At 53.0% G+C, this 57,671-nt stretch carries 51 protein-coding genes and 1 pseudogene (1 of these 52 only partly in view); 23 read left to right on the forward strand and 29 right to left on the reverse strand.

Annotated features, from left to right (window positions below; translation table 11 throughout):
• The 3 genes and pseudogenes from sadA to ACLJNW_RS16780 form a co-directional block, all read right to left on the reverse strand.
• Positions 1-1,625: pseudogene (gene sadA, locus ACLJNW_RS16770) on the reverse strand (trimeric autotransporter adhesin SadA); the annotation flags it as partial.
• Between the two features lie 43 nt (positions 1,626-1,668).
• Entirely contained in the window at positions 1,669-2,352 is a 684-nt protein-coding gene (locus ACLJNW_RS16775; RefSeq protein WP_023204163.1) for a DUF3251 domain-containing protein, read from the reverse strand.
• 487 nt (positions 2,353-2,839) lie between these two features.
• On the reverse strand, positions 2,840-3,202 hold the full coding sequence (locus tag ACLJNW_RS16780) for a YibL family ribosome-associated protein (RefSeq protein WP_000665687.1): 363 nt from the start codon (positions 3,200-3,202) through the stop codon (positions 2,840-2,842).
• A 290-nt stretch (positions 3,203-3,492) separates the two neighbouring features.
• Between ACLJNW_RS16780 and ACLJNW_RS16785 the strand changes: the two genes are divergently transcribed.
• Positions 3,493-3,702: a hypothetical protein gene (locus ACLJNW_RS16785; RefSeq protein WP_001062558.1), complete on the forward strand. Its 210-nt coding sequence runs from the start codon at positions 3,493-3,495 to the stop codon at positions 3,700-3,702.
• A gap of 9 nt (positions 3,703-3,711) precedes the next feature.
• On the opposite strand, the gene mtlR is transcribed toward ACLJNW_RS16785, so the two are convergent.
• The 3 genes from mtlR to mtlA all read right to left on the reverse strand — a co-directional run bounded on the left by mtlR (position 3,712) and on the right by mtlA (position 7,584).
• Positions 3,712-4,302, reverse strand: a complete 591-nt coding sequence (gene mtlR, locus ACLJNW_RS16790) for a mannitol operon repressor MtlR (protein ID WP_000193201.1) — start codon at positions 4,300-4,302, stop codon at positions 3,712-3,714.
• Entirely contained in the window at positions 4,299-5,447 is a 1,149-nt protein-coding gene (gene mtlD / locus ACLJNW_RS16795) for a mannitol-1-phosphate 5-dehydrogenase (protein WP_000645383.1), read from the reverse strand. Before mtlD ends, mtlR begins: the two co-directional genes overlap by 4 nt.
• A 220-nt stretch (positions 5,448-5,667) precedes the next feature.
• On the reverse strand, positions 5,668-7,584 hold the full coding sequence (gene mtlA, locus ACLJNW_RS16800) for a PTS mannitol transporter subunit IICBA (protein ID WP_000093287.1): 1,917 nt from the start codon (positions 7,582-7,584) through the stop codon (positions 5,668-5,670).
• A gap of 475 nt (positions 7,585-8,059) precedes the next feature.
• Between mtlA and ACLJNW_RS16805 the strand changes: the two genes are divergently transcribed.
• The 3 genes from ACLJNW_RS16805 (at position 8,060) to selB (ending at position 12,005) form a co-directional block, all read left to right on the forward strand.
• Positions 8,060-8,668: a glutathione S-transferase gene (locus ACLJNW_RS16805; protein ID WP_000766689.1), complete on the forward strand. Its 609-nt coding sequence runs from the start codon at positions 8,060-8,062 to the stop codon at positions 8,666-8,668.
• A gap of 98 nt (positions 8,669-8,766) precedes the next feature.
• Positions 8,767-10,158 (forward strand): L-seryl-tRNA(Sec) selenium transferase, encoded by a 1,392-nt coding sequence (gene selA, locus ACLJNW_RS16810; RefSeq protein WP_023204162.1) that lies wholly within the window; start codon positions 8,767-8,769, stop codon positions 10,156-10,158.
• A complete protein-coding gene (gene selB, locus ACLJNW_RS16815) occupies positions 10,155-12,005 on the forward strand; it encodes a selenocysteine-specific translation elongation factor (RefSeq protein WP_024154670.1) in 1,851 nt (616 codons plus the stop codon). Before selA ends, selB begins: the two co-directional genes overlap by 4 nt.
• 247 nt (positions 12,006-12,252) lie before the next feature.
• On the opposite strand, the gene ACLJNW_RS16820 is transcribed toward selB, so the two are convergent.
• Positions 12,253-13,134 carry an ROK family protein gene (locus ACLJNW_RS16820; RefSeq protein WP_001188281.1) on the reverse strand — a complete coding sequence of 294 codons (882 nt, stop codon included), beginning with the start codon at positions 13,132-13,134 and terminating at the stop codon, positions 12,253-12,255.
• Positions 13,135-13,302: 168 nt separating this feature from the next.
• On the opposite strand from ACLJNW_RS16820, the gene aldB reads away from it, so the two are divergent.
• The gene (aldB, locus tag ACLJNW_RS16825; protein ID WP_000183988.1) at positions 13,303-14,841 is read left to right on the forward strand and encodes an aldehyde dehydrogenase AldB; all 1,539 of its coding nucleotides are present in this window, start codon (positions 13,303-13,305) and stop codon (positions 14,839-14,841) included.
• Between the two features lie 117 nt (positions 14,842-14,958).
• On the opposite strand, the gene ACLJNW_RS16830 is transcribed toward aldB, so the two are convergent.
• Positions 14,959-16,914, reverse strand: a complete 1,956-nt coding sequence (locus tag ACLJNW_RS16830) for a glycoside hydrolase family 127 protein (protein WP_023204160.1) — start codon at positions 16,912-16,914, stop codon at positions 14,959-14,961.
• A gap of 263 nt (positions 16,915-17,177) precedes the next feature.
• Here ACLJNW_RS16830 and ACLJNW_RS16835 point away from each other — a divergent pair, with 263 nt between their 5' ends.
• Positions 17,178-17,993, forward strand: coding sequence for a helix-turn-helix domain-containing protein (locus ACLJNW_RS16835; protein ID WP_023204159.1), 816 nt, complete (start codon positions 17,178-17,180; stop codon positions 17,991-17,993).
• A 160-nt stretch (positions 17,994-18,153) separates the two neighbouring features.
• On the opposite strand, the gene araD is transcribed toward ACLJNW_RS16835, so the two are convergent.
• From araD to yiaK, 10 genes are all read right to left on the reverse strand, one after another.
• Positions 18,154-18,849: an L-ribulose-5-phosphate 4-epimerase gene (araD, locus tag ACLJNW_RS16840; protein WP_410961056.1), complete on the reverse strand. Its 696-nt coding sequence runs from the start codon at positions 18,847-18,849 to the stop codon at positions 18,154-18,156.
• Positions 18,843-19,703 carry an L-ribulose-5-phosphate 3-epimerase gene (locus tag ACLJNW_RS16845; RefSeq protein WP_023204157.1) on the reverse strand — a complete coding sequence of 287 codons (861 nt, stop codon included), beginning with the start codon at positions 19,701-19,703 and terminating at the stop codon, positions 18,843-18,845. The genes araD and ACLJNW_RS16845 overlap by 7 nt, the downstream gene beginning before the upstream one ends.
• Complete coding sequence (gene ulaD / locus ACLJNW_RS16850) at positions 19,696-20,358, reverse strand: 3-keto-L-gulonate-6-phosphate decarboxylase UlaD (RefSeq protein WP_023204156.1); 663 nt, start codon at positions 20,356-20,358, stop codon at positions 19,696-19,698. Before ulaD ends, ACLJNW_RS16845 begins: the two co-directional genes overlap by 8 nt.
• Positions 20,355-21,851: an FGGY-family carbohydrate kinase gene (locus tag ACLJNW_RS16855; RefSeq protein ID WP_000074079.1), complete on the reverse strand. Its 1,497-nt coding sequence runs from the start codon at positions 21,849-21,851 to the stop codon at positions 20,355-20,357. The genes ulaD and ACLJNW_RS16855 overlap by 4 nt, the downstream gene beginning before the upstream one ends.
• Positions 21,852-21,854: 3 nt before the next feature.
• On the reverse strand, positions 21,855-22,841 hold the full coding sequence (yiaO, locus tag ACLJNW_RS16860; RefSeq protein WP_000766341.1) for a 2,3-diketo-L-gulonate TRAP transporter substrate-binding protein YiaO: 987 nt from the start codon (positions 22,839-22,841) through the stop codon (positions 21,855-21,857).
• Positions 22,842-22,852: 11 nt separating this feature from the next.
• Positions 22,853-24,130 carry a 2,3-diketo-L-gulonate TRAP transporter large permease YiaN gene (gene yiaN, locus ACLJNW_RS16865; protein ID WP_000301822.1) on the reverse strand — a complete coding sequence of 426 codons (1,278 nt, stop codon included), beginning with the start codon at positions 24,128-24,130 and terminating at the stop codon, positions 22,853-22,855.
• A gap of 2 nt (positions 24,131-24,132) precedes the next feature.
• Positions 24,133-24,606, reverse strand: a complete 474-nt coding sequence (gene yiaM, locus ACLJNW_RS16870) for a 2,3-diketo-L-gulonate TRAP transporter small permease YiaM (protein WP_000832316.1) — start codon at positions 24,604-24,606, stop codon at positions 24,133-24,135.
• 138 nt (positions 24,607-24,744) lie between these two features.
• A complete protein-coding gene (locus ACLJNW_RS16875) occupies positions 24,745-25,677 on the reverse strand; it encodes a DUF4862 family protein (protein ID WP_023204155.1) in 933 nt (310 codons plus the stop codon).
• A gap of 23 nt (positions 25,678-25,700) precedes the next feature.
• On the reverse strand, positions 25,701-26,165 hold the full coding sequence (locus ACLJNW_RS16880) for a YhcH/YjgK/YiaL family protein (RefSeq protein ID WP_023204154.1): 465 nt from the start codon (positions 26,163-26,165) through the stop codon (positions 25,701-25,703).
• A gap of 11 nt (positions 26,166-26,176) precedes the next feature.
• Positions 26,177-27,175, reverse strand: coding sequence for a 3-dehydro-L-gulonate 2-dehydrogenase (gene yiaK, locus ACLJNW_RS16885; protein WP_000861183.1), 999 nt, complete (start codon positions 27,173-27,175; stop codon positions 26,177-26,179).
• Between the two features lie 229 nt (positions 27,176-27,404).
• Between yiaK and yiaJ the strand changes: the two genes are divergently transcribed.
• Positions 27,405-28,205, forward strand: coding sequence for an IclR family transcriptional regulator YiaJ (gene yiaJ, locus ACLJNW_RS16890; protein WP_000081338.1), 801 nt, complete (start codon positions 27,405-27,407; stop codon positions 28,203-28,205).
• Between the two features lie 116 nt (positions 28,206-28,321).
• Positions 28,322-28,795: a 4Fe-4S dicluster domain-containing protein gene (locus ACLJNW_RS16895; RefSeq protein ID WP_017466039.1), complete on the forward strand. Its 474-nt coding sequence runs from the start codon at positions 28,322-28,324 to the stop codon at positions 28,793-28,795.
• Positions 28,796-28,831: 36 nt separating this feature from the next.
• On the opposite strand, the gene avtA is transcribed toward ACLJNW_RS16895, so the two are convergent.
• Both avtA and ACLJNW_RS16905 read right to left on the reverse strand, forming a co-directional pair.
• Positions 28,832-30,082, reverse strand: a complete 1,251-nt coding sequence (gene avtA, locus ACLJNW_RS16900; protein ID WP_000144381.1) for a valine--pyruvate transaminase — start codon at positions 30,080-30,082, stop codon at positions 28,832-28,834.
• A 173-nt stretch (positions 30,083-30,255) separates the two neighbouring features.
• Positions 30,256-32,283 (reverse strand): alpha-amylase, encoded by a 2,028-nt coding sequence (locus ACLJNW_RS16905; RefSeq protein ID WP_023204153.1) that lies wholly within the window; start codon positions 32,281-32,283, stop codon positions 30,256-30,258.
• Positions 32,284-32,598: 315 nt separating this feature from the next.
• On the opposite strand from ACLJNW_RS16905, the gene ACLJNW_RS16910 reads away from it, so the two are divergent.
• Positions 32,599-33,423, forward strand: a complete 825-nt coding sequence (locus ACLJNW_RS16910; protein WP_001575119.1) for a protein bax — start codon at positions 32,599-32,601, stop codon at positions 33,421-33,423.
• A gap of 60 nt (positions 33,424-33,483) precedes the next feature.
• Here the strand turns inward: ACLJNW_RS16910 and xylR are convergent, their stop codons facing one another.
• The gene (xylR, locus tag ACLJNW_RS16915) at positions 33,484-34,662 is read right to left on the reverse strand and encodes a D-xylose utilization transcriptional activator XylR (protein WP_000459824.1); all 1,179 of its coding nucleotides are present in this window, start codon (positions 34,660-34,662) and stop codon (positions 33,484-33,486) included.
• A 362-nt stretch (positions 34,663-35,024) separates the two neighbouring features.
• On the opposite strand from xylR, the gene xylA reads away from it, so the two are divergent.
• From xylA to ACLJNW_RS16930, 3 genes are all read left to right on the forward strand, one after another.
• On the forward strand, positions 35,025-36,347 hold the full coding sequence (gene xylA, locus ACLJNW_RS16920; protein WP_023204152.1) for a xylose isomerase: 1,323 nt from the start codon (positions 35,025-35,027) through the stop codon (positions 36,345-36,347).
• 99 nt (positions 36,348-36,446) lie between these two features.
• Positions 36,447-37,901 carry a xylulokinase gene (gene xylB, locus ACLJNW_RS16925; RefSeq protein ID WP_000275328.1) on the forward strand — a complete coding sequence of 485 codons (1,455 nt, stop codon included), beginning with the start codon at positions 36,447-36,449 and terminating at the stop codon, positions 37,899-37,901.
• Between the two features lie 174 nt (positions 37,902-38,075).
• Positions 38,076-38,429 (forward strand): YiaA/YiaB family protein, encoded by a 354-nt coding sequence (locus ACLJNW_RS16930; RefSeq protein ID WP_000340935.1) that lies wholly within the window; start codon positions 38,076-38,078, stop codon positions 38,427-38,429.
• A gap of 22 nt (positions 38,430-38,451) precedes the next feature.
• Here the strand turns inward: ACLJNW_RS16930 and ACLJNW_RS16935 are convergent, their stop codons facing one another.
• Complete coding sequence (locus tag ACLJNW_RS16935; protein WP_023204151.1) at positions 38,452-39,447, reverse strand: acyltransferase; 996 nt, start codon at positions 39,445-39,447, stop codon at positions 38,452-38,454.
• Positions 39,448-39,612: 165 nt separating this feature from the next.
• Here ACLJNW_RS16935 and ACLJNW_RS16940 point away from each other — a divergent pair, with 165 nt between their 5' ends.
• From ACLJNW_RS16940 to glyS, 3 genes are all read left to right on the forward strand, one after another.
• On the forward strand, positions 39,613-39,915 hold the full coding sequence (locus ACLJNW_RS16940) for a YsaB family lipoprotein (RefSeq protein WP_000605590.1): 303 nt from the start codon (positions 39,613-39,615) through the stop codon (positions 39,913-39,915).
• Between the two features lie 138 nt (positions 39,916-40,053).
• Complete coding sequence (glyQ, locus tag ACLJNW_RS16945; protein WP_001168551.1) at positions 40,054-40,965, forward strand: glycine--tRNA ligase subunit alpha; 912 nt, start codon at positions 40,054-40,056, stop codon at positions 40,963-40,965.
• Between the two features lie 9 nt (positions 40,966-40,974).
• Positions 40,975-43,044, forward strand: a complete 2,070-nt coding sequence (glyS, locus tag ACLJNW_RS16950; protein ID WP_020437730.1) for a glycine--tRNA ligase subunit beta — start codon at positions 40,975-40,977, stop codon at positions 43,042-43,044.
• A gap of 49 nt (positions 43,045-43,093) precedes the next feature.
• Here the strand turns inward: glyS and cueP are convergent, their stop codons facing one another.
• The 3 genes from cueP to ACLJNW_RS16965 all read right to left on the reverse strand — a co-directional run bounded on the left by cueP (position 43,094) and on the right by ACLJNW_RS16965 (position 44,597).
• Positions 43,094-43,633, reverse strand: a complete 540-nt coding sequence (gene cueP / locus ACLJNW_RS16955) for a copper-binding periplasmic metallochaperone CueP (protein ID WP_000047139.1) — start codon at positions 43,631-43,633, stop codon at positions 43,094-43,096.
• Between the two features lie 173 nt (positions 43,634-43,806).
• Entirely contained in the window at positions 43,807-44,019 is a 213-nt protein-coding gene (cspA, locus tag ACLJNW_RS16960) for an RNA chaperone/antiterminator CspA (protein WP_000014594.1), read from the reverse strand.
• A gap of 287 nt (positions 44,020-44,306) precedes the next feature.
• On the reverse strand, positions 44,307-44,597 hold the full coding sequence (locus ACLJNW_RS16965; protein WP_000455790.1) for an HTH-type transcriptional regulator: 291 nt from the start codon (positions 44,595-44,597) through the stop codon (positions 44,307-44,309).
• A 438-nt stretch (positions 44,598-45,035) separates the two neighbouring features.
• Between ACLJNW_RS16965 and ACLJNW_RS16970 the strand changes: the two genes are divergently transcribed.
• Complete coding sequence (locus tag ACLJNW_RS16970) at positions 45,036-45,746, forward strand: DUF3053 domain-containing protein (protein WP_000190524.1); 711 nt, start codon at positions 45,036-45,038, stop codon at positions 45,744-45,746.
• Between the two features lie 49 nt (positions 45,747-45,795).
• Here ACLJNW_RS16970 and ghrB read toward each other — a convergent pair whose 3' ends face one another.
• Both ghrB and ACLJNW_RS16980 read right to left on the reverse strand, forming a co-directional pair.
• Positions 45,796-46,770: a glyoxylate/hydroxypyruvate reductase GhrB gene (gene ghrB, locus ACLJNW_RS16975; RefSeq protein WP_023204149.1), complete on the reverse strand. Its 975-nt coding sequence runs from the start codon at positions 46,768-46,770 to the stop codon at positions 45,796-45,798.
• 218 nt (positions 46,771-46,988) lie between these two features.
• Entirely contained in the window at positions 46,989-47,651 is a 663-nt protein-coding gene (locus tag ACLJNW_RS16980; RefSeq protein ID WP_000747548.1) for an OmpA family lipoprotein, read from the reverse strand.
• Between the two features lie 151 nt (positions 47,652-47,802).
• On the opposite strand from ACLJNW_RS16980, the gene ACLJNW_RS16985 reads away from it, so the two are divergent.
• Complete coding sequence (locus ACLJNW_RS16985; protein WP_024154671.1) at positions 47,803-50,136, forward strand: molybdopterin guanine dinucleotide-containing S/N-oxide reductase; 2,334 nt, start codon at positions 47,803-47,805, stop codon at positions 50,134-50,136.
• Here ACLJNW_RS16985 and ACLJNW_RS16990 read toward each other — a convergent pair.
• Positions 50,105-50,545: an N-acetyltransferase gene (locus ACLJNW_RS16990; protein ID WP_023204147.1), complete on the reverse strand. Its 441-nt coding sequence runs from the start codon at positions 50,543-50,545 to the stop codon at positions 50,105-50,107. The genes ACLJNW_RS16985 and ACLJNW_RS16990 overlap by 32 nt on opposite strands.
• On the reverse strand, positions 50,523-51,104 hold the full coding sequence (gene tag, locus ACLJNW_RS16995) for a DNA-3-methyladenine glycosylase I (RefSeq protein WP_001188416.1): 582 nt from the start codon (positions 51,102-51,104) through the stop codon (positions 50,523-50,525). The genes ACLJNW_RS16990 and tag overlap by 23 nt, the downstream gene beginning before the upstream one ends.
• A 156-nt stretch (positions 51,105-51,260) precedes the next feature.
• On the opposite strand from tag, the gene ACLJNW_RS17000 reads away from it, so the two are divergent.
• The 6 genes from ACLJNW_RS17000 to lpfE form a co-directional block, all read left to right on the forward strand.
• Positions 51,261-51,965 (forward strand): autotransporter outer membrane beta-barrel domain-containing protein, encoded by a 705-nt coding sequence (locus ACLJNW_RS17000; protein ID WP_023204146.1) that lies wholly within the window; start codon positions 51,261-51,263, stop codon positions 51,963-51,965.
• A gap of 517 nt (positions 51,966-52,482) precedes the next feature.
• Positions 52,483-53,007, forward strand: coding sequence for a long polar fimbria major subunit LpfA (lpfA, locus tag ACLJNW_RS17005; RefSeq protein WP_001519917.1), 525 nt, complete (start codon positions 52,483-52,485; stop codon positions 53,005-53,007).
• 84 nt (positions 53,008-53,091) lie between these two features.
• Positions 53,092-53,790: a long polar fimbrial chaperone LpfB gene (lpfB, locus tag ACLJNW_RS17010; RefSeq protein WP_001082123.1), complete on the forward strand. Its 699-nt coding sequence runs from the start codon at positions 53,092-53,094 to the stop codon at positions 53,788-53,790.
• A 22-nt stretch (positions 53,791-53,812) separates the two neighbouring features.
• Entirely contained in the window at positions 53,813-56,341 is a 2,529-nt protein-coding gene (gene lpfC, locus ACLJNW_RS17015) for an outer membrane usher protein LpfC (protein WP_000220312.1), read from the forward strand.
• Between the two features lie 17 nt (positions 56,342-56,358).
• On the forward strand, positions 56,359-57,438 hold the full coding sequence (gene lpfD, locus ACLJNW_RS17020; protein ID WP_000914255.1) for a long polar fimbrial protein LpfD: 1,080 nt from the start codon (positions 56,359-56,361) through the stop codon (positions 57,436-57,438).
• Between the two features lie 5 nt (positions 57,439-57,443).
• On the forward strand, positions 57,444-57,671 hold the beginning of the coding sequence (gene lpfE / locus ACLJNW_RS17025; RefSeq protein ID WP_000792957.1) for a long polar fimbrial protein LpfE. Its footprint extends 300 nt past the window's final position; only the first 228 of its 528 coding nucleotides appear in the window; the start codon lies at positions 57,444-57,446; its stop codon lies off the right edge, out of view.

The following is a 57,671-nucleotide window of genomic DNA, read 5'->3' on the forward strand; positions in this document are numbered from 1 at the left end:
AGGGTACCCGCCGCCAGATTGGTGATTTTGCTGTCGCTTCCGTTGTGCTTAGCGCTGAATGCGCCAGAGGCTGCATCCCACAACAGGGCATCATCGGTGAGCGTGGTGATGGAATCGCTCAGGTTGTTGATATTGGTGGTGTTGGTGGCAATATCAGTGGTGTTCTGATTGATGCTGTTGGTATTGGTGGTGATATCAGCGGTGTTCTGATCCACTTTCTCATTTGTATCAAACAGCTGAGAGCCGTTAACGGCGTCGGTGCTGTCAGCGGCCAGGGTACCCGCCGCCAGATTGGTGATTTTGCTGTCGCTTCCGTTGTGCTTAGCGCTGAATGCGCCAGAGGCTGCATCCCAAAGCAGTGCATCATCGGTGAGCGTGGTGACGGAGTCGCTCAGGCTGTTGATATTGGTGGTGTTGGTGGCGATATCAGTGGTGTTCTGATTGATGCTGGTGGTGTTGGCAGCGATATCAGTGGTGTTCTGGTTAATGCTGTCGGTATTGGTGGCGATATCAGCAGTGTTCTTATCCACTTTCTCATTTGTATCAAACAACTGAGAGCCGTTAACGGCATCGGTGCTGTCCGCAGCCAGGGTACCCGCCGCCAGATTGGTGATTTTGCTGGCGTTTCCCGTGTGGCTAGCGCTAAAGGCGCTGATGCTTTCATCCCACAACAGCGCGTCTTCGGCTAATCCTGAGACAGAGGCCTCTGTGTTAGTGATAGACGTGTTAAGTGCGCTTAATGCACTACCTACGTTATTGTAGATGCCTGTGCCTACCTCGTAGAGGGGCGCATTCACTGTACCATCACTATTAACGGAAGCCCCTCCGCCGAGTCGGTCGGCGACGGATTGACTTAAAGAATAAATTTGCGCACCTGTAACGGCATCGGTACTGGTGGAATTGATGTCGCCTTTAGCAACGTAGGTTATCTGCCGCTGAGTGGTGCTGTTACCCACGGCGACGGAATTGTCTTCCTGGGCGACAGAGCCCGAGCCAAGGGCAACTGAGTTGGTGCCTATCGCTTTTGCGCCATTACCAAAAGCAGCGCTGTCGTCGCCGCTCGCAGTAGCTTGATAACCTAATGCAGAGGAAGTTGCTCCGCTCGCGACAGATTTATAACCTAACGCAACCGATTTTGCGCCGCTCGAATTGGCATACACGCCCATTGCCATTGAATAACTTCCACTGGCTGAGGATGAGGCGCCCATTGCAATGGCCCGGTCACCGGCTGAAACCGATTTTACGCCAAGCGCTAACGAAGAGTCGCCGGTGGACTGGCTGTAGGAACCAATGGCGGTACTCCATTTCCCCATCGCGGAGGCTTTATAACCCATTGCGGCGCTTGCGCCATCAACGTTGGTGTAAGTATTGGCTGTGGCATCGGTACCAATTGCAATCCACCCTTTTCCTCCAGTCTGGGTACCCGTTGGAGTAACGCCGTCGCCTGTATCGTTTCCTGCGTTGGCCAGTGCATCCGCAGAAACCATAATGCTGCTAAGACCGATGAGTGCGGAAACCGCCAGCTTTCTGCGGCCGTTTTTTTTGCCGCGGCTTTTTGCGGTTTCGCTGGTGACAACAAATGTTCCCGTAGCGGCATTCCAGAGGACTTTAAATATTCTATTCATGAATGAGTAATTTCCTTTTCTAAAATAATTGTATCAATGGCTATTATTTTTTTGGCTTCTTTTTTGTATCGTTAATAGGTTGTATGCTGTCGAATATGACATTCTCCATGTCAATACCTATTTTTAGATACTTAAGATTATTGGGCGATACGCCTTTTAATGTTAGCGTGACGTTTGTCCATGCTCCCGGTAAGAGTTCGATTGTCGAGTCCATTTTCGTGTTGAGCAGGAGTTGTTTCCAGCGAGGCAGATCTTTTGCCTCGGAAGGTTTTTTCGTACCCCATGTCATATTAAACGCAAGGTTTGATACCGGAATGCTGAGTAAGTTAACTAAATCAAGATGAATAACACTTCCATTATCTATTGGCTCAATAGATAGAATACGCCCGGCTAATCCGATATTGCCGTTGTTAATAATAAAATAGTGCGTTTGTGATGGGTCCAGTTCTGTATAGTCGAATAGCCGTTGTTTGCGTTCAACGCGGCCAACGACTTCGGTGACCTTTTTGGTTGTGTTGATAATCGTAGCTTGTTGTTTTTCTAACAGATTTATCTTTGCTCCTTGTTCTTTTTGTTGTTTTTCTAACAGGTTTATCTTTGTTTCTTGTTCTTTTTGTTGTTCTTTCATTTCTTCAACAAGGTGTTTATCTGCGAAGTAATCACAACCAGATAAAAAGAATGTGAATCCCAACGCAAGCAGGGGGATAAATTTTCCATTTTTGTGCATATGAAATATCCTTGTTAATAATTTATATAATATAAATAGTTAACCTGTTATTTATACAACTAGCTCATCATTCAGCGAGTATTGCCAATAACTCATTAACGTATGGTTAGAATGAAAACATTCGTCGCTTCTATAGAAGCGCGCAAAAACCCGACGTTATTTATCAATTGCTCATAGCAATGCTTTATAAAAATATAATTATAATGTTTATGTATGGGGATTTTTTTCAGGGATGATAATGTTATTTAATTTTGCGGGTCAATCATATTCTGCGGGGTATGAGAAAAGAGGATGAAAAAATTCATTGTATAAATACAAACAGGCACGATAGTGGGATTTTTCATCCTGAAAAAGCAGGGATTACCGTTAAAAATGAACTTGTATATAATCGGTGTAAATACTTCCATGAAAAATTCGGAATATAGCCCGATGCTCTCAAGACATCCTCCGTACAACGGGTGTCCTGAGAGCCTGGGATGCGGAAGGTTTAGAACTCGCTCTTCGCGAAACCTGTCATCTCTTTGAGCCCCATTTCCCGGCCCAGCGCCGTCATCGGGTGGACAACAATCAGGCCACGCACGCTTTTCTTCAACTTGCCCATGTCGGCCTGCTCTTTTTTAGTGATCGCGCGGCGAAACGGCAGGTTCATCAGCTTCTGCGCTTCTTTACTCAGTTTCTGGCTGTGTACTTCGCGCAGACGGATAATTTCTGCTTCTAGCGTCTCTTTTTCTTTTTCCAGCTCCGCGTATTTATCGGCGGATTCAACCAGAGAGAGACCTGCCTGCTGGTGGCGAATAGCGTCAAGACGATCGCTCAGGCGTTTAATTTCGTTTTTTTCAACTTCTTTCATGGGATAGCTTCTGATAGAAATGGGATAGATACCTTATAGTATGCGCGCAGTGAGTGATTCTTCACAACTCATGACGTAAAGATAATCAATTATGGCAAGTATTACACTGCTCATTATTTAATTATCTCGTTGAGAATAAAATCCTTTTTGTCGAAAGAAAAGATGAAGCGCCCTTTTGTCGGCAAGAAAAGCGATTAAGCACATTTTCCTCAATGACAACGCTAAATTGATCCTAAACTCAAATAAGCGACCGCGGGAGTCAGACGCGGGTCCCACATGGAGGATCTATCATGGCAAAAATAGGTGAGAACGTACCACTTCTTATTGATAAAGCCGTCGATTTTATGGCGTCCAGCCAGGCGTTCCGTGAATACCTGAATAAAACGCCGCCGCGTGATTATGTTCCTTCCGAGGTGCCGTCGGAGAGCGCGCCCATTTATTTGCAGCGTCTGGAATATTACCGGCGGCTGTACCGACCAAAAGAAGAAGAAAGAGGTTAACGGCGGGATTTACTTTTGAAAGGCCTTTTTTAAGCTGATTTTAGAAATCAGCTCGGTCAGAGAGAGGACCATCGTCGAACGCACCGCCTGCTGGTAGCGCTGAATTTGCATGGCGTATAGCGCCGCGTCGGACGTATCAAAATGCGGCGGCGGCGGTAGCGCCATGACGCAGTGCAGTTCGCCAAACGGCCCGAGGATTTCATCGTCGGTAAAGGCGTACTCATTGCCATCGTGATTCAGCTCTTCGCGCAGCGCCATTAACAGCTCCGCATCTTCATATTCGGTGCGGCTGAGTACGCCCAGGCCATAGATAAGTTTCAGACGTACCGAAAGATCGCCCAGCGGCCCGTCGCCGTCCAGCAACGGTTCCACAGCGTATTTCACGGCATAGTCGTCTTTGCGAAACACCTGGAGCACCAGAATGTTCACCGCCTCGGTCAATAACTCGACGGCGGTAATCAGGAAGCTCCGTACGGTTTTGCCAGCATTCAGACGCTCAAGCACACGATTTTCAAAGGCCTGGGTTTGTTCCATTATTGCCTGCATATCTGACAATCTGTTATTTGGGCGCAGGCTAACCTGCGCCGGGTTCTGCGTCATTTGGTCGCGTTATATGCGTTAACCGCCTCCGCCACCACATCGCTATTGGCATCCAGCCCGGAAATTTGCGCCAGCGCGGCCTGCGGGCCTTTTTCGGTAATCAGTGCCGCCAACTCTTGCGCCTGCGGATCTTCATCGCTACGGAAATGCATCGCCGCCGCGATCCCTTTGACCAGATTCACATGCGGCAGACCATATTCCAGGGTGCCAAGCAGCGGTTTGATCAGACGGTCGCCCGCGCTGAGTTTGCGTAGCGGCTGACGACCTACGCGTTCGACGTCATCTTTCAGATACGGGTTTTCAAAACGACCGAGGATTTTCTGAATGTATGCCGCATGTTTGTCGGCATCAAAACCGTAGCGTTTGATCAGCACCGCGCCGCTTTCTTCCATCGCGCCTTTCACCACCGCGCGAATACTCTCATCGAGAATAGCGTCGCGAATGGTCTGATGACCGGCTAATTTGCCGAGGTACGCGGTTATAGCATGACCCGTGTTCAGCGTGAAGAGTTTACGTTCGACAAATGCCATCAGGTTATCCGTTAACTCCATCCCCGGAATGGTCGGCAATGCGCCTTTAAACTGGGTTTTATCGACGATCCACTCGCTGAAGGTTTCTACCGTCACTTCCAGCGGGTCATGGGTGGCGGAAGCGGAAGGCGGCACAATACGGTCAACGGCGGAATCGACAAAGCCAACGTGCTGTTCAACCCAGGCTTTATCGCCATCCGCCAGCGCGTTCATCACATGACCTTTGAGCTGCGTGGTGCCGCGCACCATATTTTCACAGGCGATGATATTCAGCGGGGCATCCACGCCCTGCGCCTTACGTTTTACCAGCCCTTTAGCGATGGCCGGAGCGATACGCTCAAGCACAACCGGACCCACGGCAGTGGTGATTAAATCAACGTGGGCAATCAGGTCGACAACATCATCGCCGATGCTGCTGACAGCGTTGACGCCGGAAACGGTATCCACCTGCTCATTTTCACCCACAACATGAACCTGATAGCTATGACGGGCATTCAGGGCATCGAGTACGACCTGGTTTACATCCGCAAACGTCAGTTGTATCCCCGCGTCAGCCAGCAATTTGCCGATAAAGCCACGACCGATATTACCTGCGCCAAAATGTAATGCTTTCATAGTATTAACCTTCATTAATGTTTTTACCCGAGAGGGCTGGGGTGAGGCTTTTCCCTCAACCTAACCCTCTCCACAAGGGAGAGGATATCGCCTTCATATTTCGAACTGCAGATGCGTTGGCTCTCCTCGCTCACCCCAGTCACGTACTTATGTACGCTCCTGGGGATTCACTGCGTTGCCGCCTTCCTGCAGCTCGAACTATTTTGGGGATACTTAACTGTTAAGCTTTTTTACCTGCCAGCAGTTCCAGCACTTCATCCACGCTGGTGGTGTGCGCCAGACGTTCGATCACGGATTCATCATCCAGCGCGTTGGTCAGGCTGGTGATGACCTGGATGTGCTCATTGTTACGTGCGGCGATACCAATGACCAGACGGGCAATATCGTCTTCTTCTTCACCGAAGCGTACGCCTTCCGGATACTGGCAGAACACCACGCCGGTTTTCAGCACGCGGTCTTTCGCTTCTACCGTACCGTGCGGAACTGCGATGGATTCACCGAGGTAAGTCGGTGTCAGCTTTTCGCGGTCCAGCATCGCCTCGACGTATTCCGGCTCAACATAGCCGCCTTTCACCAGTTGTTCACCGGCAAAGCGAATCGCCTCTTCTTTGTTAGCGGCTTTACGGCCCAGGAAGATATTCTCCGCACCCAGTTTGAACAGGTTGTTATCACCCTCCTCAAAGCTGTCTTTCAGATGGTCGCGTACTTTCTCTTCATTAGTATTGTGGCGCTGTGCGGCAACCAGACGTTCGGTTAGGCTGGTGTACAGGCCGCTATCCAGGAAGTTGGTCAGCGAAATATGCTGCGCCTGCGGTACCTGACGCATCGCGCGCTCGGTAAGGTCACGGTGAGTAATGACTAGATCCACATCCGGCGGCAGATTGTTAATGGCGCTGTTGGTGACGGAGATCTGGCTCAGGCCCGCATCCTGTACTTTCTTACGCAGTACCCCTGCGCCCATCGCGCTGGAACCCATACCGGCATCGCAAGCCACGATGATTTTACGCACATGGCTCAGGTCGTTGGTGACATCTCCAGCCGCCAGCGGAGAGGCGCCTTTAGATTCCGCTTTCATGTCATGCATACGACGGGTGGCCGCTTCAATGTCATCTTCTTCTTTCACTTTGCTGGTTTTCAGCAGAATTGCAGAAACCACGAAGGAGACCGCCATTGCCGCCACGATGGCAGCGATGTTAGCGAAGTAAGCGCCTTTTGGCGTCATCGCCAGTACCGCCAGAATCGAGCCAGGAGAAGCCGGAGAAACCAGACCGCCGTTCAGGATGGTCAGGGTGAATACGCCAGTCATACCGCCAAGGATAACGGCCAGGATCAGACGTGGGTTCATCAGCACGTACGGGAAGTAAATTTCGTGGATACCGCCCAGGAAGTGGATAATCGCCGCGCCGCCCGCAGACTGTTTAGCGCTGCCGCGACCGAAGAACATGTACGCCAGCAGGACGCCCATCCCCGGACCCGGGTTAGCTTCAATCAGGAAGAAGATGGATTTACCCATCTCATGGGACTGCTGGATACCCAGCGGTGAGAAGATGCCGTGGTTAATCGCGTTATTGAGGAACAGGATTTTCGCCGGTTCAACAAAAATGGACGCCAGCGGCAGCATATCGTGCGCCACCATGAAGTTAACGCCCGCCGCCAGAATTTTGGACAGGACTTCAACCGCCGGACCAATACCGAGGAACGCCAGGATGGCGAGGATCATACCGATGATGCCAGCGGAGAAGTTGTTCACCAGCATCTCAAAACCGGATTTGATCTTACCGTCTACCCAACTGTCGAATTTCTTAATGCAGTAGCCGCCTAATGGACCGGCGATCATCGAGCCGAGGAACATCGGCATATCCGCGCCGACAATAACGCCCATGGTAGTGATAGCGCCCACCACGCCGCCGCGTTCGCCGCCAACCAGACGACCGCCGGTATAACCGATGAGCAGCGGCAGCAGGTAGGTGATCATCGGACCAACCAGTTTCGCCAGCGTTTCGTTAGGCAACCACCCTGTTGGAATAAATAATGCGGTGATAATACCCCACGCGATAAACGCGCCGATATTAGGCATCACCATATTGCTGAGGAATCGACCAAAGCTTTGCACTTTGATCTTAATATCGGATGACATAAAAACACCCCTTCTTATGTTGCTGTCGCGCAGGCTGAAAGCCCGAGGTTTGTTAATGTAGCGGCAGAGGTAGCCGGACCCTGTAGTGTAGATACTGCGCAATCTGGCACTGAATCGTTCAACTGTCCAGACAGGGACAATTTATGTGATTTGCGTCACATAAATATAGGGTGTAGAGAGGTAATTGATGTGATATTGATCACAAAGTGGCTGTGTAAAAAAACAACGAATCTCATTTTTAGCCCTTAAAAGGCCATTTTATGTGAGATATTTCACATTTTTATTTTGGTGCTTTGTTGAATTTTTGTGATACTCTTCACAATAAATTTTAAGCCCGGGTAACGTCAATACGATCCGGCAAACATTTTGTCGCGAGCCCTCTCACGTTATGTCATTCAGCAACCTCCTTTTGCGTCTCTTTTCGTCTTATTTGAGCCATACTATGATTTTTACTGGTTGGCAAAAAGGACACGGCATGAAACTCATCGGTAGCTACACCAGCCCTTTTGTGCGCAAAATCTCTGTTCTGCTGCTCGAAAAAGGCATCACCTTCGAATTTATTAATGAACTACCCTACGAGGCGAATAACGGCGTGGCGCAATACAACCCTCTGGGTAAGGTGCCAGCGCTGGTGACGGAGAAAGGGGAGTATTGGTTCGATTCGCCGATCATCGCGGAATATATTGAGCTGCTGGATATCGCGCCAGCGATGCTCCCGCGTGACCCGATGGCAGCGCTTAAAGTTCGCCAGCTTGAAGCGTTGGCTGACGGCATTATGGATGCAGCGTTGGTTTCTGTACGCGAACAGGCGCGCCCGGCGGCGCAACAATCGGAAACGGAACTGTTGCGCCAGCGGGAAAAAATCAACCGCAGCCTGGATATGCTCGAAAGTTATCTGAGCGACGGGACGCTAAAAACGGATACGGTCAATCTGGCGACTATCGCGATTGCCTGTGCGGTAGGCTATCTCAACTTCCGCCGGGTCGCGCCTGGCTGGTGTGTTAGCCGCCCCCGCCTGGTCAAACTGGTCGAAACGCTTTTTCAACGCGAAAGCTTTGCCCGCACCGAAGCGCCAAAGGCTTGACGCGCATTATGTCCGCCTGAGCAAACTCACGTTACAATCCCCCTTATGTCGATATCCCTCTCCCGCCAGGAGAGGGCCACCAACAGCCAGGCATTTTCATGACAAGCGAAACGCGTACACTCTACAGCCAGCTTCCTGCTATCGATCGCTTATTGCACGATAGCGCTTTTCTTTCTCTGCGCGATCGGTATGGCCATACCCAGGTGGTTGATCTGCTTAGGCGGATGCTTGACGACGCGCGCGACGTCATCCGGAATACGCAAACGCTTCCCGACTGGTACGCAGACTGGGCGCAAGAGGCGAAACTCCGGCTGGAAAATGCGGCGCAAAGCGCGCTGCGCCCGGTGATTAACCTGACGGGGACGGTGTTGCACACCAATCTTGGCCGCGCATTGCAGGCGCAAGAAGCGATTGAGGCGGTAACGCAGGCGATGCGCGCGCCGGTGACGCTGGAATACGATTTGGATGGCGCCGGGCGGGGGCATCGCGACCGGGCGCTGGCGACGCTGTTATGCCGTATCACCGGGGCGGAGGACGCCTGTATCGTCAATAACAATGCGGCGGCGGTATTGCTGATGCTGGCGGCGACCGCCAGCGGCAAAGAGGTGGTGGTTTCGCGTGGCGAGCTGGTCGAAATCGGCGGCGCGTTTCGTATTCCTGATGTTATGCGCCAGGCGGGTTGTACGTTGCATGAAGTGGGCACCACCAACCGGACGCACGCGAAAGATTACCATCAGGCGGTAAATGAAAATACCGGGCTGTTGATGAAGGTGCATACCAGTAATTACAGCATTGAGGGCTTTACCAAAACGGTAGAGGAAGCGGAACTGGCGGAAATCGGGCGAGAGCTGAATATTCCGGTGGTGGCGGATCTGGGCAGCGGTTCGCTGGTGGATTTAAGCCAATATGGCTTACCCAAAGAGCCGATGCCGCAGCAGCTCATTGCCGCAGGCATCAGCCTGGTAAGCTTCTCCGGCGATAAGTTGTTGGGCGGGCCGCAGGCCGGGATCATCGTCGGCAAAAAAGCGATGATTGCCCAACTGCAAAGCCATCCGCTGAAACGCGCCCTGCGTGCGGATAAAATGACGCTGGCGGCGCTGGAGGCAACGTTACGTCTGTATCTGCACCCGGAAGCGTTGGCGGAGAAATTACCCACCCTGCGTCTGTTAACTCGCAGTGAAGCGTCGATTCGCGAACAAGCGCAGCGGTTACAGGCGCGGCTGGCGGCACGTTACGGCGATGAATTTGCGCTGGAGGTTAAACCCTGCCTGTCGCAAATCGGCAGCGGTTCATTACCGGTAGACCGCCTTCCCAGCGCCGCCATGACCTTTACCCCGCACGACGGGCGTGGTAGTCGGCTGGAGGCGCTGGCGGCCCGCTGGCGCACGCTGCCTGTACCGGTCATTGGCCGAATTTATGATGGCCGTTTATGGCTGGATATGCGCTGTCTTGAAGACGAAAGCCGGTTTATGGAGATGATGCTGAAATGATTATTGCAACTGCCGGACACGTAGACCACGGTAAAACGACGTTGCTCCAGGCGATTACCGGGGTCAATGCCGATCGCCTGCCGGAAGAGAAAAAACGCGGGATGACTATCGATCTGGGCTACGCCTATTGGCCGCAGCCGGATGGTCGTGTGCTGGGCTTTATCGATGTGCCTGGGCATGAAAAATTCCTCTCTAACATGCTGGCGGGCGTAGGCGGTATCGATCACGCTTTGCTGGTGGTCGCCTGTGATGACGGCGTCATGGCGCAAACGCGCGAGCATTTACAGATCCTGCAACTGACGGGTAATCTCCAGCTCACCGTCGCGCTGACCAAAGCCGATCGCGTGGACGAGGCGCGTATCGGTGAAGTACGTGAAGAGGTACTGGCGGTGCTCGACAACTATGGCTTCACCGATACCGTTGTATTTGTCACCGCCGCCAATCAAGGACGCGGTATTGCAGAACTTCGCGCTCATTTACAGCAGCTTCCTGCACGTTCGCACGCCGCGCAGCATCGCTTCCGTCTGGCTATCGACCGTGCGTTTACGGTGAAAGGGGCGGGACTGGTGGTGACCGGAACGGCGCTGAGCGGAGAGGTAAACGTGGGCGATACGCTATGGTTGACCGGCGTTAATACGCCGATGCGCGTACGAAGTCTACACGCGCAAAATCAGCCCACCGACCATGCGTATGCCGGGCAGCGTATTGCGCTCAATATTGCGGGCGATGCGGAGAAGGAGCAGCTTAACCGCGGCGACTGGCTGCTTTCCGATGCGCCGGCGGGGGAGGCTTTTTCCCGGGTGATCGTTTCTCTGACGCTTCATGCGCCGCTTTCCCAATGGCAACCGCTACATATTCACCATGCCGCCAGCCATGTGACTGGTCGCGTCTCTTTGCTGGAAGGCGGGCTGGCCGAGCTGATCTTTGATACGCCGTTGTGGCTGGCCGATAATGACAGACTGGTGCTGCGTGATATTTCCGCACGTGCCACCCTTGCCGGCGCACGCGTGGTGACGCTTAAGGCGCCGCGTCGCGGTAAACGTAAGCCAGATTATTTGCACTGGCTTTCAACGCTTGCCGACGCGCAGGACGATAGCGCGGCGTTGGCCATTCATCTGGAACGCGGCGCCGTCAACCTGCCGGATTTCGGTTGGGCGCGTCAGCTTAATCCTCTCGGTATGCGTCAGCTTATTGAGCAACATGGTTTTATCCAGGCCGGAGACAATCTGTTAAGCGCGCCCGTCGCCGCCCGCTGGCAGCGTAAGATTCTTGATACGCTGGCGACCTACCACGAACAGCACCGCGATGAACCGGGGCCGGGACGTGAGCGTTTACGCCGCATGGCCCTGCCAATGGAGGATGAAGCGCTGGTTCTGATGCTGATCGAGCGGATGCGCGACGACGGCCTGATTCATAGCCATCACGGTTGGTTGCATCTGCCGGATCATAAAGCGGGATTTAGCGATGAGCAGCAGGCCGTCTGGCAAAAAGTTGAACCGCTATTTGGCGATGAGCCCTGGTGGGTACGCGATCTGGCGAAAGAGACCGGAACGGAAGAACAATTTATGCGGCTGGTGCTGCGGCAGGCGGCGCAGCAAGGCATCATTACCGCGATCGTAAAAGATCGGTACTATCGTAACGATCGGATTGTCGCTTTCGCCAATATGATCCGCGAGCTGGATCAAGAGAGAGGATCAACGTGTGCGGCGGATTTTCGCGACAGGCTGAATGTAGGGCGGAAACTGGCCATTCAGATCCTTGAATATTTTGACCGGATTGGATTTACACGACGTCGTGGGAATGATCATTTATTACGTGATGCGTTATTATTTCCGCAAAAAGAATGAAATGGTTAAATTAAATAACAAATGAAGCAATACAATTATTGCGTTGCTTTTTATTTTTCTGGCTTCTTAAAATAGCCAGCGTGAACCTGTTATCAGAATAATTTTGCCCGTATTCTTTGCGCCTTATTCAGGCGACTCACGATGAGATTGTGGAACTTTATCGCACGGCGATGTAACGCCTTTGCCCGGTGGCGCGGACGCTTACCGGGCCTGCGTAGACGATGCAGGCCGGATAAGGCGTAACACGTTAGCTTCGATCGAGCTTTTGCTGCGCCAGCCAGACGGCGCCCAGCCTGCCCGCCTGATTTCCCAGTTGGCAGGGCTGAATCGGCACCTGGAGCGCCTCCCACATTTCAAACGTTTCAAGATGCCGCGTCAGGAGCGGGTAGAGCTTTTCCTGTTCGCTTATTCCTCCGCCGATCAGCACCACGCCCGGATCAAACATAGAGATCACGCTGTAAACGCCGCGTGAAAGATAACGCGCCCAGTCATTGACCGCCTCACGCAGATGAACATCGGTCGCCATTCGTTCGAAGATCACATCCGCAGGCGGCATCTCTTCGGCAGGCAGCGCCAGCGCCTGGCGGCACGACGCCATTAATCCGCTGGTTGACGCGATTTTATGCATACTTTCGCCATTGTTCCCGACCGGCATGACGCCGAATTCACCGGCGTGAAAATGCGCGCCGCGATACAGTTCTCGTCCGACGATAATACCGCCGCCAATGCCGGTTCCAATGGTAATACAGACCAGATTGTCATAATGCTGCCCGGCACCTCGCCACATTTCGCCCAGCGCCGCACAGTTCGCGTCGTTCTCCACGACCAGCGGCAGATCGGTCAGCCCGCTGAACAACTCCATCAGGTTGACGTCATCCAGGTAAGCCAGCGCGCCCGCTTTTGCCGCATGACCGTTATGGGGATTAATATGGCCGGGGAAACTAACCCCGATTGCCGCAATGTCATAGTCCTGTTGGCAACGCGCCACCACATCCTGCCATTTGCGGGTAAACGTGGAGGCGTCCTCTGGCGTATCGAATTGATAATGGGTTAATTCTTCGCCGTCACTGTTAATCACGCCATATTTGACGTGAGTTCCTCCCACATCAATGCCGATATATTGCTGCATAGTGTTCTCCGTACGTTAAACAGGCACCTGTTTAGTATGGCTAAAACCAGACGGAGAAACGTAAAGGAAAGTAATTCGTGATTGCTGTCGTAAAGCGGGAAACCATTGGCGAAAAATTCACCAGTACCGTCTACCCTTGTGGAGTACCTTTACAATAAGGAGTTGGTCATGACGAACAATCCCCCTTCAACACGTATTCAGCCAGGTGAATACGGGTACCCACTGAAGTTAAAAGCCCGCTATGACAATTTTATTGGCGGTGACTGGGTTGCGCCCGCCGACGGCGAATATTATCAAAACCTGACGCCAGTGACCGGCCAGCCGCTATGTGAAGTCGCTTCCTCCGGTAAAAAAGATATCGATTTAGCGCTCGACGCCGCGCATAAGGCGAAAGATAAGTGGGCGCATACGTCAGTACAAGACCGTGCCGCTATCTTGTTTAAGATCGCCGATCGGATGGAACAAAACCTCGAGCTGTTGGCGACAGCGGAAACCTGGGATAACGGTAAACCGATTCGTGAAACCAGCGCCGCCGACGTACCGCTGGCGATCGATCATTTCCGCTATTTCGCCTCCTGTATACGTGCGCAGGAGGGCGGGATCAGCGAAGTTGATAGCGAAACCGTGGCCTACCATTTTCACGAACCGCTTGGCGTCGTGGGACAGATAATCCCGTGGAACTTTCCGTTGTTGATGGCAAGCTGGAAAATGGCGCCAGCGCTGGCGGCGGGTAACTGCGTGGTGCTTAAACCGGCACGCCTGACGCCGCTTTCCGTTCTGCTGTTAATGGAAGTCATTGGCGATCTGTTACCGCCGGGCGTCGTCAACGTCGTGAACGGCGCGGGCGGCGAGATTGGCGAATATCTGGCGACCTCGAAACGTATCGCGAAGGTGGCGTTTACCGGTTCGACGGAAGTGGGTCAACAGATCATGCAGTACGCCACGCAGAATATTATTCCAGTGACGCTGGAGTTAGGCGGCAAGTCGCCCAATATCTTCTTCGCCGACGTGATGGATGAGGAAGATGCGTTCTTTGATAAAGCGCTGGAGGGATTTGCCCTGTTTGCCTTTAACCAGGGCGAGGTGTGTACCTGTCCAAGCCGTGCGCTGGTCCAGGAGTCCATCTATGAGCGCTTTATGGAGCGCGCTATTCGCCGGGTAGAGAGCATTCGCAGCGGGAACCCGCTAGATAGCGGTACACAGATGGGGGCGCAGGTCTCCCACGGCCAGCTTGAGACTATCCTCAATTATATCGATATCGGTAAAAAAGAGGGGGCCGATATTCTGACCGGTGGGCGACGCAAGGAGCTGGATGGCGAACTTAAAGAGGGCTATTACCTTGAGCCTACCATTCTGTTTGGTAAGAATAATATGCGCGTCTTTCAGGAGGAGATCTTTGGCCCGGTGCTGGCGGTAACCACCTTTAAAACCATGGAGGAGGCGCTGGAAATCGCTAACGATACCCAATACGGCCTGGGCGCTGGCGTCTGGAGCCGCAACGGCAATCTGGCCTATAAGATGGGGCGCGGCATTCAGGCCGGGCGCGTATGGACCAACTGCTATCACGCCTATCCGGCACATGCTGCGTTCGGCGGCTATAAGCAGTCGGGCATCGGGCGCGAAACGCATAAGATGATGCTGGAACACTACCAGCAAACCAAGTGCCTGCTGGTGAGCTATTCCGATAAGCCTCTGGGGCTGTTCTGACGCAAGAGGTAATGCCCGATGGCGCTGCGCTTATCGGGCCTACAAAAATTCATCGCAATATACTGATATTGCAAATCTTGTAGGCCGGATAAGGCGCAGCCGCCATCCGGCACAGTATTACCGCTCGTTAACCCAAATCCGCATTTCGCCCTCGCCACGGTTGGCCCAGCTAAACCATGGAATGAACGTTAGCGTCTGCGGCTGGCGCGATGACGGCGCGTTATCGTAGTGCCACAACGCCTGATGCTGCGCATCTGGGGCGCTTTGCTTCTCGCCTTCAGCCTGAATCAGCATCTTATGCGCAAAAAGCCCTTTGCCCTCAAAGATCCGGAATTCACTCTCTTTTGGTAGCCACAGATTATGCAGTTCTTCGCCGTTATCGGCCTGCTCAAGGCAATAGACCAGCGGCCCGCGCTGAATGGCGACCTTACCGGCGACGTGACGCGCCAGCGGATTGCCATACACGCGGCGAACCGGCATCGGCAGCGTCAGGGTTATCGTATCGCCCTCCTGCCAGGTTCGACGGATATGCAGATAACCTTTGCGAATATCCTGTTCCACTTCCAGCCCGTTGAGCGTCACTTTTGCCTCAGGGCACCAGTCCGGCAGGCGTAGCGCCAGCGTGTGACGTACCGGCTGCACAGAGTCGATGGCAATCTTCACCTGCTCATGCCACGGGTAGTTCCCGCTGATTCGCAGTTTGAGCGCGCCATTTTCAACGGGTACTTCCAGGCTGTTACCCACGTACATATTGATGTACAGCGCATCCGCACGCGGCGTGTAGATGTAGTGACCGAGAGAGGTGAGCACGCGGGCGATGTTCGGCGGGCAGCAGGCGCAGCCAAACCAGCGCTGGCGGATGGGCTTAACGTGATCGTAAATATGGTTGAATTTTAACGATTTTGGATGCACTTCCAGCGGGTTGACGTAGAAGAAATGCTTGCCATCGAGCGCCATACCGCCGAGGACGGTGTTGTACAGCGCGCGCTCCATCACGTCGGCGTACTGGCTATCGGCTTCCATTTCCAGCATCCGGCGGGCGAACATCATCAGGCCGATTGAAGCGCAACTTTCCGCATAGACCGAATCATTCGGTAAATCGTAATCGCTGCTAAAGGATTCGCCGCTGCTCTGCGAGCCAATCCCGCCGGTGATATACAGCTGACGCTGCGCCATATTTTTCCACAGGCGCAGGCAGTCCTGGCGTTTGCCTTCATCGTTGCTCAGGCGAGCGAGATGCGCCACGCCAGTCATCAGATAGACAAAACGTACCGCGTGGCCAATGGCCGTCTGCTGCTGCGAAATTGGCAGATGCGCCTGGCTGTAGGCTTTGTCTTTGACCATCCACGCCGGGCCGTAGGTATGCCAGTAAGAGGTTTGGCCGCGTTTTTCGTACTCTTCGTCGTAGAAGTGCGGTTGGGTGCCGCGCTGTCCGATAAAGTAGCTTGCCAGCATCATATAGCGCGGCTGCTCTGTTACCTCATACAGACGCATCAGCGCCAGCTCAATTTCCGGGTGGCCCGGATAGCCGTGCAGCTGATTTTCGCCAGGGCCGAAAGTGCTGTCGATATGATCGGCCAGGCGACAAACGACGTCTAGCAGCCGACGCTTGCCGGTGGCCTGAAAGAAGGCGACGCCCGCTTCAATCAGATGCCCGGCGCAATAAAGCTCATGGCACTCCGCCAGGTTGCTCCAGCGTTCTTGCGGGGCTTTTGCCGTAAAGTACGTATTGAGATAGCCATCGTCACACTGCGCGGCGGCCACCAGTTCAATCACCTCATCGGCGGTTTTCTCAAGCGCTGGATCGGGCTTCTGGCACAGTGACCAGGCAACCGCTTCCAGCCATTTCGCCACGTCGCTGTCCTGAAAGACCATGCCGTAAAAGTTGCCCGTCTGCTGGCCTGCGGCAATGCGGAAATTTTCAATGGCATGGCTGGGTTCAGCCTCTGGAATACGATCGTTTAACGCATCCCACTGGTAAGGAATAACCACATCGCGAACCAGTTGTTGATACTGTCCGAGGAACGGATCGCTGACCGTCAGTTTATGCAGATCGACTTCCAGTACGTTCATTTCGTGCTCCTTAAGGCTGTAGAGGTCATAGATATTCCTCGCTGACGGGGTATTTTATGGCAGTAATTTTTATTTTCGCGTTATGACCTGATTCATTTTGCCCAGATAGCGGTGAGCGACAAGGCGATAAAAGAGTAAAAAAAGATGACGATTCCGACCCGTATTTAAAAATGTGAGATGGATCGAGTGAAAGGACTATTTTTAGTTAATAATCAAAAGCTAATATGAAATACGGTGCTGAATGAGCGGGAAATGACATATTAATGCTCGAATTATCCATGACATTACCGATTAAAGTCCAAAACGGCGGATTATTTATTTCTCGCGGCATTGGGCGTCATCCTGCCAGGCGTCTGCAATCGTGGGAAATTATATTTGTGGAAAAAGGCTGCCTGAAAATTCAGGAAGAAGAATGTGTTTTCTGTGTCGAAGCCGGGGAAAGCCTGTTGCTTTGGCCGCATCGCCGCCATATTGGCGTTGAGGAGTTTCCCGCCGATCTTAAATTTTACTGGCTCCATTTTGAGGTCAAAGCGCCGGACAGCGACCCGCGCTGGCTGACGCATCTTTCCGTGCCGCAGCATACCCAGGTTGCCGATCCGCAAGCGCTGATTGCGCTTTTTCGCCAGTTTATGAACGAGCAGGAAAAGCACCAGCGCAGTCCGGCGCTGGAGTTCATCGTGCTGCTGATTTTGCAGCAGCTCACCGTTGACGCCCGGCAGAATGAAAACGCCGAGGCCGCTGGCGTGTCGCTGGCCTGGAAAGCGCAGCAGCTGATTCGAACGCACTATCACCTGCCGCTTTCCAGCTCGGTTCTGGCGAAAGAACTGCATTGCAATGTGGATTATCTGGGACGCGTTTATCGGCGGGTATTTCACCTTACGCTAACGGAAGCCATCCACCGCCAGCGGGTGCGCGAGGCGGAAAAGTTGCTGATTAGCGACGCGCGTTCGTTAAAAGAGGTGGCGGAACGGTGCGGTTTTAATGACGTTGGTTACTTTCGCCAGATCTTCCGCAAGCACACCGGCCTGACGCCTACCGCCTGGAAGCGGCGCTACAGTAAGGAACACGTTAATTCTTGAGTGTAATCTTTGGCCCTCTGACAAAGCGGTTGCAAATTGAATGCCCGATGGCGCTTTGCTTATCGGGCCTACAAGAGTTCATCACAACGTATTGATATTGCAAATCTTGTAGGTCGGATAAGGCGCAGCCGCCATCTGACACAGGCTGTGGCTGCCGGCATTACTGCCCGTAATAGGCATTCGCGCCGTGTTTACGCAGATAGTGTTTATCGAGCAATTCCGGTTGCATATCCGGCAACTGCGGGGCCAGCTGGCGCGAGAACAGCCCCATATAGGCACACTCCTCAAGCACCACGGCGTTGTGGACGGCATCGGCGGCATTTTTACCCCAGGCAAACGGGCCGTGCGAATGAACCAATACCGCCGGGATTTGCGCCGGATCCAGACCGCGCTCTTCAAAGGTTTGAATAATCACCTCGCCGGTCTGATACTCGTACTCGCCGTTAATTTCCTCAACGGTCATCAGTCTGGTACAGGGGATCGCGCCATAGAAATAGTCGGCGTGGGTGGTGCCCCAGGCGGGCAGATCGAGCCCGGCCTGCGACCAGATCGTCGCATGGCGGGAATGGGTATGCACGATCCCACCGATCTGCGGATAGCGGCGATAGAGCGCCAGATGGGTCGCGGTATCGGACGACGGTTTTTTGTTGCCTTCAACGACCTTATCGCTGGCGATCTCTACCACCACCATATCGTCGGCGGTCATCACCTCATATTCGACGCCGGAAGGCTTAATGACCATCAGCTTGCGCGTCTCATCGACCGCGCTGACGTTGCCCCAGGTAAAGGTGACCAGCCCGTGCGCCGGGAGGGCCAGGTTGGCCGCCAGCACCTCGGCTTTCAGTTGCTCTAACATGTGAAACCTCCTTCCTGCATCCGTGATTCAATCCAGCGTCGGGCCTGGATAATTTCCAGCACCGGCTCGCTGGCTTTCTCTGTCCACATCTCAATCAGAAATGAACCGCGATAATTCAGCTCATGCAGCGTTTTGAAGATGCCGACAAAATCAACGCATCCTTCGCCAAACGGCACGTCGCGGAACTGGCCGGGGCTGTCACCGGTCACCGGCAGCGTGTCTTTCAGGTGGATAGCGGCGATACGGTCAATACCCAGCTTCAGCTCGGCGGTCACGTCGTTCCCCCAGGCGCTGAGGTTGCCGACGTCTGGATAAACGGTGAACCACGGTGACGAAAGCATCTCGTCCCACTTTTTCCACTTGCTGATGGAGTTCATAAACGCGGTATCCATGATCTCCACCGCCAGCATCACCTGCGCCGCTGCGGCCTGTTCCACCGCCCACGCCAGCCCTTCGGCGAAACGTTGCCGGGTGCCTTCGTCGTGTTCTTCGTAATAGACGTCGTAACCTGCTAGCTGAATGGTGCGGATACCGAGATCGCGCGCCAGGCGAATGGCTTTGGTCATGATTTCACGCGCCCGCTCGCGTACCGTTTCGTCGCGGCTGCCAAAAGGGAAACGGCGATGGGCGGAGAGACACATTGACGGGATAGCGACGCCGCTTTCCAGCATCGCGCTCACCAGCGATGCGCGCTGAGCCGAGGTCCATTCGAGGCGCGAAAGGCGTTCATCCGTTTCGTCCACCGACATCTCGACAAAATCAAAACCGCAGCTTTTTGCCAGCACCAGCCGCTCTGGCCAACTGAGATCTTTCGCCAGTGCTTTCTCGTAAATACCTAATGGATGATTACGCATGCTTTTCTCCCCAAATGGCGTCAATTTGGGCGTGGAATTCGGCGGCGACCTGCGCCGGATGGGCGGCACCTGCCAGCGCACGTCCGGCGATAAATGCCTTAACGTTAATGTCGCGGAACAGCGGCAGATCCGCTGGGGTAATGCCGCCGGTAATCGATAGTTCAAGGCCGATGTCGGACAACGCCTTCATACGCGTCAGGTCCGCCTCTCCCCACTGCTGCCCGCTGGCCTGCGCATCGCGTCCGCGGTGGTAAATCGCCTGGCGAACCCCGACGCGGTACCAGTCTCGGGCGTCGTCCAGCGTCCAGTTGCCGAATAGTTCCATTTGAATTTCACCGCCGCAGGATTGCGCGACGGCATGGCCTTTCTCGACGGTCGCGAGCGGCGCGGCACAGATGATAGTCATCCAGTTGGCGCCAGTGCCAAAAGCCTGCTGCGCCAGGGTTTCACCAGCATCGGCCACTTTCCAGTCGGCGACGATGATTTTTTCCGGGCACTGCGCTCGCAGGGCTTTCACCGCGCTAAGGCCTTCGGTTAAACAAAGGATGGTTCCGGCCTCAACGATATCGACATGATCCTGTAGCAGGGCAACATCGCGTTGGGCTGCTTCCAGACTGGTGTGGTCGAGCGCCAGTTGCAGTAATGGTCGGCTCATAATGCGTGCTCCTTAATACGGGCGTGATAGCCCTGTAGTGCTTCAATCAAATCCTGGTATTGGCGGTATTTGCGCTGGTAGAGGGCGTGCGCGGTCATGTCCGGCAGCAGCGTGCGCACCGGGTGCTGCAGGTCGCGTTGGGCCTCGCGGAAATCGCGATATACGCCGGTGCCGACGCGGGCAGCCAGCGCCGCGCCGAAGCAGCCGGTCTCCTCCACCTGCGGCAGCTCGATGCGTAAACCGCTGACGTCCGCCAGCATCTGCATCCAGACGTCGGAGTGGGCCGGGCCGCCGGTAACGCGCAGGGCGCAAACGTCGGTAAAGCGTTCACGCATGCGGTTGAGGTGGGTCATATGGCTGAAGACCACGCCTTCATAAATCGCCTGCAGCAGGTGGGCGCGGGTGTGCAGCGCCTGCATGCCGTAAAAGCCGCAGGTCATCTCCAGCCCGGCATTGCTGCCGTAGAGAAACGGCAGAAAAAAGAGGTCGCTACCGGCTTTCGGCAGGCTGGCGACCGCCTGGTTGATCTCGTCAAAAGAGAGGTCGCCCCACTGGGCGGTAAACCATTCGAGGTTGCCGGAGGAGGTCGGGCTGGCTTCGTGAACGATATACTGCCCGTCATTGACGTAGCGGCCATAGACGTAAGGATGGGCCTCATGGTCGCGCAGACCGTGAGCGATGCCGCTGGTGACGGCCCAGGTACCCATCACCGCATTGAGCGTTGATTCATCCTCAATACCGGCGCAAAGGGCGGTGGAAACCACATCAAACAGGCCGCCGACGACGGGGGTACCCACTGCCAGACCGGTGATGGCGGCAGCCTGAGCGGTGATCTCCCCGCATATTTCGGCTGAACCCACCACGGGGGGCAGCGCGCTGTCGATTTCACTGATGCCCAGCCACTCGGTCAGAAGCGGGTCGTACTGGCCCGTCGCCATGTTGTAGAGGTTGGACTCGGAGATGTTGCTCTCCTCACAGCCTTTCACGCCGGTTAAGCACCAGCGCAGATAGTCATGCGTCATCATGACGCAGCCTATCTGCGCGTAGCGCTGCGGCTCATTCTCTTTTACCCAGCGTAAAAGGGAGACCGGATGCCCGGTCCATAGAGTTTGTCGGGTCAGCGGGTAGAGTTTTTGCGGAACCGCTTCTTTTTGCCAGCGCTGGACAATCTCCATGGCGCGACGGTCGGAAGAGAGTATCGCTTTACCTAATGGCCGATCGCTTTTATCTAACAGGAACAGGCCCTTACCCTGAGCGGAAATACCCAGACCGCGGATTTGTGAGCCGCTCACCCCCGTGTGCGCCAGCAGTTTGCTGATGACCGAGCCGCACTGTTGCCACAGTTCGGTCATATCGCGTTCAACCCAGCCTGGCTGCGGGCTTAAAGCGTGCAGCGGCAGGCGTTGCACCGCTACTTCCCGGCCTGCGCCATCGTACAACCCGGCTTTTAGCCAACTCCCACCACAATCTAACCCCAGCCAGTAATTGCTCATGACTTATTGCACCTCGTCCACGGCTTTCAGGAGGTCAGCGCCCTGCGGGTTGTCTTTCAGGAACATATCGCGCACCTGGCTGCCCAGCGCATCGCTGAAGGCTTTACGGTCGATATCGGTCAGGACTTCAACTCCGGCTTCTTTCATGCCATCGATAATTTTTTGCTGATCTTCGGCGACCAGTTTGCGCTGGTAGTCACCCGCTTCTTTAGCGGAACTCAGCAGTGCCTCCTGGAGCTGCGGGCTTAAAGCGTCGAATTTGGCTTTATTGATCACCAGCAGCAGAGGCGAATAGGCGTGATGAGTGAGGGAGAGGTATTTCTGTACCTCATAGAATTTCGCTGACCACACGACGTTGATAGGGTGTTCCTGGGCATCAATCGTACGGGTTTCGAGGCCGGTATAGACTTCGGAGAACGGCATCGGAATAGGGTTCGCGCCGAAGATTTTAAAGGCCGCGATATTCATTGGGCTGTTGTTAGTGCGGATTTTTAAGCCTTTCAAATCGCCCGGCGTTTTTACCGGCGCGCGGGAGTTGGTGACGTCGCGCCAGCCGTTTTCCCAGTAGGCGAGGACTTTTAACCCTTTTGAATCGAGTGATTTTTTCAGTTCATCGCCGACTTTGCCGTCGAGCGTTTTATGCGCATGCGCGGTATCGCGAAACAGGAAGGGGACATCAAGTAAGTTGAATACAGGGGCCAGGCCGGTGAAATTGTTCGAACCGGACATTTCCATATCAATGGTTCCGCCGCGCACCCCGCTGATCATTGCCTGGGCGTTACCTAATGTGCTGTCAGGAAAGAGTTTTAGCGTTAATTCGCCGTTGGTTTTTTCTTTTAATAATTCGTTAAATTTTTTCGCGGCAATATGTTGGGAGTCAGTTTGCGGTGTTTCATAACCAAAACGTAAAGATTGCGCCGCCAGAGACGACACGCTGAAAACCGTCAGACCAGCTATCAATAATGAACGAGCAATAACGTGTAATTTCATAATATTATCCTTTAATTAATCCATTTAAGCGGTGTGATAATTAGCTCGGGAATAAAAATAAATAAAACCAGCAGCGACATCAGTACGACAACGTAAGGGAATACGCCTCTTACCGCGTCATCAAATTTCAATTTTGCTACCCCGGAAATAACGTTGAGGACGTTGCCAACGGGCGGTGTGATTAATCCAATAGAGCAGTTAATAATGAACATGACGCCGAAATAAATCGGGTCAATATTGGCTTCTTTAACTAATGGCAATAATACAGGGGTAAGAATTAACACCGTTGGCGTTAAGTCCATCACCATACCGACGACCATAATTGAGATCATAATGACGATAAATAAGAGTCGCGGAGAGTCGACCAGCGGCTGCAGCAAATCTGACACCATCATGGGTAATTCCGCGATCGTAATCAGCCAGGCGGATACCTGAGCCGCGGCTACCAGAAACATGACGACTGACGTCGTTTTGGCGGCATTGACCAGCACGTGGTAGAGACTGGAAAACGTTAATTCCCGATAGATAACCACGGCGACAAAGAGGGCGTAAAACGCGGCAACCGCCCCTGCCTCCGTTGGCGTGAAAAGTCCGGAACGGAAGCCGCCGATGATAATCACCGGTAAAAACAGCGCCCAGATACCTGAAACCAATGATTGCCAGATTTCACGCGGTGTTGCTTTAGGCTGAGAAGGGAGATTTAATCGCCCGGCCTGCCACCACCAGGTGAGCATAAGCGCCGCGCCCATCATGATGCCCGGTGCGATCCCGGCCATAAACAGCTTGCTGATCGACAAGCCGCTGGAAACGCCGAAGATAATAAAAGGAATCGAGGGTGGAATAATTGGCGCAATGATCCCGCCGGAAGCGATTAACCCAACGGAGCGGTTGATCGGGTAGTTTGCGGAGCGCATCATCGGCACCAGCAGCGCGGCGACCGCAGCGGTATCTGCTACCGCAGAGCCGGAAAGGCTGGCCATAATCATTGCCGCAATAACACCCACGTAGCCCAGGCCGCCGGGTTTATGGCCGACCAGCTTCATCGGCAGGTCGACAATTCGCTTTGACAGGCCGCCCGCGTTCATGATTTCACCGGCCAAAACAAAAAAGGGAATAGCCAGCAGGGAGAAACTGTCCGCGCCGTTAACCAGGGTTTGCGCCATAATCTGCACGTCAAACATATCCAGGTATGCCATCAGAGCAGCGCCGCAAAGCAGCAGCGACCAGGCGATGGGTAAACCTATCGCGATCCCGCCGAGCAGGCAGCAGAGAAATATCACCACGGCCATGATTAGGCTCCTTGCTGTGGTTGTTGAAAGGAATCGTTACGCGTTATTAAGTGATAAAGCCGACGCAGCTCGATTAACGCGATGGCAACGCTTGTGGGCAGACAGGCGATATACATCAGGCCGATCGGTAAACCGAGGATTGGCGAGTGATCGCTCCAGTCCTGCAACGCTTTTTGCAGGCTGCCCCAGCCTAATGCGAGGCATAACAATAAAATCAGCGAATGCGTCAGCAGCGAGAGACGACGCTGATTCGCTGGCGAAAGTTTTTCCACCACAAAAGTGACCTGAACGTGAGCGTTATCCATAAATGCAACGATGGCGCCAATAAACGTCAGCCATACAAATAGATAACGTGATAGTTCATCTACCGACAAAATACTGCTCTCAAAACCGTAACGTAAAATAACATTAATAAATACAATGCAGGAAAGTACGGCAATTAATACCGCAAGTATGCCCTCAAGTACCCGCTTCATAACGACTCCATCAGGTTATAGAAACTTATCTCTTTCGATGCTGAATAGTGGAACTTAATTTCTTATGTTTGGTTTATATTAGGTCGGCGCAACGTTGAGTTGCAGGCCGAGAATTAAGGTGATGATGTTTAATTCAGGTTAGCGGCGTGTGGCCTTTTTCATTATGTTAATACCATTGCGTAATATATTTATGCGGTGATTAATATCGGCACTGGCATTGATTTCCAACAATTTAATACCGGTAAACTGCAACAGTTCGGGAGCGGCGGCGGTAATGAGTTCTTTAACATGTTTCTCCGTCATCAGACTTTGTGGACAGAAAGGTGCAAACGGAGCATGGAGGTCCTGCCATTCGCCGTATTCTCCATCCAGCGTTGTACCGGAGAACATCAGCGCCCCGAGTTTTCCAGCCTGTTTGGCCTGCTGCGTGTGGATCAGCGGTAGAGAGGTATCCCGCCCTTCAATAGCGGAGCGCGCCCAGTTAATGCAGACGCTTATGTCATAGTCGGCAATAGTTTCCAGTACGTTTACCAACGGTAAGAATCCTTTGCGCGGTGCGGGGCCGGTCATCGCGTCGCAGTGTTCAAGCACCAGGTCGCAGGACCAGTCCCAGTTGGCAATCTCTTTTAATGAGCGCGCAAAGGCGTCGGTTGCCTGCGCCACGTTCGGATTGCCCGCCAGAGGAGCGGCATGAAGCCCAAGGGCTATGACTTTGCCGGTATTGTTCCCATTGATTTTATTGATCTTCTGATGCAGATGACGATAGTACTCCACGCAGGCTTTACGCTGTTCCTCGTCACTGGACGCTAATCCAAAACCGCCGTTTTCGCTACGGCGACGCATGGTTTCCATTATCGCGGTGACCACGATTTGCCAGTTCCCTGGTGTATGGCGCAATAACCACTCGTCGCCGAGCGGGTGAAGATGTTCAAGACAAGGCTGCTCCAGCCCCCGGATATCCGGAGTATCAGAGAGTTGCCGCCAGAATTCCGTCTCTTCCTCTTCACTCTTCTGGTGAAATGAGGGTGCACAAGGGTACGCACCGATAATATAACCGGTATTATTTTTCATTTTGTGCTCCAGTAAACTCTATTTTATAAAACGTCTATGGCGACTTTTACGACTATTTTCCGTATCGGCGTAGCAATGCTTTTATTACAACCGGGACGATGAACATCCTGCGGGAAAAACAGGGCATAACTTCCCGGTATCATTTCAATGAATGATTCATGTTCACTGTCGTGATAAAAAATAATATCGCGCTGTTCTAATAATGACTCGCTGATTTGATTATTACCGGTATCAATGGCAACCCCAATTGTCTCTTCGCCCCATGCCAGAAACTGAATATCCAGATAGCGGCGATGGACTTCCGGACGATTTTCAGCAGCATCGCGGGTGGTCATATCGATAATCTGCGCGAAGATATTTTGGCCGTCGATTTCCACTACGCCAGGTTCCAGCGTGCGAAAGTCCGTATTGCGCAGGAAATCGAGCGCCTGCTCTATGGCCGACGGTAGCCGGCACGGATTAGGCTGCGCAATATGTCCAAAAATCATGATGTGGCTCCTTACAGCGCCTGAATTTTGGCCCAGACGCTGTCGTCAATGGTGATACCGTGACGGCGGTTGTCATCCAGCAGTTTGGTAAATTCGTGGCCGGGCAGCCGAATCGCGACGTTGTCGTCGGCGCGTTCAGCAGTGGTGATGAAATCCATAATCCGCTGCAGTTTGGCATCGCGGGTTGCGCCATCGATCAGCTTATCCACTTCTATGGCGATGAAAATCTGTGAGACGCCATACTCATCGCTGTTTTCCTGGGTCACTTCGGCAACGGAAGAACCGTTAGAAAGCAGGGTGGCAATCATGTCCAGCACAATCGACAGACCAGATCCTTTCCAGTAACCCATTGGTAAAATGCGGCGATTTTTCTCGATAACGCCCGGTTCTTTGGTCAACTGACCGTTATCGTCGAAACCGCCATCCACCGGCAGTTCGCGGCCCGCCAGACGGTTAACTTCTAACATTCCGTAGGAGAACATCGACATCGACATATCCACCATCGTGATCGGCGTAGACGGGATGGCGACGATCAGCGGATTGGTACCGATACGGCACTCTTTCGCCCCCCACGGCGGCATGACGGCGATGGAGTTGGTCCAGCAAATGCCGATATAGCCTTTTTCCGCCGCCTGCCAGCCGTAGCTGCCGCCGCGCATCCAGTGGTTAGCATTACGTAACGCCACCAGGCCAATACCATGATCGGAAGCCAGCTCGATGGCCCGGTCCATCATCTTTTTCGCCGTCAGGTTGCCGATAGCGCGCTGAGCATCCCACTGTTCGATGGCGCCGAGGCTGGTAACTCGCTGCGGTTTAGCATCAGGAATAATGTCGCCGTTATCCAGTTGCTGGATGAAGCGGGGAAAACGGTTCACGCCGTGGGAATAGACACCGGACTCGGTGGTGCGAGCGAACATTTCCGCGCACTCGTCGGCGGTATCTTCCGCAATATTCCGCGACCGCAAGACGCGGTAGAAGGCCCCTTTTAACTCTTCGAAAGCTACTTTCATCCCTGTTCTCCTGGTCGATTGTTAGAAAATTTAGTATGTTTTTTTGTCGATAAATTTCATAATGCGAAATGTAGTTCCAAATATATAGATCAAAAATTGACATGGCAACGCCAGAGAAGGTTTTTAAAAAGGATTAAAATCATCGGCTTATGTTTTTTATGCTGATATCGTGAACTGCAACACACTTTGAGCTACCATCTGATCGCCCAAGAAAGGAGAGAGTTTTCTGATGAGCCAGAACAACGATAAAGAGAAGCCTGCGGGGAGTCAGAGCCTGTTTCGTGGCCTGATGTTGATAGAAATTTTGAGTAACTACCCGAACGGTTGCCCACTGGCGCACCTGTCGGAGCTGGCGGGGTTGAACAAGAGTACCGTCCATCGTTTGTTGCAGGGGCTTCAATCCTGCGGATATGTGACGCCAGCGCCGGCGGCCGGGAGCTACCGTCTGACGACAAAGTTTATTGCCGTCGGCCAAAAAGCCCTGTCATCGCTGAATATCATCCACGTTGCGGCACCGCACCTTGAGGCGCTCAACCTGGCCACCGGCGAGACGGTGAATTTTTCCAGCCGTGAAGATGATCACGCTATCCTGATTTATAAGCTGGAACCGACCACCGGTATGCTGCGCACGCGTGCCTACATTGGCCAGCATATGCCGCTGTACTGCTCGGCGATGGGGAAAATTTATATGGCGTTTGGTCAGCCGGATTATGTGGCGTCTTACTGGGAAAGCCATAAAGATCAGATCCAGCCGCTGACTCGTAATACCATTACCGATTTACCAGCAATGTACGATGAGCTGGCGCAAATTCGTGAAACCAGCATGGCGATGGACCGCGAAGAAAATGAACTGGGCGTCTCCTGTATTGCTGTGCCTGTGTTTGATATTCACCATCGAGTGCCTTACGCCATTTCTATTTCACTGTCGACGTCACGGCTAAAACAGATCGGCGAGAAAAATCTGCTCAAACCGTTGCGTGAAACCGCACAGGCTATCTCTAATGAGCTGGGATTTACCGTTCGCGAATAAGACAGCTCGCCAGGTTTTATCAGGCATCTGACAAAATTTGTCCGTTTGCGTAGTGGGATCAAAGCGGCGGGGAATGGCTCTCTGGCATTCTGGCGTTTTAACGCAGGGGGAGAACAATGAACCGGTTTATTATGGCGGATGCGTCGGCGTGTATCGGGTGTCGTACCTGCGAGGTCGCCTGCGTGGTGTCGCACCAGGAACAGCAGAATAGCGCGGCGGTGACGACGGCGGACTTTGTGCCGCGTATCCGGGTGATAAAAGAGGATAGCTTCACCACGGCCACGGTCTGCCATCAGTGTGAGGACGCGCCGTGCGCGAATGTCTGCCCGGTACAGGCGATTCGCCGTGATCGGGGGCATATCTTCGTGACGCCATCGCGCTGCATTGGTTGTAAAAGCTGTATGCTGGCTTGCCCGTTTGGTGCGATGACCGTGGTGACGTCCGCGTCAGGCGCGCAGGCGATTAAATGCGATCTTTGCTGGCATCGGGAAGCGGGGCCGGCGTGCGTGGAAGCCTGCCCGACCAGTGCGTTACAGTGCGTTGACGCAGCACACGTGCAGCGCCAGCGCCTCTATTCTCAACCTTTCTGAATGTCGTTCCGGCCTGCATGATGGCCGGAATAACCGTCAGCCTTCACGCCAGGCGCGTTCTATCTCTTCTGCCAGAATTTTTACGCCCGCCTCGATTTTGTCCGGTTCAGGCACGTAGTTCATCCGCATACACTGGTGTGTATGCGGCCAGGGTTTATCCAGTCCGGGAAAGAAATAGTGGCCTGGCACCATCAGCACGCCGCGCGCTTTCAAGCGTTGATAGAGTAGCTCGGTGGTAATCGGCAGATCTTTAAACCACAGCCACAAAAATATTGCGCCTTCCGGTTTATGAATCAGGCAGCGTTCTTCGGATAAATAGCGACGAATGATCGCGATCGTCTGTTGAACGCGCTGATAGTAGAAAGGTTTGATAACCGTTTCCGACAGCCGCAGCAGATCGTTACGCTTAATCATTTCGCACATCATCGCCGGACCCATGCCGCCAGGCGCAAGGCTGATGATGCCGTTCATGTTGGCAATGGCGGTAATCGTCTTATCATTGGCGATGATAATCCCGCAGCGGGAACCGGGCAGCCCCAGCTTCGAGAGGCTCATGCATAGGATAATATTGGGGTTCCACAGCGGGCGCGCCTCGCTAAAGATAATGCCCGGAAACGGTACGCCGTAAGCGTTATCAATCACCAGTGGGATGTTGTGCTGATTCGCCAGTCTGTCCAGCTTCATCAGCTCTTCGTCGGTGATAACGTTACCGGTTGGGTTGGTCGGGCGCGAGACGCAAATCATCCCCGTTTCTTCGCCGATGTGCAGATGCTCAAAATCGACGTGATACTTAAACTGGCCTTCCGGCAGCAGCTCAATATTCGGGCGCGCCGAAACGAAGAGGTCGTCTTCCAGACCGGAATCCGCATAGCCGATGTATTCCGGCGCAAGCGGGAATAGTACCTTTTTCGTACTGCCGTCGGCGCGACGTCCGGCGAAGAGATTAAATAAGTAGAAAAACGCGCTCTGACTGCCATTTGTCAGCGCAATATTCTGTGGTTCGATATCCCATCCCAGCGTTTCACGTAGCAGTACGGCCAGTGCATTCAGTAGCGCCGTTTTTCCCTGGGGACCGTCATAATTACAAAGCGCATCAGCGGCTTTGCCGCTTTCTACCATATCTGTCAGTAGCGTCTGGAAATAATCCTGCATTGCAGGGATGTGTGCCGGGTTACCGCCGCCAAGCATGATGGCGCCTGGCGTGCGTAAGCCGTCGTTGAGATCCTCCATCAGGCGGGTAATGCCTGAATGGCGGGTAAATTTATCGCCGAAAAGTGAAAATGTCATAACGGGTGATCTATCGAACTGTCTGTCAAAGTGGATAACCATAACGCTACAAATGGCGGGGCGCAAATGGGGGTCAGGCGGTGGTATTGATGTTTTATGCTACAAATTTTTATCAGGTTAGTTTTTTATTTTGAAGGGGCTACCGGTACGCGAGGAGACCGGTAGCGCCACGATTAGCGGCGGCCCGCCCAGACGACCATCACCGTATCGTCGCCGTACTGGCGTACAAAACCGTACCCGTGTTTTAGCGTCAGCGTGGTTTGTTGGCCTGCGCCGATGGCGGGATGTCTGGCGCGGAACTGGCTAATACGCTGCCAGTGCGCGACGGCTGCGGCTGACTTTCCGCTCACGTCCTGCCAGTTCATATCTGAACGGGTGCCTTGCAGCGGGTCGGAGCCGGTGGGGCCGAAGGGACGAGCGGATTCATCGCCGTAAAAGATCTGCACCGCGCCCGGCGAAAGCAGCAGCAGTTCCGCCGCCTTATCACCGCCCTCACGGAAAAGGCGCGTATCATGCGAGGAGAGGTAACTTAATACGTTGAAATCCTGCATTTTATCCGCCATCTGCTGCCAGACTGGCCCCATTTCCGCCAGGCAATCGACCGCTTTCGCCGCCTGCTCCTGATAATCAAAATTGATCATCGCGTCGAAACCATAGCGATAATAATCACTTTTCATGACGCCGTGGCCCCACGCTTCGCCAGTCATCCAGAACGGGCTATTATCCAGCGCTTTGTCCGGATTGGTCTGCTTCCATTCACGTAACGCTGCGCTGGCCTGGGTTTTTAGCTGTTGCCAGGCAGGAAGCTCAACGTTTTTGGCAGTATCGACCCGGAACCCGTCAATGCCGTAATCATGCACCCACTGGCTTAACCAGTGAGTCAGATAATCCCGTGGCGTATAGCCTTCAATGAACTTTGCTTTAGTATCGGGTTTGTTGGCATAGAACGCGGGTAGACCGGAAGGCGTGGTAGATTCCGTTTTTATATCCGGCAGGAAGGCCAGCGACAGGGTTAAATCGTCAAATCCCGGACTGTCGTAGTCGCCAATATCGGTACGAATCCACTTTTTCCCCCACCATTTTTCCCAGGCGGCGCTGTCGCTGAAGTTGATGTAGTCGTTAAAGCTGTGCCAGCTTTGTCCGGCGGTGGGTCGCCAGTTTGTCCAGCGATCGCCGAGAATTTTTTGCCGTTCCGCGCCGGATAAATAGAGCGCGCCGAACTGATACTCCTGCATATCCGCCAGCGTGGCGTAACCGGCATGATTCATTACTACGTCAAATAAAATACGGATGCCGCGCTGGTGCGCGCCGTCGACCAGTGCGCGGAGATCGGCTTCGCTGCCCATGTTGGCATCCAGTGTCGTCCAGTCCTGAGTGTAATAGCCGTGATAGGCGTAATGAGGAAAATCGCCTTTTGTCCCGCCGCCGACCCAGCCGTGGATCTGTTCAAACGGCGAGCTTATCCACAAGGCGTTCACGCCTAATTGCTGTAGATAGTCCAGTTGACTCGTCAACCCACGCAAATCGCCGCCGTGGAAAGTGCCAATCTCTTGCATACCATCCTTATGGCGACCATAGCTGTGGTCATTGGTTGGATCGCCATTGCGAAAGCGATCCGTAAGCACAAAATAAACGGTGGCGTTGCGCCAGTTAAAAGGCGCTGACGCATGGGTTTCCGCGCGTTCCAGCAATAAAAGCCCGTGGCTGTCGGCAGGTTGCAGCGTGATTTGCCCGTTTTGGACGGTATCGGTTTGACCACTGTAATAATCGCGCACTACCGTCCCTTCCGGAAAGGTCTGGCGAACATCCAGCGTGAGCGGCGAACCATCCCAGACGGGACACTGGTAGGCGAGCTGCGCGGTGCGCTCAGGTTCAGTTTTTATCGATAACAACAGGGTCGGCGTACCGGAGCGGGTATCTACCGTTATCGTATAGTCGCCATCTTTAAACAAACGCCATTGCGGTGGCGCGCCTTCGCAGGGTTTTAACGACAACATTTGGTTGAGTTTTATGGCGCCGGAGGGCTGCCAGCACTGCTGGTCAATATGGAGCGTTAACGCGCGTGTACCTTTTGTTAATGCAGCATGGCTGGTAAAGCGCCCGGTTTCCTGCGTCGAGAACGTCGGAAAACCGGGTGAGGTCCATGATGAGGCGATCGCGATACCGGGTATCAGCGTCAGAGCGAAGGCGGCAAGTTTCATCACGCTATCCTTTGTGGGCAATATTCATCAGCTTGCTTGGTTTTTAGGCGAATGAACTCCTCCCCAGCAGAGAGTCGCGCAGGAGGAGGTGCGAGGGTGAGCGACGAGGCGCAAAAAAACGCCTCTATTTGCGATAAGCACCACATTATATTGGCATTATTGCTGCCTGTTATCGTTAATACTTGACATAGTTTCGGATTAAGACTATTCCCTGAGGTGCTTTTTAAGCCTATTTTTGCTAGAATTTGGGGTTCAAACCTTAACTTCGTGAAAAATAAAAGGTGTTGGAATGTATCAATCCGACCAGGAGACCTAATGATATTGACTCCCATGCGACGATATGGGGCAATGATTCTTATGTTACTCACCATCGCATTTTCGGGTGAGGTGCTGGCAAAGACGCACGCAACACAAACGAGTCAAAAGTCCCACATAACCGAGACAAGTTATAAACAGGTTAGCAGTAAACAAGAGTATTCTCGCAATAGTGCAAAGAGCAGTTCACTTCCTGATTTGCGAAAATACCCTTCCGGAACCCCCAGAAAAAAAGCGTTTCTCCGGACCGTTATGCCTTACATCACCAGCCAAAATGCCGCGATTACCGCGGACCGTAATTGGCTGATCTCAAAACAGTACCAGAACCGCTGGTCGCCGTCTGAACGCGCGCGTATGAAAGATATCGCGAAGCGCTATAAAGTGAGCTGGTCCGGCAACACGCGTCGTATTCCGTGGAATACGTTGCTGGAGCGCGTCGACATTATTCCCACCAGCATGGTGGCGACGATGGCGGCGGCGGAAAGCGGCTGGGGAACCTCTAAACTGGCGCGTAGCAACAATAACCTGTTCGGCATGAAGTGCACGAAAGGGCGTTGTACCAATACGCCAGGTAAGGTGAAAGGTTACTCGCAATTCGCGTCGGTTGAGGAGTCGGTGAGCGCGTATGTCGCCAACCTGAACACGCATCCGGCTTATTCTTCTTTCCGCAAGTCGCGCGCCCAACTGCGTAAGGCGGATCAGGAAGTCACCGCTACGGCGATGATTCATAAGCTGAAGGGTTACTCTACCCAGGGGTCGCGCTATAACAACTACTTGTTCGCGATGTACCAGGACAACCAGCGTCTGATCGCCGCGCATATGTAATTCTGTGTGCCGGATGGCGCTACGCTATCCGGCTTACAAGGCGTCTGTAGGCTGGATAAACTACAACAACGCTTCACTATGCTGGTCGCGATACTCCTTAGGCGTAGTGACGTACTCCTTTTTAAACACCGAATAGAAATATTGCAGTGACGGGTAGCCGCACATTTGCGAAATTTCGTTTATCGCCAACGTGGTGGAAATCAACAAACTACGCGCTTTTTCCAGCTTTTCGGCGTGGATCAGCGCATGTATCGTCTCGCCAACTTCTTCCTTAAAACGTTTTTCCAGGTTTGAACGTGAAATCCCAACCGCGTCCAGCACTTGCTCGACTTTAATGCCCTTACAGGCATGGTTACGAATAAAGTGCATCGCCTGGATAACCGCCGGATCGGTCAGGGAGCGATAGTCTGTCGAGCGGCGCGCAATGACGCGCACCGGCGGCACCAGAATGCGCTGTAACGGCATCTCTTCGCGCGCCAGCAAACGGTGCAGCAGCTTCGCCGCCTGATAGCCCATTTGCCGCGCCCCCTGCGCGACGGAGGAAAGCGCGACGCGCGACAGATAACGGGTTAACTCTTCGTTATCAATACCGATAACGCAAAGTTTTTCCGGCACCGGAATATGCAGGTGTTCACAGGCCTGCAATACGTGACGGGCGCGGGCATCCGTTACGGCAATGATGCCGGTTTGCGGCGGCAGCGTCTGAAGCCAGTCGGCGAGGCGATTTTGCGCGTGCTGCCAGTTTTCCGGCGCGGTTTCCAGCCCCTGATAGACTACGCCGCGGTATTTTTCCTCGGCGACCAGCTGGCGAAAGGCGTATTCCCGTTCCGCCGCCCAATGTTTGCGGCTGGAGTCGGGCAAACCGTAAAACGCGAAGCGGTTAACGCCTTTTTCTTTTAAATGCAGGAAAGCGCTTTCAACGAGCGCATGATTATCGGTGGCGATGTAATGAACGGCGGGATAATTTTCAGCAAGATGGTAAGAACCGCCGACCCCGACAATGGGTACGTCGACATCGGCCAATAATTGCGCGATATCGTCATCATCGTAATCGGCAATAACGCCGTCGCCTAACCACTCTTTAATGTTATCGATACGGGCACGGAAATCTTCCTCAATAAATATATCCCATTCGGATTGCGAGGCTTGTAAATATTCACCCACCCCCTCCACTACCTGACGGTCATAGGCTTTATTCGCGTTAAATAACAGAGTGATGCGGTGACGTTTATCAAACATGAGGATATATCCTGCAAAAGTGAACCTGGACTCATGGATACTATCAAAACGGCTGACATAACGGTCTGGCGAATGATGACAAATTATTTTGCGCCTGAAACGTTATGCGAAATTCATCACAGCAAACGGCGGATGACAATTGTCATTTCTTATCTATATATTACGGTTTTTTGTTTATTTGCCAGGATTCGATCGCGATCGCTTTTTTCTTCTGTGGTTTTCAGCGTTTTTTTGAGAGCCAGAGCACATTTGGGGATTCTCTTAATAGCGGTGTGAAATAACGTAATTGAGCAATAAATCAGGAAATTCCAGTATGACGTTATGTCGTTTACTTGCCGTCTTATCTGATTATGGAGCTCACTATGCAGGCTTATTTTGACCAACTCGATCGTGTTCGCTATGAAGGCCCTCAATCGACTAACCCGCTGGCATTTCGTCATTACAATCCCGACGAGCTGGTTTTAGGTAAACGTATGGAAGATCACCTGCGTTTCGCGGCCTGTTACTGGCATACCTTCTGCTGGAACGGCGCGGATATGTTTGGTGTAGGCGCGTTTAATCGTCCGTGGCAGCAACCGGGCGAAGCGCTGGAGCTGGCGAGACGCAAAGCGGACGTGGCGTTTGAATTTTTCCACAAACTGAATGTGCCTTTTTATTGCTTCCATGACGTGGATGTGTCGCCGGAAGGCGCGTCGTTGAAAGAATATAAAAACAACTTCGCGCAGATGGTGGATGTGCTGGCGGCGAAACAGGAGCAGAGCGGCGTAAAACTGCTGTGGGGAACGGCGAACTGCTTTACCAACCCGCGCTATGGCGCAGGCGCCGCCACTAACCCGGATCCGGAAGTCTTTAGCTGGGCAGCGACGCAAGTGGTTACGGCAATGAACGCCACGCATAAACTGGGCGGCGAAAATTACGTCCTGTGGGGCGGGCGCGAAGGTTATGAAACGTTGCTGAATACCGATCTGCGCCAGGAACGCGAACAGATTGGCCGCTTTATGCAAATGGTGGTCGAGCACAAACATAAAATGGGTTTCCAGGGCACGCTGCTGATTGAACCGAAACCGCAGGAACCGACAAAACATCAGTATGATTATGACGTTGCAACGGTTTATGGCTTCCTCAAACAGTTCGGCCTGGAAAAAGAGATCAAAGTGAACATTGAGGCGAACCACGCGACGCTGGCGGGCCATTCGTTCCACCATGAAATCGCGACCGCTATCGCGCTGGGTATTTTTGGCTCCGTTGACGCCAACCGCGGCGATGCGCAACTGGGCTGGGATACCGATCAGTTCCCGATTAGCGTTGAAGAGAACGCGCTGGTGATGTACGAAATCCTGAAAGCGGGCGGATTCACGACGGGCGGTCTCAACTTCGACGCCAAAGTTCGTCGCCAGAGCACCGATAAATACGATCTGTTCTACGGTCATATCGGCGCGATGGATACGATGGCGTTGTCGCTGAAAATCGCCGCGCGTATGGTTGAAGACGGCGAGCTGGATAAACGCGTGGCGAAGCGCTATGCCGGCTGGAATGGCGAGCTGGGTCAGCAGATTCTGAAAGGACAACTCTCCTTAGGCGAACTGGCGCAGTATGCGGAGCAGCATAATCTGGCGCCAGTACATCAAAGCGGTCATCAGGAGCTGTTAGAAAATCTGGTTAACCGTTATCTGTTTGATAAATAACCCTATCTACCGGGCGACTCCGCGTTAGCCCGGCCTGTAGTCGTGATTAGCCCGGTAAGCGTAGCGCTGCCGGGCGCTTTCAGTAAAGGAACCCACAATATGTATATCGGGATCGATCTTGGTACATCGGGTGTAAAAGCTATCCTGTTGAATGAGCAGGGCGATGTGCTGGCTACGCATACTGAAAAACTGACCGTATCGCGTCCGCATCCCTTATGGTCGGAACAGGAACCAGAGCAGTGGTGGCAGGCGACGGATCGTGCGGTTAAAGGTTTAGGTCGGCAACAGTCGTTAAGTGGCGTCCGGGCGTTGGGCATCGCCGGACAAATGCATGGCGCGACATTGCTTGATAGCCGTCAGCAGGTTCTGCGACCAGCGATTTTATGGAATGACGGACGCTGTAGCGAAGAGTGCGCCTGGCTGGAAAAACAGGTGCCGCAGTCGCGTGCGATAACCGGTAATCTGATGATGCCCGGTTTTACCGCGCCCAAATTAGTCTGGGTGCAGCGCCACGAACCGGATATTTTCTACCAGATAGACAAGGTTCTGCTGCCGAAAGATTTTCTGCGGCTGCGAATGACAGGCGTCTTTGCCAGCGATATGTCGGATGCGGCGGGAACGATGTGGCTGGACGTGAAAAAGCGCGACTGGAGCGACGTTATGCTCAACGCCTGTCATTTAACCCGACAGCAGATGCCAGCGTTATTTGAAGGTAGTGACATTACCGGAACGTTGCTGCCGGAGGTAGCCAGCGCATGGGGAATGCCAACAGTACCCGTGGTGGCGGGCGGCGGCGACAATGCGGCAGGCGCGGTCGGCGTAGGAATGATCGATGCCGGACAGGCGATGCTCTCGCTCGGAACATCGGGCGTCTATTTTGCCGTCAGCGACGGCTTTCTGAGTAAACCGGAGAGCGCAGTACACAGTTTTTGCCATGCGCTGCCGGAACGCTGGCATTTAATGTCTGTGATGTTGAGCGCCGCCTCTTGTCTGGACTGGGCGGCTAAACTCACCGGGCAGGAGAACGTCCCGGCGCTGATTGCCGCCGCACAGCAGGCGGATGAGCATGCCGATTCGATCTGGTTTTTGCCGTACCTGTCCGGCGAGCGCACGCCGCACAATAATCCGCAGGCAAAAGGCGTTTTCTTTGGTTTAACCCATCAGCATGGCCCGGCGGAACTGGCGCGGGCGGTACTGGAGGGCGTGGGATATGCTCTGGCGGACGGTATGGATGTGGTTCACGCCTGCGGCGTCAAACCCGCCAGCGTGACGCTTATCGGCGGCGGGGCGCGCAGCGAATATTGGCGTCAGATGCTATCTGATATTAGCGGGCTACAGCTTGATTATCGTACTGGCGGCGATGTAGGGCCAGCGCTGGGCGCGGCGCGTCTGGCGCAAATTGCGGTGAATAAACAGACCCCGCTCGCCGATGTATTGCCGCAGTTGCCGCTGGAGCAGGCGCATTATCCTGATGCGCAGCGTCATGCGGTTTATCAACAACGTCGTGAAACCTTCCGTCGACTTTATCAGCAGCTGTTGCCGTTGATGTCATAAGTCAGAATGCCTTTCGGTTTTGGCCGAAAGGCATTTCCCGTAAATATTAATTCTATTGAATTATATCGAAGTAAGTATGTGTGTTTTCTGATTTTTATATTATTGCTGGGCAGGCGCCTTTTTCATCGCTATTTCTTCGCTTAATGTGTCTCACACAACCACAAGGAGAGTGAGATGGACGATCACGTTGCGCGCAGGAAACGGATATTCGGCCTGGGAATGTTAGTTGTCGGTGCAGTGGTATACCTGGTGGGACTGTGGCCAGGCTGTCATACATTAAGCGAAAAGGGATATTTTTTTGCGGCAATCGTCATGTGTGGTTTTCCAGTCTTAATTCGCCAGGAACACACGGGAAATGGCCGCTTGCTTTCTCGTTGCAAATCTTTGCTGTTGCTTGGCATCGGCATGGTCGCGGTCGGCGTATTTAACCTGGCGCTGGCGGGCGCGCTGAAAATACTGTGTCTGGTGGCGCTGGGGGTCAGTATATATGGAACCGATCTTTACGCTTCCTACAGTGATGATGAATGATGGCCGGAGCCATCATTGTCGTTTAGCTAACCCATTTCCGTTTATCAATACGCTGTAACAGCATGGAAAGTAGCAGGCTTCCTGTCACCGTCGCGGCAAAAACCCACACGATGTCTAACGGCGGCCAACGTTTTAACTCCAGACCATTAGTACGTAGCGCATGGATAATCAGCGCGTGGAAACCATAAATACCCAGCGAGTGGCGGGAGATAAGCCCCAGTCCAGGTAACGTCCGCGCATTCAGCTTATTTTTAACTACCGTGAACAGTGAGACGGCGCAAATAAACACCATGGGACCGCAATACAGATACCAAGTATCGGCAAAATTTCCGCGCCAGCGTAATTCATGCAATGTGCCGCGAGAAATAACAAATACCGCGATGATGAACAGGGCAGTGCAGATAAGCGTCAGCGATGACTTTTGCGTCTCCATCATTCCAATGGCGCGGCCCAGGATACCGTAGAGAATGTAGTAGAACGTGTCGCCGTTGATATACAGATTGATGGGCAACCATTCAACGCCGCCAATTTTTTGCGGCACAGTATTTGGGTTAGCAATAATACCAATGATCACCATCAGCATCAGGAGCATTTTGCCGCTCACGTTTTTTACCTGGATTAATGGCGATACCAGGTAGATCACCGTAATCGCAAAGAAAAACCACAGGTGGTAAAACACGGGTTTTTGCAGCACATTTTTTAGCGAAAGCTCGACGTTGATCGAAGTAAAAAGTGAAATGTAAGCCAGGGCGACAACGCTGTAAAAGATAAGGCACAGGGCGATACGTAAAAAATGCCGCGGTTGCGCGCAGCGCTCGCCAAAAAAAAGATAGCCTGAAATCATAAAAAACAGAGGAACGCTAACGCGCGAAGCCGAATTCAGGACATTCGCAATATCCCAGTTTAGCGGGCTGACGCTGTGGGCGTTGGTGATGTACCACGTTGTAGTATGGATCATCACTACCATTAAACAGGCGATCCCTCGCAGGTTATCAATCCAGTTAATTTTAGGCTGCATCAGTTCCTCAGCTTCCGTTTCAATAGAGTTCCAGCGCGGTGGCTCACTGGAAAAATCCGACTTTCTACGCTACATCTTGTGATGGCGTAAGGAGATTCGCACAATGTGTCTGCTACCCACAAACCTTAATAATAAGACTGACCAGCAAACCAGACGGTAATAAAAATGATAATGAAGTATTTCTGTTCTGTGATGATAGCCATCGCTCTGGTGGGATGCACAGCGACACCGCCACCGACGCAAAAAGCCCAGCAGAGTAAAGTGAGCCCAACACGCACGCTGGATATGGAAGCATTGTGTAAAGCTCAGGCGGCGCAGCGTTACAATACTGGCGCACAGAAAATTGCTGTTACCGGTTTCGAACAGTTTCAGGGGAGCTATGAGATGCGTGGTAATACTTTCCGTAAAGAGAGTTTTGTCTGCTCTTTTGATGCAGATGGGCAGTTTTTACATCTTTCTATGCGGTAAAAGCCGCGCCTGGTGAGGTGTGATGCCGCGAAATCCGGCAATTTTCGCTAAACAAACCGGTTTCATACTGTATATCTCGCATCCAGCGGGTATACTGGCTCCTTCCTTTAAATCCACACGTATCCAGCACGAAATAATATGCAAAAGTTTGATACCAGGACCTTCCAGGGCTTGATCCTGACCTTACAGGATTACTGGGCTCGCCAGGGCTGCACCATTGTTCAACCATTGGACATGGAAGTCGGCGCGGGAACTTCTCATCCAATGACCTGCCTGCGCGCGCTGGGGCCAGAGCCGATGGCGACTGCCTATGTGCAGCCTTCTCGTCGTCCGACCGATGGCCGCTACGGCGAAAACCCGAACCGCTTACAGCACTACTATCAGTTCCAGGTAGTGATTAAGCCGTCTCCGGACAACATTCAGGAGCTGTACCTCGGTTCTCTGAAAGAGCTGGGTATGGACCCGACCATTCACGACATCCGTTTCGTGGAAGATAACTGGGAAAACCCGACGCTGGGCGCCTGGGGACTCGGCTGGGAAGTGTGGCTGAATGGCATGGAAGTGACGCAGTTCACCTACTTCCAGCAGGTCGGCGGCCTGGAGTGCAAGCCGGTGACCGGTGAAATCACCTACGGTCTGGAACGTCTGGCGATGTATATCCAGGGCGTGGACAGCGTTTACGACCTGGTCTGGAGCGATGGCCCGCTGGGTAAAACCACCTACGGCGACGTGTTCCATCAAAACGAAGTGGAGCAATCCACCTATAACTTTGAATACGCCGATGTGGATTTCTTATTCACCTGCTTCGAGCAGTATGAGAAAGAAGCCCAGCAGCTGCTGGCGCTGGAAAACCCGCTGCCGTTGCCGGCCTACGAGCGTATTCTGAAAGCCGCCCATAGCTTCAACCTGCTGGATGCGCGTAAAGCTATCTCCGTCACCGAACGTCAGCGCTACATTTTGCGTATTCGCACCCTGACCAAAGCAGTGGCAGAGGCTTATTATGCTTCCCGTGAAGCCCTCGGCTTCCCGATGTGCAACAAAGACAAGTAAGAGGCGGCCATGTCTGAGAAAACTTTTCTGGTGGAAATCGGCACTGAAGAGCTGCCACCAAAAGCACTGCGCAGTTTGGCTGAGTCCTTTGCTGCGAACTTCACTGCGGAGCTGGATAACGCCGGCCTCGCGCACGGTAACGTTGAATGGTTTGCCGCCCCGCGCCGTCTGGCGCTGAAAGTGGCGAATCTTGCTGAATCTCAGCCCGATCGCGAAGTCGAAAAACGTGGTCCGGCGATTGCTCAGGCGTTCGACGCCGAAGGCAAACCGAGCAAAGCGGCAGAAGGCTGGGCGCGCGGCTGCGGGATCACCGTTGATCAGGCCGAGCGTCTGAAGACCGACAAAGGCGAATGGCTGCTGTATCGTGCCCACGTGAAGGGCGAAAGTACCGAAGCGCTGGTGCCGAACATGGTAGCCACCTCGCTGGCGAAACTACCGATCCCGAAACTGATGCGCTGGGGCGCGTCTGACGTACACTTCGTGCGTCCGGTGCACACCGTGACCCTGCTGTTGGGCGATAAGGTCATTCCGGCGACTATTCTGGGTATTCAGTCTGACCGCGTCATTCGCGGCCACCGCTTTATGGGTGAGCCGGAGTTCACTATCGACAATGCTGACCAGTACCCGCAAATTCTGCTGGAGCGCGGTAAAGTCATTGCCGACTACGAAGCGCGTAAAGCCAAAATCAAAGCGGACGCTGAAGAAGCAGCACGTAAGATTGGCGGTAATGCCGACCTGAGCGAAAGCCTGCTGGAAGAAGTAGCTTCGCTGGTGGAATGGCCGGTGGTATTGACGGCGAAATTCGAAGAGAAATTCCTCGCCGTGCCTGCCGAAGCGCTGGTGTACACCATGAAGGGCGACCAGAAGTATTTCCCGGTTTATGACAACGCGGGCAAGCTGCTGCCGAACTTTATCTTCGTCGCCAACATCGAATCGAAGGATCCGACCCAGATTATCTCCGGTAACGAGAAAGTGGTGCGTCCGCGTCTGGCAGATGCTGAATTCTTCTTCAATACCGACCGTAAAAAACGTCTGGAAGACCATCTGCCGCGTCTGCAAACCGTGCTGTTCCAGCAACAGCTGGGCACGCTGCGCGACAAGACCGACCGTATTCAGGCGCTGGCGGGCTGGATTGCCGATCAGATTGGCGCTGACGTCAACCACGCCACTCGTGCGGGCCTGCTCTCCAAGTGCGACCTGATGACCAACATGGTCTTCGAGTTCACCGACACCCAGGGCGTGATGGGGATGCACTACGCGCGTCACGATGGTGAAGCGGAAGATGTGGCCGTGGCGCTGAACGAGCAGTATCAGCCGCGCTTTGCCGGTGATGACCTGCCGTCTAACCCGGTGGCCTGCGCGCTGGCGATCGCCGATAAGATGGACACTCTAGCGGGTATCTTCGGTATCGGCCAGCATCCGAAAGGTGACAAAGACCCGTTTGCGCTGCGTCGTGCCGCGCTGGGCGTGCTGCGCATCATTGTTGAGAAGAACCTCAACCTTGATCTGCAAACGCTGACCGAAGAAGCCGTGCGTCTGTATGGCGACAAGCTGACCAATGCCAACGTAGTCGATGATGTGATCGATTTTATGCTGGGTCGCTTCCGCGCCTGGTATCAGGATGAAGGTTACACCGTCGACACTATCCAGGCGGTACTGGCGCGTCGTCCGACCCGTCCGGCAGATTTTGATGCCCGCATGAAGGCGGTGTCTCATTTCCGCACCCTGGAAGAAGCCTCTGCGCTGGCGGCGGCGAACAAGCGCGTCTCCAACATCCTGGCGAAAGCCACTGAGCCGCTGAACGATATCGTCCACGCCTCCGTACTGAAAGAAGCGGCGGAAATTGAGTTGGCCAGACATCTGGTTGTGTTGCGTGATAAGCTTCAGCCGTACTTTGCCGATGGTCGTTATCAGGAAGCGTTGATTGAGCTGGCTGCTCTGCGTGCGCCGGTGGATGAATTCTTCGAAAATGTCATGGTTAACGCGGAAGAGAAAGATATCCGTATCAACCGCCTGACGCTGTTGTCGAAACTTCGCGAACTGTTCCTGCAGGTTGCGGATATTTCGTTACTGCAATAAGCGTTCAGTTAAATAAAAAAAACCTGCTTTCGGGCAGGTTTTTTTATTTTTAACGTAATGGTAATTCCGTCAGACAGGTCTGGCTGTCATCTTTGGTGGCAATGGCATGTGACGCCGTTTTACCGTTGTAGCTTACTTCCAGCGTCCCTTCCATATTGCGCGGTAGCCAAACACCGATAAATCCGTTTCGATAGCTTTGCATCTCTTTTTGTACGATGACAGCGCCTTTACTGTCTGTCACTTTTACAGTGAACGGTTTATTCGGCATTTCTCCCTGACAGCCGGAAAGGCTGTGGTTAAAACAGGGGTGTGTCCGCCATTCATAGGGCGCAAAAGAGAGATAGAATTTGTCGCCTAACGGCAGCGTATAAATCTGCTCTCCGTCAGATAATTTGAGCTCGGTACTGGTAATCGACGCGGAGTAAGGCAAAGGACGGCTCTGCGGCGTCTGATCAATCGTATCCACGATCTGCTCAACCGTTTTTCCCGCCAGCCCGTGTTGCGCCAGAAAAGCGGATTCTGCGGATGCCGCAAGCGCGGAGCCGCTGGCGCATAAACCCAAAAGTAATAACCATGATGATTTCGACATAACTTCAATTCCTTGTGAACAATCTCCTTGCCTACTATAGGGGTTCCCCTAAGGGAAAGGTCAAAGGGAGGCAGGGTAAAGTAATGCAAAGTTATGCTGGAGGGAGAGAGAGAAATTGGAATAAAAAAATCCCCGCCATCAGGCAGGGATTCAAAATTCTGAGCTTTTTAAGCTTACAGGCTGGTTACGTTGCCAGCTGCCGGGCCTTTAGCGCCGCTTTCGATGGTGAAGGAAACTTTCTGACCTTCGTCCAGAGATTTGTAACCATCGTTCTGAATAGCGGAGAAGTGTACGAACACGTCTTTAGAACCGTCATCAGGAGTAATAAAGCCGAAGCCTTTATCAGCGTTGAACCATTTTACGATACCAGTCATTTTACCGGACATAGTGTATTACCTTTTAAAAAATAAGTGTGCCTTTCGGCGTTATGGCGTGCTTTACAGATTTTTTAAGCGTTAAGGAAATGCGCACTACGAGGGGTATCTAATGGATAACTCTTGAAGGGACTTGCCTTACTAAACTGCTTTAATGGTCTGTACGTCAAACCGTTGAGCACATTAACTCATGTAATGCCGGGCGATGCAACTTTTATTTTACTTTATTTCTCCAGGCCAGGAATCGGGCGGGGAAAACGGTCCTTACGCAGGACCGTTAAAACAGAAAGGGGTAAAAATTACTCCATCAATTGCTTACTTAAGCGTGGGTTCGCCTGTATCAGGCGCATCAATTTGAGCTCTGCTGGCGTGGGTTTTTCGCGTTTCGATTCCCATTCCTGAACCATGGCAACCGTTACGCCCAGCGCTCTGGCGAATTCATCTGTTTTTAGTCCCGTCCCTCTCCGTAACTGTTCAAATTCGGTAAAAGGATTGGGTTTTTGCGTCAGGGTGATCTTTCGCGTTTCATCTTTAAAAACAATTTGTTCCAGGCTGCTCAGCAGCTCAAACATCGGATCTTTATATTCCATTGAGAACTCCTGTAAATCACACAGCGGGATCGTGAAGTGCATCGAAGCCTCTTAAGAATAGTCGGGAAACTTGCGGGTGGGGGGCGACGCGCCGCCAGGAAGCGCTATCGATTCGTTTCGATGCCTTACGCTACGCGACTTTTAGGACGCTAACAATTTGATCCAGGAAGGTATATCCGTCTTTCAGAAAATAATTGTAAAGATTAAAAAAATATTACACTCCCCGCTGGAAAGCTTTCTTGCCGCGTTTTTTATCGCAGTGTCAGGTCAAAAATTAACAATAAAATAACAAATTAAGCATTGATGCAGATAAACATAATTTTCCGCTACAAGATCGCGTGGAAAGGGTATCCTGCAAGCCTGACCTGGACTATCCTTGTAAGCCGTCAGGCACGCAGGTGTCGTTGTGCGCATTTTTGGGTGAAAGGAGTATTAACAATGGCGACAGGTAAGTCCTGCTCTCGCTGGTTTGCGCCTGTTGTGGCGTTATTAATGGTGTTTAGCCTGAGCGGGTGTTTTGATAAAGAAGGCGATCAGCGCAAAGCGTTTGTCGATTTCCTGCAGAATACAGCAATGCGTAGCGGAGAGCGTTTACCAACGCTGACGGCCGATCAGAAAAAACAGTTTGGTCCGTTCGTGTCTGATTACGCGATACTGTATGGCTACTCGCAGCAGGTAAACCAGGCGATGGATTCCGGTCTGCGCCCGGTGGTCGATAGCGTTAACGCCATCCGCGTTCCGCAGGATTATATGACGCAACGCGAGCCGCTGCGGCAGGCAAATGGTTCGTTAGGCGTGCTGGCGCAACAGTTGCAGAATGCAAAACTGCAGGCTGATGCCGCGCATGGCGCGTTAAAGCAGGCCGATGACCTGAAACCTGTGTTTGATCAGGTCTACAAAAAAGTAGTCACCGTGCCGGCAGATGCTTTGCAGCCGCTGATCCCGGCGGCGCAGATCTTTACGCAGCAGTTGGTACAAGTGGGCGATTATATTGCGCAACAGGGCGAGCAGGTGAGCTTTGTCGCGAACGGCATTCAGTTCCCGACCTCACAGCAGGCCAGCCAATATAATGCGTTGATTGGGCCGTTGGCCTCGCAGCATCAGGCGTTTAATCAGGCCTGGACGGCGGCGGTAAACGCGACCCAGTAATGACAGTCTGCCCGATAAGCGCAAGCCAGCGCTTATCGGGCCTGTAGCGTTATCCCGCCGCTTGCGGATTGACGCAGTTCTTCTCTATTTTTCCCTGCAGCGCATCAATCAAATTATCCACCGCACAGGCCATCATGTTGTAGCGCGTCTCATGCGTTGCCGAGCCAATATGCGGCACCGCGACGACATTAGACATGTTCAGCAGGGGCGAATCCACAGATAGCGGTTCCTGTTCAAAGACATCCAGACCTGCCGCATATATTTCACCGTTTTGCAGCGCGGCAATCAGCGCGTTTTCATCGACCACCGGGCCGCGTCCGGCATTAATAAAAATGGCGGACGATTTCATTCTGGCAAACTGTGTTGCGCCAAACAGATGTCGCGTTTCTGCCGTTAGCGGCAGGATCACGCAGACAAAATCAGCCTCCTGCAACAACGTATCCAGATCGCAGTAGCGGGCGTTAAACCGGTCTTCCGCCTCCTGATGCCGCCGACGGGCGTGATAGAGAACCGGCATGGTAAACCCAAAGTGCGCTCGCTGCGCCAGCGCCATCCCGATACGCCCCATCCCAACGATACCGAGTGTTTTGTGATGCACATCGACGCCAAACCACGCCGGGCCAATGCTTTCTGTCCATTCACCCGCCTTAACCCGTTCTGCGACGTCCACTACGCGGCGGGCAGTGGCCAGCATCAATGCCATCACCGTATCGGCAACGGTTTCCGTCAAAACGGCAGGCGTGTGCATCAGGACTATTTTGCGGGCAGTAAGGGCGTCCACCTCGACATTATCGTATCCCACCGAGATGGTTGACGCCGCGCGTAGCGCCGGCATTTTTTCCAGCAGCGCGCGGTTAACGGTTTCGCTGGCGCCCAGAAGGCCTTGCACGCTGGCAAATGCCTGCGCGTGTTGCGCTACCGTTTCCGGATGCAGGTTCGGTACCTGGGTGACGGTAAAATGCGCCTCCAGGCGATGCAGCAAATCATCAGGCAGGGTTTTGTAGAGAATGATGGACGGCTTCATGCGACTCTCCGTAAATCAAAAGGTAAGCGCGGCATGCGCCAACCGGAACAGGCTTATTATTAACCCGCTTAGCAATAATCGACCAGCCGATTTTCCCGTTGTCGGCAGCCGTATCGTGGTAAATGGTGAATGAATACCGAATAATGCGAGGTGTATCCGGTCTGGCGAGGGAATAATGCAGGCCGGGTAAAGCATGCCGCCTTACCCGGTACGGTAGTTTACTGCAATGGACTCAAGGTAATTTCGACGCGGCGGTTTTGCGCCTTACCTTCTGCCGTACTGTTGCTGGCGATCGGGTTCGCCGGCCCCATTCCGCTGGTACGGATACGGCTGGCGTCGACGCCCTGGGTGATCAGCGAGCTGGCGACGGAGTCAGCACGCTGCTGCGACAGACGCATATTCAGATCGTGGCTACCGGTACTGTCGGTGTAGCCCACCACATTGACGGCGGTCTTGGGATACTCTTTCAGCACCATCGCCACGCCGGTCAGCGTGTTAGCGCCTGCCGGTTTCAGCGTCGCGCTGCTGCTGTCAAAGGTGACATTATTCGGCATATTCAGAATGATATTATCGCCGCTTCGCGTCACGCTAACGCCTGTGCCCCGCATTTTGTCACGCAGTTTCGCTTCCTGTACGTCCATGTAGTAACCCACGCCGCCGCCCAGCGCCGCGCCAGCCGCCGCGCCAATCAGCGCGCCTTTACCGCGATCTTTTTTGGAGGAGGAGAGCGCGCCGATGCCTGCGCCGACCAGCGATCCAATACCCGCGCCAATGCCGGATTTACCTGCTTCGCGTTCGCCGGTGTAAGGGTTTGTTGTGCAGCCAGATACTGCCAGGGCGCCGCTCACGATGGCAGCAATCACAAATACACGTTTTTTCATCTTAAATCCTTATCACTTTTTATTTTTACCACAGCGACCGTGGCGGTTGATTATGACGTCTGCACATGAAGAAAATTCCAGGGAAAACTCTGAAATTTGTAAGTAACATTGATCGGCAAAATAAATAATCCCAATAATTCAGGAGCGAACCTTGACCCACGCACCATCGCGTCATTCGGTATTGACCGCCGCACACTGGGGGCCAGTCCGCGTTGAAACCGACGGAGAACGCATTTTTGCCTCGTATGGCGAACTCCCGACGGCACACCAGAACTCCCTGCAAACCGTTGTGCATGACCAGGTGCACAGTAAAACGCGGGTTCGCTTCCCGATGGTGCGTAAAGGGTTCCTGGCTTCTCCCGATAAGCCGCAAGGCATACGCGGGCAGGATGAGTTTGTTCGCGTAAGTTGGGATGACGCGCTGGACCTGATCCACGCTCAGCACAAACGTATTCGCGAAAGTTATGGGCCATCGTCCATCTTCGCTGGCTCCTACGGTTGGCGTTCGAACGGCGTATTGCATAAAGCGGCTACGCTATTGCAGCGTTACATGGCGCTGGCGGGAGGGTATACCGGCCATCTTGGCGATTATTCCACCGGCGCGGCGCAGGCTATCATGCCTTATGTGGTGGGTGGCAACGAGGTTTACCAGCAGCAGACTAGCTGGCCGGTGGTGCTGGAACATAGCGAGGTGGTGGTGCTCTGGAGCGCGAACCCGCTGAATACTCTAAAAATTGCCTGGAACGCCTCGGATGAACAGGGGCTCGACTATTTTGCGGCGCTGCGACAAAGCGGCAAACGCCTGATCTGCATCGATCCGATGCGATCGGAAAGCGTCGACTTTTTTGGCGATAAGATGGAGTGGATCGCCCCACATATGGGCACCGATGTGGCGTTAATGCTGGGGATCGCCCATACGCTGGTGGAAAACGGTTGGCAGGATGAAACGTTCCTTGCCCGCTGCACGACGGGTTATGACCGCTTCGCCGACTATCTTTTGGGCACGACCGACGGTACGGTCAAAACAGCGGAATGGGCGGCGGAAATTTGCGGCGTTTCTGCGGTGAAAATCCGCGAACTGGCGGAAATATTTCATCATAACACCACCATGTTGATGGCCGGTTGGGGAATGCAGCGTCAGCAGTTCGGCGAGCAAAAGCACTGGATGATCGTTACGCTGGCCGCAATGCTGGGGCAAATTGGTATGCCTGGCGGCGGGTTTGGTTTTTCTTATCATTTTGCTAACGGCGGAAACCCGACGCGCCGCGCCGCCGTGTTAGCCTCGATGCAGGGAAGCATCCCTGGCGGGGTCGATGCGGTAGATAAAATACCGGTGGCGCGTATTGTCGAGGCGCTGGAAAACCCCGGTGGGTTTTACCAACACAATGGGATGGATCGCCGCTTCCCAGATATTCGTTTTATCTGGTGGGCGGGCGGCGCGAACTTTACCCATCATCAGGATACCAACCGTCTGATTCGCGCGTGGCAAAAACCGGAACTGGTCGTTATCTCGGAATGTTTCTGGACGGCCGCCGCGAAACACGCGGATATTGTTCTGCCTGCGACCACCAGCTATGAGCGCAACGATTTAACCATGACCGGCGACTATAGCAATCAGCATTTGGCGCCGATGAAGCAGGTCGTGTCGCCCCGGTGGGAGGCGCGGAATGATTTTGACGTTTTTGCTGAACTGAGCGAACGGTGGGAAGTCGGCGGTTACGCTCGGTTCACCGAAGGAAAAAGCGAGCTGGCGTGGCTGGAGACTTTCTACAATATTGCCGCCCAGCGTGGCGCCAGCCAGGGGGTGACGCTGCCGCCGTTTGCCGCATTCTGGCAGGCTAACCGTTTACTGGAAATGCCGGAGAATCCCGCCAACGCGCAGTTTGTGCGCTTTGCGGATTTTCGCCGCGATCCTGATAACCATCCGCTAAAAACGGCCAGCGGCAAAATCGAAATCTATTCTGCGCGCATTGCCAGCTATGGTTACGCGGATTGTCCCGGTCATCCGATGTGGCTGGTGCCGGATGAGTGGCACGGGAACGCCGATGCGGGACAGGTTCAGCTACTTTCCGCGCATCCGGCGCACCGTCTGCATAGCCAGCTTAACTACAGTTCGTTACGGGAGCGGTATGCGGTGGCCGGACGCGAACCGGTGACGATTCATCCGCAGGATGCGACAACGCGCGGAATCGTCGATGGCGATACGGTACGCGTCTGGAATCATCGCGGGCAGGTTCTGGCGGGCGCGGTCGTTACCGACGGAATTCGGCCTGGCGTTATCTGTATTCACGAAGGCGCATGGCCGGACCCTGAACCTACCGCAGGCGGCATATGCAAAAACGGCGCGGTAAACGTCCTGACAAAAGATCTTCCCAGTTCCCGGCTGGGGAACGGTTGTGCGGGCAACACCGCGCTGGTCTGGTTTGAGAAATATACCGGCCCGGCGCTACCGCTTACGGCGTTTGATCCGCCTGCCAACTCATAATCCAGGTGGGGTGGGCGGTATCCCCCTGCCAGGCGCTATCTTCAATACGAAAACCAAGCGCATGGTAGAAGTTTACGGCGGATTGATTTTTCTGGTAAACCTCAAGGCTCAGCAGAGGAAAACGTTGCTGGACATATTCCAGAAGCGCTTTGCCAATGCCGTGTCTTAACGCGTCGGGGGCGACAAACAGCGCCCCGACAAAACGGGCTTCCAGTACGCTGACGAAGCCTTTCAGTTGTCCATTTTCCTCCCATACCCAGGTTTGCGCGGCGGGTAAATAGACGTCGCGTACAATTGCTTCGCTCTCGTGCCAGTAACGTTCTTCGATAAAGGGATGGGCATAAATGGTACTTTTCATCCACAGCGCCAGAATAGACGCCATGTCTTCACTCTGGGATTTGCGAATCATGTTTTTCTCCCGGATGGCAAAAACAGCCGGTAATATGGTCATTGACCAGTCCGCACGCCTGCATAAAGGAGTAACAGATAGTCGTACCGACAAACTTGAAACCGCGTTTTTTCAATGCCTTAGCAAGCGCATCGGACGCAGGTGTTGAGGTAGGGATCTCATCCAGGCTGGCCGCCTGGGTGATCTGCGGCTGGCCATCAACGAATGACCAGACAAAATCGGCGAAAGACTCGCCGTTTTGCTCCATCGCAAGCCAGGCGCGGGCGTTACTGATAATGGCCTGAATTTTACCGCGATGTCGTATGATGCCTGTGTTCTGCAGCAGGCGTTCAACATCCTCCTCCTGCATAGCTGCGATGCGTACCGGGTCAAACTGATGAAAACAGGCGCGGTAGTTCTCCCTCTTTTTAAGCACGGTGATCCAGGATAAACCGGCCTGTTGACCTTCAAGACAGATCATTTCAAACAGCTTTCTGCTGTCAGTTTCCGGTACGCCCCACTCGTTATCATGATAGGCAATATAAAGGGGGTCCTGGCTGACCCAGTCGCAACGCTGCATAGACTTCCTCGTTATTGTGGTTACCGCGAAAATTTCCTTCAACCCGCCTTGACGGGCCCGCTAAAAGGACAATAGTTAATACAGGGCTGATGCCCGACATCCTTCATTCAATGACAATAATATCGCCGAATTCGGCTCTACTCTGGAGTCGCGTTGATGATTGTAAGAAAACGCCGTGGTCGCCGGACATTGCGTTGTCTGGCGGGCCTTATGGCCTGCTCGTTTTTTATCAATACCACATATGCCTGGCAACAAGAATATATCGCTGAAGCGGCTCCGGGGCATACGACGGAACGCTATACCTGGGACAGCGATCACCAACCGAATTACAACGACATACTGGCCGAACGTATTCAGTCTACGCAAAATACGGTGGGGCCGGTGCTTAGCCTAGCGGATGAAACCCCGCTTGATGCGACCAGCGGTATCAGTATGGGCTGGAATTTTCCGCTTTCCCGACGCGTGACCACTGGGCCGGTCGCGGCGCTGCATTACGACGGTTCGACGTCATCAATGTATAACGAATATGGCGATAGCGCGACGACATTAGCGTTTACCGATCCGTTATGGCACGCCAGCGTCAGTACGTTAGGCTGGCGGGTAAACTCGCAGTTCGGCGATGTCCGTCCCTGGGCGCAAATCAGCTATAACCAACAGTTTGGGGAAAATATCTGGAAAGCGCAGTCCGGGTTGAGTCGTATGACCGCAGGAAATCAGGCGGGAAACTGGCTGGATGTCACCGTAGGCGCGGACGTGTTACTTAACCCGCACATGGCGGCGTATGCGGCGTTTTCCCAGGCGGAAAATAGCGCTACGGATAGCGATTATTTGTATACCCTGGGGGTGAGCGCCAGGTTTTAACTTAAAAATTACCATCGAAACGCAGTGATAACAGCTCTTGTGGCGGGAGTAGGGTGCTAACCGTCTGCGTTATCTTTGCGTTGTTAATCATCTCGCTGGCACTTTCCACCACTATTCGCCAGCCGCAGCGGGAGGGGGTTAGCGAAGCGTCTGCGTAACGCATGCAACACCAGGCGTACAGCGCGCCCATTTGGTGCTCTTTTTTTTATTTAGCACAAATACCTAATCAATTGTAGTTAAAAAAACGTCTAATAAATAAGGAAGACATTTAACTTATTTATGAATAGGAAGAAATAATATATTAATTATATTAATTTATTCTTAATAAAAAATTACATTTATGTACGTTGCATTTGTAACATATTGATTTCTATTCTTTTTAAGATTAACTAACAATTATTTTTATATATACTAATTATAGTATCCAATACCCACCTCTATACACTCCATTTCCTCACAGAATGCAGATAATCCTAAGGATGCGTTCTGTTATCTACCGTCATAAATGGAGTTTTTAATGAAAAAGGTTGTTTTTGCTCTGTCTGCTCTCGCTGTAGTTTCCACTTCTGCTTTCGCTGCTGAATCTGGTGACGGCACCATTAAATTCACCGGTGAAATCGTTGACGCGCCATGCGTCGTTTCTACTGACTCTCAGAACCAGGAAGTTGTGCTGGGTCAGGTTAAGAAAAATATCTTCAAAGCCATTGGCGACAAGTCTTCTTCTAAGCCTTTCCAGATCAAACTGGAAGACTGTGACATCACCTCTAATACCAAAGTTAACGTAAGCTTCAATGGCGTTGGTGATACAGACGATGCGACACTGGTTTCTGTTAACACTGAAGCAGGTGCGGCAACTGGCGTGGGCATCGGTATCTACGACAACGCTAACAAGCTTGTTGAAATGAACACCGGTAAATCCACCACTACGTTGGCTGCTGGTCAGACCGTGCTGTACTACACCGCTAACTACGTTGCAACAAAAGATACTGTAACCACTGGTTACGGTAACGCAGAAGTGGACTTCAACCTGTCCTACGAATAATCGAATTTTCGTTAATACAGACAATCATAATGGCAACGGAAATCCCGTTGCCATTTTTTCCAGCGGAGGCTCAGGAAGAGAATCATGAACCGCTCACGTTTGATATCTTGCACAGCACTGGTGCTGGCGTTGATTGCTCAAAACAGTTTTGCCGGAGGCGTGGCATTAAGCAGCACGCGTGTTATTTATGACGGTAGTAGAAAGGAAGCTTCTCTTACGGTAAATAATAAAAGCACCACGGATGAATTTCTCATTCAGTCATGGATTGATGATGCTAACGGTAATAAAAAGACGCCCTTTATCATCACTCCACCGTTATTTAAATTAAGCCCGACTAAAAATAACGTTTTACGTATTGTTAATACGACGAACACGTTACCGCAGGATCGCGAGTCCGTTTATTGGATTAACGTAAAAGCTATTCCTGCCAAAAGTGAAGACGCGGAAGCTAAAAACGTACTGCAGATCGCCGTACGTACCCGCTTAAAACTGTTCTATCGCCCGGCGGGCCTGAAAGGCAATAGCATGGACGGCTGGAACAAACTGCAGTTCACCAGCGCAGGGGCTAACCAGATCAAAGTGGAAAACCCATCTGCCTTTAACCTGACGTTTAATAAATTTTATGCCAACGGCCGTGATATTGAAAAAACGGGAATGGTTCCGGCAAAAGGCTCATTGAATATTGAACTGCCAGCCGGCACCGGCAAGGTAAGCGAAGTTAAATACAACATTATTAATGACTTTGGCACGGCTGGCGACATGTTGACACAGCGCGTTAACTAACACGTTTTAAAGGATTATTACTATGACATGGACGCATCTTCCTCTGGGCAATAAGACCTCGCGTTTCACGCAGTCTGCGCTTGCGCTGATGATAGCGGGTACGCTCCCCGCGTATGCGGGAACATTTAACCCGCGCTTTCTGGAGGATGTGCCGGGTATTGATCAGCACGTTGACCTTTCAATGTATGAATCCAATAAAGCTGAACACCTGCCAGGTAAATACCGCGTCTCGGTGGTGGTCAACGAAAAAAAAATGGAGTCTCGCACCCTGGAGTTTAAGGCAGCGACAGAGGCGCAGCGCGCAAAAATGGGTGAATCCCTGGTGCCGTGCTTAAGCCGCGTGCAGCTTGAAGATATGGGCGTGCGTATTGATAGCTTCCCGGCGCTGAAAATGGCCCCGCCTGAAGCCTGTGTTGCTTTTGACGACATTATTCCCCAGGCCGCCAGCCATTTCGACTTTGCAGACCAGACCCTGATCATGAGCTTCCCGCAGGCTGCGATGAAGCAGACAGCGCGCGGTACGGTGCCAGAATCGCAGTGGGACGAAGGGGTGAATGCCCTGCTGGTGGATTATAACTTTTCCGGCAGCAACGCCAGCTATGACGCACACGACAGTGAAACCAGCTACAACAGCGACAGCTACTATCTGAATCTGCGCAGCGGTATGAACCTGGGGGCATGGCGGTTACGTAACTATAGCACCTGGACGCGAAACGACGGTAACAACACATGGGATAACATTGGCACATCTCTAAGCCGTGCCATTGTGCCGCTGAAATCACAGCTGACGTTGGGGGATACCTCCACCGCCGGTGATATTTTTGACAGCGTTCAGATGCGCGGTGTGCAGTTAACTTCCGACGAAGAGATGCTGCCTGACAGCCAGCGCGGGTTTGCGCCCGTCATCCGGGGTATTGCCAAAAGTAACGCCGAAGTTACCGTTGAGCAGAACAACTACGTTATTTACCGTACGTTTGTTCAGCCGGGTGCGTTTGAAATTAACGACCTGTATCCAACCTCAAACAGCGGCGACCTGACGGTCACCATTAAAGAATCGGACGGCAGTGAGCAGAAGTTCGTTCAGCCGTTCTCCTCGGTGGCGCTCCTCCAGCGTGAAGGCCATCTCAAATACAGCCTTTCCGCCGGGGAATACCGTGCCGGGAACTATAACAGCGCCGAGCCGAAATTCGGGCAGCTTGATGCCATGTACGGCCTGCCGTATGGCTTTACCGTTTACGGTGGTGCGATCTTCTCTGACGACTATTACTCGCTGGCGGGAGGATTAGGTAAAAACTTCGGTTATATCGGCGCGATCTCCATCGATGTAACCCAGGCAAAAAGCAAGCTGGCAAATGAGGAGAATTCGGAAGGTCAGTCTTATCGTTTCCTCTACTCCAAGAGCTTTAACAGCGGTACAGATTTCCGTCTGCTGGGTTACAAGTATTCGACCAGCGGCTATTACACCTTCCAGGAAGCGACGGATGTGCGCAGCGATGCGGACAGCTCTTATAGCCAGTACCACAAACGTAGTCAGATTCAGGGCAACGTGACGCAGCAACTGGGCGCCTGGGGCTCGGTCTATTTTAACGTCACGCAGCAGGACTACTGGAACGATGAAGGTAAACAGCGTTCGCTGAATGCCGGTTATAACGGCCGTATTGGCCGCGTGAACTACAGCGTTGCTTACACCTGGACGAAAAGCCCGGAGTGGGATGAGAGCGATCGTTTACTGTCATTCTCCATGTCGATTCCACTGGGACGCGTGTGGAGTAACTACCACCTCACGACCGATCAGCATGGCCGAACCAACCAGCAGTTAGGGGTGAGCGGCACCGCGCTGGAAGACCACAACCTGAACTATAGTGTGCAGGAAGGCTACGGCAGCAACGGCGTGGGTAACAGCGGCAGCGTGAACCTGGATTACCAGGGCGGCGTGGGTAGCGCCAGCCTGGGTTACAACTACAACCGTGACGGCCAGCAGGTGAACTACGGTTTGCGCGGCGGTGTGATAGCCCATAGCGAAGGTATCACTCTTTCTCAACCGCTGGGTGAATCCATGGCCATTATCTCCGCGCCGGGCGCGCGCGGCGCGCACGTGATCAACAACGGTGGTGTGGAAGTGGACTGGATGGGTAATGCGGTCGTGCCTTACCTTACTCCGTACCGTGAAACGGAAGTCTCACTGCGAAGCGACAGCCTGAACAACCAGGTTGACCTGGATACCGCCTCCGTCAACGTAGTGCCGACACGCGGCGCGATTGTTCGTGCCCGCTTCGATACCCGAGTGGGCTATCGCGTGCTGATGAATCTGACGCAGGCCAATGGCAAAGCGGTGCCGTTTGGTGCTACCGCCACGCTGCTGGATACCACAAAAGAGTCCAGCAGCATTGTGGGTGAAGACGGTCAGCTTTATATCAGCGGGATGCCGGAGAAAGGTGCCCTTCAGGTGAACTGGGGTAAAGACCAGGCACAGCAATGCCGCGTGGCGTTTACGCTGCCGGAACAACAGGATAATACCGGCGTGGTGATGGCGAATGCCGTCTGCCGGTAACAGGGAAGGAAACGATTATGTTGAAAAAGTTGATAATGTTTACGGGCCTGTTGGGCGGGTCGGTGCTGTTTTCGGGGCAGGCGCTGGCAGCGGCAGATTTTGGACCATGTACTCCTGAAGGTGGAACACATATCTTCAGTGCCACCATAAATAAAACAGTTTCAGATACGTCAAAGAACACAACGGGTGCGACCTTCGTAGATTTCGATAGCTGGAATTTAGGTGGAACCTATGCGATGTCCTGTGAATGCCCTGATGATACCTCTCTTATAAATGACACCTTATTTAAGGCTGTGGTTCCTCTGGCCTTTGTTACGAATATAGAGAGTCGCTCCTATTACCAGATCAATAATAATATTGCCATTGCGAGCGATGTACTGATTTCGGGGGGACGAGGAGAATACGTTAACACACCGTTTGAGAATGTAGGTAACCTGACAAACAACCGCTCTCAGTGTTCGCAAAATGCAAGTAGTAAAGATGCAATATGGACATCCGGTGGCAAAGGTCACTTATCGCTCTATATTCTCCATCCGTTTGTGGGTGAAAGTATTATACCTAGCACCAAAATAATGGACCTTTTTGTGACAAAGAAACCCAGTGTATATGGCAGTATACCTGCGTCGTCTGTATATATCAGTGGTTCAATTACGGTACCTCAGGGCTGTGAACTCTCCAGCGGCAGCACGCTGGAAATTCCGTTTGGGGAATTTAAGGCCACTGATTTTAAAGATCGCAAAGGACAAGTTGCAAAGAACGCCACGAAATTCACCAAAGAGCTGCAGTTTAAATGCACCAATATTTCCGATGGCGTAAAGATCTTCCTGCGTATTGAGGGAATGCCAAACGCTAATGATTCGAATGCCATCGACATGGGCAACCCGGATATCGGTGCCGTCATTGAGGGCGCTAACGGTAAAATTTTGGTGCCAAATGACGCCAGTGTTAATCAGGAGCTGAGCGTATCGGGTCTTGTTGACGACACGCACCGTACCGCCTCAACGACCATTTCGGCTTACCCCATCAGTACCACCGGCAAATTGCCGGCCGCCGGGGATTTCGAGGGAATTGCCACCATGCGTATTGATGTGGAGTAAGCAGGATGAAAAACCTTCATGCTTTGATGCCAGCGTGTTTACTGCTTACCGCTTCCGCGATGGCGGCACCGTCGAATATCGGTTCTGCTGGTGATATCCACTTTACCATTACTATTAAGGCGGCTACCTGTGAACTGGAAAACGACAGTATCGACGTCAATATGGAGACCGTGGTGCTTCAGCGCCCGGTAAAAGTGGGTAAAGAGCTGAACCAGAAAAACTTTAGCATCGGC

Origin of the sequence: Salmonella sp. SAL4457 (assembly GCF_046548235.1) — a bacterium.
Taxonomy (GTDB): domain Bacteria; phylum Pseudomonadota; class Gammaproteobacteria; order Enterobacterales; family Enterobacteriaceae; genus Salmonella; species Salmonella enterica.

Bases quoted from the DNA above. Each gene is read 5' to 3' on its own strand.
- ACLJNW_RS16775 (WP_023204163.1), bottom strand. From the start codon at position 2,352: ATGCACAAAAATGGAAAATTTATCCCCCTGCTTGCGTTGGGATTCACA.
- ACLJNW_RS16780 (WP_000665687.1), bottom strand. From the start codon at position 3,202: ATGAAAGAAGTTGAAAAAAACGAAATTAAACGCCTGAGCGATCGTCTT.
- ACLJNW_RS16785 (WP_001062558.1), top strand. From the start codon at position 3,493: ATGGCAAAAATAGGTGAGAACGTACCACTTCTTATTGATAAAGCCGTC.
- mtlR (WP_000193201.1), bottom strand. From the start codon at position 4,302: ATGACGCAGAACCCGGCGCAGGTTAGCCTGCGCCCAAATAACAGATTG.
- mtlD (WP_000645383.1), bottom strand. From the start codon at position 5,447: ATGAAAGCATTACATTTTGGCGCAGGTAATATCGGTCGTGGCTTTATC.
- mtlA (WP_000093287.1), bottom strand. From the start codon at position 7,584: ATGTCATCCGATATTAAGATCAAAGTGCAAAGCTTTGGTCGATTCCTC.
- ACLJNW_RS16805 (WP_000766689.1), top strand. From the start codon at position 8,060: ATGAAACTCATCGGTAGCTACACCAGCCCTTTTGTGCGCAAAATCTCT.
- selA (WP_023204162.1), top strand. From the start codon at position 8,767: ATGACAAGCGAAACGCGTACACTCTACAGCCAGCTTCCTGCTATCGAT.
- selB (WP_024154670.1), top strand. From the start codon at position 10,155: ATGATTATTGCAACTGCCGGACACGTAGACCACGGTAAAACGACGTTG.
- ACLJNW_RS16820 (WP_001188281.1), bottom strand. From the start codon at position 13,134: ATGCAGCAATATATCGGCATTGATGTGGGAGGAACTCACGTCAAATAT.
- aldB (WP_000183988.1), top strand. From the start codon at position 13,303: ATGACGAACAATCCCCCTTCAACACGTATTCAGCCAGGTGAATACGGG.
- ACLJNW_RS16830 (WP_023204160.1), bottom strand. From the start codon at position 16,914: ATGAACGTACTGGAAGTCGATCTGCATAAACTGACGGTCAGCGATCCG.
- ACLJNW_RS16835 (WP_023204159.1), top strand. From the start codon at position 17,178: ATGCTCGAATTATCCATGACATTACCGATTAAAGTCCAAAACGGCGGA.
- araD (WP_410961056.1), bottom strand. From the start codon at position 18,849: ATGTTAGAGCAACTGAAAGCCGAGGTGCTGGCGGCCAACCTGGCCCTC.
- ACLJNW_RS16845 (WP_023204157.1), bottom strand. From the start codon at position 19,703: ATGCGTAATCATCCATTAGGTATTTACGAGAAAGCACTGGCGAAAGAT.
- ulaD (WP_023204156.1), bottom strand. From the start codon at position 20,358: ATGAGCCGACCATTACTGCAACTGGCGCTCGACCACACCAGTCTGGAA.
- ACLJNW_RS16855 (WP_000074079.1), bottom strand. From the start codon at position 21,851: ATGAGCAATTACTGGCTGGGGTTAGATTGTGGTGGGAGTTGGCTAAAA.
- yiaO (WP_000766341.1), bottom strand. From the start codon at position 22,841: ATGAAATTACACGTTATTGCTCGTTCATTATTGATAGCTGGTCTGACG.
- yiaN (WP_000301822.1), bottom strand. From the start codon at position 24,130: ATGGCCGTGGTGATATTTCTCTGCTGCCTGCTCGGCGGGATCGCGATA.
- yiaM (WP_000832316.1), bottom strand. From the start codon at position 24,606: ATGAAGCGGGTACTTGAGGGCATACTTGCGGTATTAATTGCCGTACTT.
- ACLJNW_RS16875 (WP_023204155.1), bottom strand. From the start codon at position 25,677: ATGAAAAATAATACCGGTTATATTATCGGTGCGTACCCTTGTGCACCC.
- ACLJNW_RS16880 (WP_023204154.1), bottom strand. From the start codon at position 26,165: ATGATTTTTGGACATATTGCGCAGCCTAATCCGTGCCGGCTACCGTCG.
- yiaK (WP_000861183.1), bottom strand. From the start codon at position 27,175: ATGAAAGTAGCTTTCGAAGAGTTAAAAGGGGCCTTCTACCGCGTCTTG.
- yiaJ (WP_000081338.1), top strand. From the start codon at position 27,405: ATGAGCCAGAACAACGATAAAGAGAAGCCTGCGGGGAGTCAGAGCCTG.
- ACLJNW_RS16895 (WP_017466039.1), top strand. From the start codon at position 28,322: ATGAACCGGTTTATTATGGCGGATGCGTCGGCGTGTATCGGGTGTCGT.
- avtA (WP_000144381.1), bottom strand. From the start codon at position 30,082: ATGACATTTTCACTTTTCGGCGATAAATTTACCCGCCATTCAGGCATT.
- ACLJNW_RS16905 (WP_023204153.1), bottom strand. From the start codon at position 32,283: ATGAAACTTGCCGCCTTCGCTCTGACGCTGATACCCGGTATCGCGATC.
- ACLJNW_RS16910 (WP_001575119.1), top strand. From the start codon at position 32,599: ATGATATTGACTCCCATGCGACGATATGGGGCAATGATTCTTATGTTA.
- xylR (WP_000459824.1), bottom strand. From the start codon at position 34,662: ATGTTTGATAAACGTCACCGCATCACTCTGTTATTTAACGCGAATAAA.
- xylA (WP_023204152.1), top strand. From the start codon at position 35,025: ATGCAGGCTTATTTTGACCAACTCGATCGTGTTCGCTATGAAGGCCCT.
- xylB (WP_000275328.1), top strand. From the start codon at position 36,447: ATGTATATCGGGATCGATCTTGGTACATCGGGTGTAAAAGCTATCCTG.
- ACLJNW_RS16930 (WP_000340935.1), top strand. From the start codon at position 38,076: ATGGACGATCACGTTGCGCGCAGGAAACGGATATTCGGCCTGGGAATG.
- ACLJNW_RS16935 (WP_023204151.1), bottom strand. From the start codon at position 39,447: ATGCAGCCTAAAATTAACTGGATTGATAACCTGCGAGGGATCGCCTGT.
- ACLJNW_RS16940 (WP_000605590.1), top strand. From the start codon at position 39,613: ATGATAATGAAGTATTTCTGTTCTGTGATGATAGCCATCGCTCTGGTG.
- glyQ (WP_001168551.1), top strand. From the start codon at position 40,054: ATGCAAAAGTTTGATACCAGGACCTTCCAGGGCTTGATCCTGACCTTA.
- glyS (WP_020437730.1), top strand. From the start codon at position 40,975: ATGTCTGAGAAAACTTTTCTGGTGGAAATCGGCACTGAAGAGCTGCCA.
- cueP (WP_000047139.1), bottom strand. From the start codon at position 43,633: ATGTCGAAATCATCATGGTTATTACTTTTGGGTTTATGCGCCAGCGGC.
- cspA (WP_000014594.1), bottom strand. From the start codon at position 44,019: ATGTCCGGTAAAATGACTGGTATCGTAAAATGGTTCAACGCTGATAAA.
- ACLJNW_RS16965 (WP_000455790.1), bottom strand. From the start codon at position 44,597: ATGGAATATAAAGATCCGATGTTTGAGCTGCTGAGCAGCCTGGAACAA.
- ACLJNW_RS16970 (WP_000190524.1), top strand. From the start codon at position 45,036: ATGGCGACAGGTAAGTCCTGCTCTCGCTGGTTTGCGCCTGTTGTGGCG.
- ghrB (WP_023204149.1), bottom strand. From the start codon at position 46,770: ATGAAGCCGTCCATCATTCTCTACAAAACCCTGCCTGATGATTTGCTG.
- ACLJNW_RS16980 (WP_000747548.1), bottom strand. From the start codon at position 47,651: ATGAAAAAACGTGTATTTGTGATTGCTGCCATCGTGAGCGGCGCCCTG.
- ACLJNW_RS16990 (WP_023204147.1), bottom strand. From the start codon at position 50,545: ATGATTCGCAAATCCCAGAGTGAAGACATGGCGTCTATTCTGGCGCTG.
- tag (WP_001188416.1), bottom strand. From the start codon at position 51,104: ATGCAGCGTTGCGACTGGGTCAGCCAGGACCCCCTTTATATTGCCTAT.
- ACLJNW_RS17000 (WP_023204146.1), top strand. From the start codon at position 51,261: ATGATTGTAAGAAAACGCCGTGGTCGCCGGACATTGCGTTGTCTGGCG.
- lpfA (WP_001519917.1), top strand. From the start codon at position 52,483: ATGAAAAAGGTTGTTTTTGCTCTGTCTGCTCTCGCTGTAGTTTCCACT.
- lpfB (WP_001082123.1), top strand. From the start codon at position 53,092: ATGAACCGCTCACGTTTGATATCTTGCACAGCACTGGTGCTGGCGTTG.
- lpfC (WP_000220312.1), top strand. From the start codon at position 53,813: ATGACATGGACGCATCTTCCTCTGGGCAATAAGACCTCGCGTTTCACG.
- lpfD (WP_000914255.1), top strand. From the start codon at position 56,359: ATGTTGAAAAAGTTGATAATGTTTACGGGCCTGTTGGGCGGGTCGGTG.